The organism is Pseudomonas sp. PVC-5-1 (assembly GCF_057444345.1).
Genome location: NZ_CM172024.1, coordinates 2,142,133 through 2,197,964 on the forward strand (window position 1 = coordinate 2,142,133; position 55,832 = coordinate 2,197,964).

The window sequence follows — 55,832 nt, forward strand, 5'->3', positions numbered from 1 at the left end:
AGTTGGTAGTGCCGTTACCTATCCAGGCGACCTATAAGGCTGAACAACAAGAGTGGTTGATGTCGTTCAAGCAATTCATTTCGCTGCTGAGGAAGACTGGTTAATCATTGCGTACTAGGCTCTGTACGAAAAGAGATGTCGCAAACCAGCGGGACCATGGTGGCATAGCTTTCGCGAGCTTGTCCTAGCTGCCAGCATTAGTTTCATTAATGACTGTACCCGAACGGCTAACTGAAGTGCCGGTGACATTGCCGACGGTCAAAATACCGGCGTTGCCAAAGTGAAGCCGACTTTATGCCCCGGCCAAAACCGCCCAGGTTATCAGGGGGCCGTTTTTCATTAGGATTGCTGCTGGCGGGCCTCATCGCCCAATTTAGTTAAATCCCAGTCATTCCGGATACATCATCCATAAGCCTAACCTCAGGTCCATCATCCTTCCGAGTGCATTTGACATCGATGCTGGGGCTCTCGCCTTGATGCTGTTATCGGGAAGATCAGCAAGAGCACTCGAAAGGTCGTAATTCCCAACGCTACACACTGATGCCATGAGCGCAGCCGTTTAGGCTAAATGGCTTAGTGCTAGTTGTCTATGGGGCGTGTTCTAGTTATCCTGCCGATTTATCGGCTTGCATAGGAGTTTATATAGGATGGGAAGCCTCCGTCAGCACTTTACGGGAGTGGCTGCAAAGCATTTGTCAGCTGTTGATGCCACCCCTCGATCTCATCAGCACGAGATCGGGTCGAATGCCTTCGTACAGATTCTAGGTAACCCGGGAGACCAGAAGGTTTCTTTCGAAGGTACTTTCCTATATTTCGACGACGAAAGTGATGCCCCACTGAAGGCTTTCGGCGGACTTACCTGGTATGATACCCGGCTGCGTCAGGCTCACCGTAGGCCGGAGTACCGCTTGTACTACCGCGAGAATGTGGTGACGAATCGGATGTCAGAAGGAGACTTTTGTGTTCTCGCGGTACGTCCAGACAACACTCTAATGTTAGTGGTTAGTCCGCGTGGCTCGACCAGTGAACAACAAATTCGCTGGCTTTTTGATATTGATCACTTACCCATGAAGGGATTTGAGGTACGCGAAGTTGAAGAGCGAAGGCAAGTAAGTATCATTGAGGCCTTGATACTTGAAGAGCTGGGTATTGAGGTTCGAAATGATAATGAAGACTGGCTTGGTAAGGTCATCGACCGGTTTGGTGAGCGTTTTCCGGTAACGGCTGAGTTTAGTTCTTTCGTCCGAGAGACCTGTAGATTGGCTGAGCCGGTCCGAGCGGATCCTGATTCTGCACTGCTGGCTTGGATGGAGCATGAAGAGATGCTCTTCAGAACACTGGAGCGGAAAATTGTCCAAGGCCAGCTGGATAAAGGATTTTCTGATGTTGAGCACTTTATCCGGTTTTCTCTGAGTGTGCAGAATAGGCGTAAATCACGAGTAGGGCATGCATTGGAGCATCATTTGGCTGCCGTTTTTGAAGCTCATGGTTTGCCCTTCGGACGGCAAGTAGTTACTGAAAATAGAGCAACTGCAGATTTTTTATTTCCGGGGCAGAATCAGTATAACGATTTAAATTACCCTGACGAGCGGCTAGTGATGCTTGCTTCAAAGTCTACATGCAAAGACCGTTGGCGCCAGGTATTGGCAGAGGCTTGTCGAATCAAGGAAAAACATCTCTTTACCTTGGAGCCGGCTATAAGTTTTAACCAGACTAATGAAATGAAGGCTCATAATTTGCAATTGGTTGTCCCGTCGGCATTGTTCGGAACTTACAGTGGTGAGCAGAAGGCGTGGTTGCTGAGTTTGGCTGCGTATCTAGAGCGTGTAAAATACATTATTTCTTGAGTGCGATGGTGTCGCCTGCCGGATTTAAATTAATGCCTGTCCAGTAGGGGTGCGTGTCGACTGGCTTAATCCGGTCGAAGGTTTTTTCTGGGTGATCATCAGCAAGCTATGCGTTCTGCTCGTCAAGCTCGTGAAAGGTTGAACTTTGAGATAACCAAGCCTCTACGTTGTCAATCAGGGTGTTGGAGCTTTCATTCTTCATTTTTCGGATTGCACACTCCCATATGATTAATGTTCGCCAGCCAATCTCATTGAGTTTGGCTATTTGGATTGCATCTCGTGTTTTATTTTTATCGATTTTGTCTATCCAGAACTCTGTGCGAGTTTGGGGGGGCTTGAAATATCGGCAATTATGGCCGTGCCAGAAGCAACCATGAACAAAGATTGCTGCTTTAAACTTTGGGAGGATCAGGTCGGGCTTGCCCGGCAGATGAGCCGTGTGTATGCGGAAGCGAAAGCCCCGTGCATGCAGGGCCTTGCGAATTATGAGTTCGGGAGAGGTGTTTTTCCCCTTTATCCCGGACATCATGCGAGATCGTGTCGCAGCATCAACAATATCAACCAAAATGAACTCCACTCAGGGTGCGGCGCACCCTGAGTGGTCAGAGGTTACGCAGGCAAGCTGAACTCCAGCTGCGTTTGATTTTGATCTCTTTTAGCCTTAGCTGCAAGGATTCGATCTTTCATCAGTCGAGCGACTGCTTCGAAAACAGGTACGGCGACCGAGTTGCCAAACTGTCGATAAGCCTGAGTATCAGATACAGGGATAACAAATTTGCTTTCACCAGGTTTGTCGAAGCCCATCAACCTGGCGCACTCGTGAGGCGTGAGTCGGCGAGGGCGATTGATTTGATTCAACTCTCCGTAGAAATCCAGCTTTTCATTGAAACCGCGATCAACGAGAATTTCAGAGCCGTCCTTGTGATATCGTGCAGATAATGTCCGTGCTACATCGTTTGATCGAGTTAGTCCAAACCCGAATCCATTTCCTTTCTGGCGATGTTTTTCAGCATATTTATAAAGGTATTCCCACAGCTTTGGCGTCAAGATGTATTTGGCATCAACCTTTTCGTCGAGAAGGTCGCCGAATGTCGGTCGAGTTGATGGATATAGCTTTTCGATGTCTTTAAGGGTGAAGCCGCCGTGAACGTTAAGATCTCGTCGGAATCCTACGAGCACAATTCGCTCCCGGTGTTGGGGGACGAAGTGCCGGGCATCAATTACTTTAGGGTCCTGGCCTTTAGGGGCTTCGACATCTGCCACCTCATAGCCCAGCTCATTCAAAGTCTCGCAAATAATGCGGAAAGTCTTACCTTTGTCATGGCTCTTGAGGTTCTTCACATTTTCAAGGAGAAATGCTGCGGGTTTTTTTGCCGCTAGAATCCGTGCGACATCGAAGAAGAGTGTGCCTTGTGTCTCGCACTCAAAGCCATGCTTGCGCCCCAGAGAGTTTTTCTTGGATACGCCAGCAAGCGAAAAAGGCTGGCAGGGAAAACCTGCGAGGAGCACATCGTGATCAGGGATTTCTTGATCGATGTGGCGGTAAGCCTCTTCTTCGCTTATGTCTGGCTGATCGGAAAGGGTAGCAGTGCGAATGTCCTGATTGAAGCGGTGCCGGGCGGGATCACAGTAGTGATTGGCTTTGTAGGTGCGGACAGCATGCTCGTTCCATTCAGATGTGAACACACATTCACCGCCGATCGCCTCAAAACCTTTTCGGATTCCACCAATCCCCGCAAACAGGTCGATAAAACGGAAGGAGGTCTTACCTTCAGGGCGCTTGGGCAGAAAAGACTGCAGGTGTACGAACTCCCGGTGAGTAAGCCTCGGGACAGCTTTGCCCTTCATCCACCGATTCACGGTTTCTCGGCAATGTGTAGAGCCAATCTCATTCAGCTTTGAAGCAATTTGCCCTTGGTCGTAGATTTCCAGCAATTGGCGAAGCAGCGCCAGGTCTTGCTGCGGATGTAGCTCCTGGAAGCTTTGCGATTCGGTCTCTGCGGACTCGAGAGCGTGAGGTTCGAAAAGGTTCATGAGTCCGTATTCCTCTGGGTCAAACGTGTGATGTACTATCACCATTTTATTCCTTATCAGGATTTTGTAAACCGCCCATTTGCCGCGTTAACGGGCATTGCACGACCTGCTGTATACTGTATATGCAGACAGTATAGTGATCAGCTTCCTTTGTGTCTCTGGATGATTGCAGTCATCCGCAATGGCACTCTGCTTGCGGTCACGCGGTACTGAGCCGTCTTCGTGCTTTAAGTTCGCCTCAGACCTCAAGTGTCCAGGCTTTCGGCAGGGTCCGGATAAGAATGGGCTAGGGGCTATAAGCGCTCACCGTAACCAAGGCATCGCCAGCATGTCTGCGACGTTAGTGGTGGCGGTGGGGGCCCCTGATAGCGAATCGGGCCTATCTAGGGCTATCTGCCGGCTGCTTAAACTGAAAAGGGTATTGATATTACGGTGCTAGCAGTCGATGCTTGCAACTGCGCTGAGGAGTCGCGGCAAAGCCTGTCCAATTAGCGCGCAGCCCCCGTCTTTGCCGGTGTACCGAATGGCAATAATGGGCCCGACAATGGGCCAAGGATGTTAGGAACTCGACCCTGCCGACATTGGCCCGAGGAATTGCAGGAAGCTCTATGATGACCTCACAGATTGATATTTTCGAGAAGCAGATCCGCGAAAAGCTTCCGACACATGAAAGCCCCGCCACGGCTGCAGAAGCCATCAAACGAGAGGCTTCTGTTTTTGGCATTACATTTTCCGCCGACATGGATAAAAACCTCGCGACCGCACTCGCACGTGTCGTTGCGTCATTGGGGAGTGTGGAGGTCCTGCGTCATTCTTCACTCATCAAGTCGAGGGAGGAGTGGTACACCGGGCCGAGTGCCAGCGACGTTCACTGGCCAGCGCTCGAAGGCTACTTGACCAACGTCAAGGGCTGGGACAAGGACGCTGTTAAATCGATAGACAAAAGCTCGTCGGAGGTGGTCTCGCTGTTGGCAAACCCCTCTGCGGCCAAATTTCGTCACCGCGGCCTTGTCGTGGGTTACGTTCAGTCGGGCAAAACGGCCAACATGACTGCCGTCATCGCCAAGGCAGTGGATGCAGGCTACAACCTCATTGTTCTTCTCGCAGGTGTCACCAATAAGCTCAGGGCTCAGACACAGAGCCGAATCGAAAATGACGTCGTGATGCGCCACAGCCACCTATGGCAGCTGTGGACGGAGAGCAAAGACGAAGGTGACTTTGAGATCCCGGCCAGTCGCCACTTCGCGCTTCCCGTGCCCGGTCGCGCCCAGTTGGTCGTGATGAAAAAAGTTGCCTCACGGCTGCAAGCCTTTCGCCGAACAATCGTCGACGACAAGGGGCGTAGCACTTCGACGAATGTCCAGGCGCAACTCAAGGTACTCATCATCGATGATGAGTGCGATCAGGCATCAGTAAATGCTTCGAACAATGATGAGGACATGACTCGAATCAACGAAGAGATTCGGAAAATCATCCGGGCCCTTCCTGCGGTCTCTTACGTGGGTTACACCGCCACGCCGTTTGCCAACGTCTTTATCGATCCGTATCCGCGCAACAAGGACGAGCTGGACGATCTTTACCCTGAAGATTTCATTACAGCGCTACCTCGGTCCGACAACTATTTTGGGGCGAGGGAGGTGTTCGGTTTCGACCCGAAGGACGCCGACAACGAAAGTACAGAAGAAGCCGGCCGGGACATGATACGGACCATACCGGTGGAGAAGCTGAATATTTTGCGTCCCGCTCGCGCAAGCGATAAAAACTTCAAGCCGCAGATGACAGAGGAGCTGGAGGAGGCGCTCCTCTGGTTCCTCATCTCGTGTTCCATACGTCGAGCGCGAGGCCAAGGACACGAGCATATGTCGATGCTCATCCACACATCACCGCTTATTTCTCAGCACGAAGGTATGGACGCAGTCATTTGTGGATGGCTGGAAACGCACGGTACTGATCTGGCTACAGGTAACGGAGATATTTCTGCGAGATTGAGTACGATCTTCAACCGTGAAATTTCTGCGGTTCCACTTGAGCACGACGTAAGCCCTCCGTCATTGCAACAGCTTTTGCCACATCTCCAGCAGACGCTCGCAGCCTTGGAGGTTGCCATCGAAAACGGGGTCAGCGATAAGCGGCTGGACTACACGAAGGGCCCCAAAACCTATGTAGTGATCGGTGGAGCGGTGCTAGCTCGGGGACTGACGATCGAAGGGCTCTGCGTATCCTTCTTCCTTCGCACTTCGATGCAATACGACACCCTTCTTCAGATGGGCCGCTGGTTCGGGTATCGAAATGGTTACGAGGATCTTCCCCGTCTCTGGACTACGGCTGAGTTGATTTCAAGCTTCAGGGCACTTGCGCGCATCGAGGAGGAAATTCGCGACGACATCGCGCGGTACAGCGAATACAAGACTACTCCTGCGGAGTTCGCAGTGAAGGTTCGGGCCATCCCAGGGATGGCAATTACTTCGGCGGCGAAAATGCGCCACGCGTTTCGTACCAGCATCAGCTTTGAAGGGCGTCATGTACAGACCATTCGCTTTGACCATCAAAGTGAACGAGTGGTCAGCGCCAATTGGTCTGCTGCAAGCTGCCTCGTGGATGACATTGGTGCTGACAACATCAAGGACTTGGGAAATCGAAAACTCGCACAAGACATACCGCTGGCGATGATCAGAAAGTTTTTGAAGACCTACGAGATCTGCGACCAGCATATGGATCTGAAAAGAGAAATGCTGCTGGCTTACATTGATAAGGCAGGACAACAACTGAAAACCTGGAACGTGGGGTTCATCACACCTGGATCCAGTCTCTCTCGCAAGCCGCTGGGGCAGTTGGGTCCAATTCCTACCAACCGTCGCGCGCAGTTGAGCGCTTCGGAGCGAAGCTATGCCGACATCAAGGCCTTGATGTCGAAGAACGATATTCTCATCGACGCGTTAAGTCCCTCCAGCGACGAAGATGATGACTCGTGGGCATCTTTCAAAAGCCGAAGACCCGCTAAACCGTTGTTACTGCTGTATGCGATTGACCAAGAGTCTCCCCCAATGGCGAGCACGAAAAATCGTGTCATGCTGGATGCCACCGATGACCTCATCGGAATCGGTATCGTGTTTCCAGGCGTCAAGGATCACGCTGGTGCGTACTACGCGGTGGAGCTGGATGTTCCATCGGAAGAAAAGATCGACGAAGCATTGGAAGAGCTCGTTGCAGAGGAAGAGGCGCAGACTGCCGATGCATAATCCTCTTCATCGGTGGTCGCAACTTCGCTCCAGTGAGAGGGGCGATGGCGTCGTCGAGATTCCGACTTTGGACTCCGGCATCGACACCGGCTTCGGTGTCGTACGGTACGCAATCGGCCTGCATGGCGAACCCCGTCTGTTGGTCCCAACCAGTGGGTATCATCCAGTAGGGCTCACCTCTACCAGCAAACTCTCGATATCCATCGTCAGTCTTGCAGTCGCGGGTAAGAGCGTCCGGTTCATTGACATCATGTGCCTTGAAAAAACGCTGAATGCAGTGTTTGCGGAGCTGGCGGAGGCAATACTCAGGCGCCTGGAAAACGGAGATTCGCCTCACACGGCAGTTGCAAGCGCGATTCATGATTTCCGCGTATTGCTGGGGGAAACATCGGCCCCGCAAACGCCTGAAAGTGCAATACTAGGGCTTGTTGGCGAGCTGCTGGTACTTCATGAACTGGTGAAGATAGACCCTGGCGCTGTCGATGCGTGGTCGGGGCCGTTGGGGCAGCGCCACGACTTCCGCAGGGGTGTTCACGCTCTGGAAGTGAAGACTTCCGGTCGTCTGGACACGATGCAGATAGGTATCAACGGCATAGACCAACTGGAGCTGCCTGACGACGGCTCGCTCGTCCTGGCGCATGTCAACATTGAGAAGGCAATGGACGGCGAGTTGTCGGTCGCGGAACTGGTAAAACTGTTGCAAGCCTGCGGAGTGAATACCTCAACGCTCCATGAGCGCTTGGCTGCGATCGGTTGCCAAAGCCCCGACGCTCCGGAATGGAATCGCATTGCTTATTCCGACTGGTCGATCAAGACCTATCAGGTTGGGCCTGGATTCCCCAGAATCACCCGTTCGACATTCGAGTCAAAATCACTCCCGACCGGCGTGAGCAATCTGACGTATGCCGTAGACCTGACCCATGCCACCGCATACGAGCTCTCTGAAAGTGAGCAGATGTGCGCCTTCGAGAGAATCTCGAAATGAGCCTGTTGGAACTCTTCAGCGAACCATTCGCGCGCACCGGTAATATCGCCGCCGACGGCTTCAAAAAGTTGCTTGGCTGCCCTGCACAGGATCTTTTGCAGACAGTGCTGCGCGAGTCCATACAGAACAGCATTGATGCGGGCCGTCTGGGAAAAGGCCCTACCATCCATGTGCGCTATCGCACTCTGACATCGGAGCAGTTGAGTTTTCTCGTGAACCACGTGCTATCCGATCAAATCGCTTGTGACGAAACAGCAGGGGCCATCCAGGATACCCTCGGGAAGTCCGATCTGAAAGTCTTGGAGATCTGCGACTTCAATACCACTGGATTAGGCGGTCCGACGTCAGGTGATGCCGTGGCGGAAGGTGACGAAGCGTTGGATTTCGTGAATTTCCTGCGAAATGTCGGCGTTGCGCGGGATACCCATAATGGGGGAGGTACATACGGGTATGGCAAAAGCTCCCTTTATGCGATGAGCGCCTGCTCCACTATTCTTGTCGATACACAAACCACCGCTAACGGCACACAGACGAGAAGGTTCATGGGTTGTCACCTCGGCAGTGCTTTTGACGCCATTGCATCGGACGGTAAGAGAAAACGTTTCACTGGGCGCCACTGGTGGGGTATCAAAGATAACGAAGGCGGCATCGACCCAGCCGTAGGCGGAACAGCTGAAGAGCTTGCAGCATGCTTGGGCATGCCGGCACGTTCGCACGTCCTGACCGGTACGACAGTCATGATCCTTGACCCCTATGTAGCCGAGGGGGCACGAACGGTCGCGGATGAGATCATCGAGACGATACTCTGGAACTTCTGGCCTCGACTCACGCAGACGACCCCAGTGGAGAGGAAGCTGGACATTCGGTTATTCATAGAGCAAACCGAAGTACCCGTTCCTCTACCCGAACAGTTCCCACCGCTAGATTTATTTTCTGCTGCCATTGCCGAGCATCGCAATGTTGACGGCGATGTCATTCGGATACAACGGGACAAGCCGTACAAACCCCTAGGGGCTCTCGCGCTCAAGAGGGGGATGCGCGCGACCCGCTCAGCAGTAGCCCTTCATGACGATTCCAAGGTACCTCATCAGGCGAGCCACATCGCGGTAATGCGGCCTGTGGAACTCGTCGTCAAATACATAAGCGGTGCGCCGTTCCCGGATGCGCGCTACGAATGGGCGGGCGTTTTCATCTGTTCGGATGAGAAGCTGGTAGAAGAAGCCTTCGCAAAGGCAGAGCCCCCCGCGCATGATGATTGGGTGCCTGACATGCTCCCTGGCTCAGACGCGAAGTCAATGGTCAGGATTGCACTGAAACGTCTTGAGCATCATGCCCAAACCTATGCCTCCCCGACCTCGACGATTGTTGCGAGCGAAAGAACCAAAGGTCCCTCGCTGGCGAAGACTGCAGCTAAACTGGGAAATCTTCTGGATGCTGTTTCGGGTAAAGGACCAGGTAAACCAGCCACAGCAAATTCTTGTACACCCCGCAAGCGTGATGACCTATCCGTCTCTGTGCCTAGGTTTTTGCGACTTGAAATTGACGAAAATGATCAGCCATGTGCGGTTTTTGAAGCTGAACTGCGTAACGACGAGAGAGATGAGCATCTCAAATTGATTGCTGAAGCAAGACTCATCGCCGATGGTGGGATGACGGACAGCAAGGACCTTCCGCCTGGATTTGGATCCAGGGTATTGAAGATGGATTTGGATGGTTCGCAGAAAGAAGCCTGTGGCGATACTCTGGAAGTGGGCAAGCAGAGTGGTGTTGTGACGATTAGGGTGTTGAGTACAGTTCATGCCGCCGTCGGAGTACGCTTGGCCTTTGTAAAGGAGGGTGATCAATGAGAAGAATAGCTCTGCCATTCCTCACACTCTCCGATGACTCTGTTGTGCTGAGTGATTGGACGATCGGCGAACCTGGTCAGCCGCGGTTCCCTCTTGGCGAAATTCTGGAGGACTGGGACTACGAGAAAGATCTGGAGGTCGGAGTAGAAGTCACTGTTGACCTTGAGCAGGCTGCTTTGGATCTGGCTCTCGACGCTACTTCGCTCAAGCTCGCCGCAGTGCTCGTGGTTGGGACTGGCGCAGGGTCGCTTCCTCGCGTAACCCACAATGCGTGCATAAAAATCCTTGATAGTGACAAAACCTGTGTACGTCTCGAAGCGACACTTGCAGGGTATACACTCTCATCCCAGATTTATCTTGAAGTCAGAATTCTCCTCGACGGGCCCACTGCATCAGGAAACCAGTTATCACCCCGGTTTAAAGGGGCGAAGCTTTGGCATACAGACCTGCGTGTCCTCATCGAGGATGGTGGCGGATCGCGCTTTCCGATCGAGCTCACGAGTTTCACTGACAGCTTTCAGGGCATGCCTGAGCAGAATGCTCCGTGGTACGTACAGTGGGACCCGTCAAACTTTCATGCCGACTTCGGTGGCAATGTGCGGCTATACGTGAACGCCGACATAGAGGAAATCGCGCAGCGCTTTGTGGACGGTGACCGGCTTTTGCTTCAAGCGATCGTAGCTGATGTCATGACACAAATGATTACGACGGCGCTTGATCAAGAGAGTGAGGATGATTTTTTGGTCAGTTTCGAAGAGGGATCCATCGGACAACAGACCCGTATCTGGATCGAAACCGCTTTTAGTGGGCAGAACCGCCAAAGCATCAGCGTCTTGCGTCGAAGCTACCCCGGCCGTTTTCATGCATCGATTTTGGCAGCCGCCGAGTTAGGGAACGAAGAATAATGACTGTCGCACTATTACCTCGCCTGAAGCCAATAGGTGTGGATACCGCCCTCGGACGATTTCATGAAACAGGCGCAAATACGCGATCTACTCTGAATATTCTGTCGGATTATTCGGACGTATTGTCATTTGCTCCCAGCGGTGGTTACAAATCGGGCAAGGCCGCTGTGGATCTCGGGCAGGGTCTCAAAGAGATCGCACAAAGCGCAGGGTTCCCACGCACTGGGAGTCAAAGCGCCAAGGCCGAGTTCGATCAGGAGGCGGCGATTTACCTTGCGCAGGCACCAGCACTGTCCAGTGGTGAAGCGCTAAGGAATGATGTCTGGGCATTTCTTGCGACTGTCATTGTCCCTGATCTGGTGGTATGGCGCTTCCCGGGTGAAAGTCGTAGCCGGTTTGCCGGTGGGAACCGAAATACGTTTCAGCGGCTCTGGATGCGCGGTAAGGGGCTTGATCGTGGAGAGGACCATCCTGACCGCTGGGGTCTGGTTAAAGCACTACCCGAAGATGCGATGGTACAGATATTTGAAAGGCCTTCGATTGCCTGCTCTCAGCGACTTGCGACAGCTGTGGCGGAGGGCTGGATGAGGGCGGCAATCGAAATAGAAAAAGGCACAATGGAGGACATCATGCGCAGAGCTATAAAGATTCTTCGTATTCGTAACGAGGTAATCGATCTGGCTTATCTGGATGCAGAGCAGCTTGAGGAAACTGTGGCGGCGGTTTTCGAACATGCGATGTCCGTTGAATCTGCCCCCTGAAAGGTTTGCCGGCATAGGGCAGTTGACGGCCGTAGGTCACCACATGGCTGGTAACGGTCATGCGCTTACTTAGTTGATCGATCAAGGGCAGTACAGGTTGCGCTGGGGCTTGGATTGCTGGGGCCGCCTTGCGGCCCTTTCGCGACCTAGGTGCTCCTGCAGAGACTGCGTAAGTCATGGCAGGTGCGATAGCGCAGTTCAGCTCTGCTCCTGTGGGAACGGGAGTTTTCAAGGGTTTTTCATCATTCCCAGCTCGGCATCATCCATCAGCGCCTTAGCCAATGCGCAGAGGTAATGCGAAGCCCAGATCAGCTGGGGTTTGTCTTCCATCAAGCCGTCCAGGGTCATATCCCGTGCATAGCCCATCAGCTCCGAGGCCTGTTCGCGGGCGCTCTGGCAGGGGATGCCTGCTTCGATGCGGAACAGCGGATGGGTCTGGTTTTCACCTTGGTAGAAGGTGGTTTTGCCGACGGTGAATTTGGTTTCTTCTGTGGTCATTGTTCAATCTCCCCGAAATTTCTAGTGCCTGGTCTGGCCTCATCGCCGGCAAGCCAGCTCCCACAGATACTGCACAGGCCTCGAGATCTGTGGCGTAGATCAGATCCATGCGGGAGCCCGGCTTGCACGCGATTGGGGCAGCCCAGGCGACACATCAATGAAGCCTTAGTGCAATGTCCTAGGTTCAGTGGGCATCTGTACTTGGACCAGCGCAGATTCAAGCAAAGCTCGCAGCGTCTCTAGCTCATGCATCGAAGCCATCATCAGAATCGACGCTGGCGACTTGGGCTGCAGCAGTATCGCCTGATGTACAACGGTCGCCGCGCATAGCGCGTAATCCGTGGCCTGGATCAGGGTGTCTTCAAGGGATAGAACATTGTGAGGTGGATCAGGGACTATCTTCAGCATAAACCCTCTCAGTGCCTTAAAGGGCTGCCGCAGATCCGCTGTCAAACGGAAGGGTGGCAGCTGTTTGTGGGTTGACAGACCGGGGGCACTGAGAATCCCGGCGCACACAAAGGTGCCCCACGCACAGCTGCCATAACTGGCATTGCACATGCTCTCAGTGAACCACGGCCTGTCAAAACCGTGCCGCCAATTGGTAGCGGCAGGTCGAGACTATGGTTCACGATTTCCATGTGCAACGAAAAACAGGCGCAGGGAGTATCTTTGGGAAATGGCCTACAAGGAAGGGGCTAATTCTGACTTTTTTTGCCCATTCACCCTCACAGCATGCAACGCCGGCTGCTCTGTCAACGGTTTGTGGATCTCAAAAAGCTTTCCACTCACGAATCCCTGTATCCAGTTATGTCGCAATGCCAACAAACGGTCCAGCATGGACTTTCGCCACTCAAGCCCTGAAACTGACCCGCTCGCATCTGGACCAAGGCAGGTCACGGGCTTGCCCCTGACAACGGACGCCAAGTAACAGCGAAGATGACTATCGAAGCTTTTGCCCCTTTCCAGCGCTTTGCCGCTGAGCTGTTGAAGTATCTACCGGCTGACCAGCCAGATGGCTCCCACGACCTGTCCCACATCCATCGCGTATGGGTCAACGCGCAACGGATACAGCGCGTAGAAGGCGGCGACCTGGAAGTGCTGCTTGCAGCGACGGTGCTGCATGACTGTGTCGCAGTAGAAAAGAACTCGCCCTTGCGTGGGCAGGCGTCAACGCTGTCCGCACAAAGGGTGGCGTCAATCCTCGCTGATATGGGCTGGCCCTTGCAGCGCATCGAACAGGTGGCGCATGCAGTCAAAACCCACAGCTACTCGGCTGGCTTCGAACCACTCACCCTTGAGGCCAGGATTCTTCAGGACAGCGATCGCCTGGACGCCATAGGTGCAGTGGGTATTGCCCGGTGTTTTTACGTTTCCGGGCGAATGGGGTCGGCGCTGTACGATTTCGAGAACCCCACTGCGTGGGGGAGGGAGTATCAGGACAAGGCGTATACGGTCGAGCACTTTCATACCAAGCTGCTCAAGCTTGCGTCAGGGTGTAAAACTGCTGAAGGGGCTCGACTGGCTGCTGAACGTCATGCGCGGCTTGAAGTGTTTCTTGCGGATTTCATGGATGAGATCGGGGCTGGCGGGGCAGGGGCAAGTGGGTAGGTTCCGAGATTTTCGGCAGTTTGTACGCGCTAAACCGGTCTCATGGAACAGTATATGACTGATTGATGTAGCAGGGTCTCTGTGGGAGCGGGCGTGCCCGCGAACACCGGCGCAGCCGGTGCCAGCCACCGCGTTGAGTTCTTCGCGGGCATGCCCGCTCCCACAGGCGCCGCGTCGCGCTTGCGAGTTGAGCTCTCTGCGCGAAAGCGCAAACCTAAGGGCCAGGCAATCTCTTACAGATCGTGTACTTGCCTCGAAAACGAAGCTGGCCAGGTGGTCGGTATCTCGGGCCCAACCAGTCGATTTACTAGAGGGGTGCGGCGGGGGCGCAAAGTTGTCACGCGCTTCAAGTACGATGCCTAGGGATAGATAATTGGCTTGGCTGTTTGTCGTGTGTCTATGTGGCCATGTACTTGTCCAGACTTTCCTCTCGGGTGTCTTCCTCTGGCATCCAGTAGTAGGCCTAAACGGTTTGGTGATGAGCTAGAACAGGCGCACTGTGGCTGGTACCGAAGCTGGCGTTAACGCAATAGTCTCTAACAAAGCAAGGCGTGGGTTTCGGAACGGTCCTACATACTCGGCGATATTTTTTCTATAGCCTCCAAGCCTTTCCCTTACAAGTAGCTGGCGAAGTGGCCTATTGTCTCCGAGATTTTAAACGTGTTGATAGTTGATCAAGTAAGAGTCCAGCTGAGGAATAGGTGATGGCATGGTTATTCATTTTGTGCACCGTGTTCAGTGTGTGTGGTGCATTCATTTTGCGTGCCAAGTGCTCGGGGCCTCATCTCGGTTATGGGCTATTCTGCCTGTGCTTGCTATACAATATCTTCTTTGTTGTTACATATATGAGGATATTGGAGTTCCAACAGTTTTTATTTTTGGGATATCAGCCTGAATTCCTCAAGAAAAATATCATGGTGGGGTGGGTTGCTCTGGTAGGTGTGTTCTTACACTGTGGAGCAATGCCCACTAGGGGCGCTACGTAGAGCAACTGGGTTGCGCATGAGCAGTTGACTCAGGCCAGGTTGAACGCTTCGCGGGCACACCTGCTCTCACAGGGTGCCGGATAATAGGTTTAAAGCTCGGACCATGCCCGTCTCAGAATGGCGGCGCTACATATACAACCCGGTTTCGTCCATTCTGTTTAGCGTCATAAAGTCCCCTGTCAGCGCGTTCCAGTGCGTCATCCAGCGTTTCACCCTTGGCAAACAGGGTGCACCCTACGCTGACGCTCACCTTCAACTGGCCACATGGCAACTGCATCGGGCTGGCATCCACCTGTTCGCGAATCCGCTCAGCAATCCGCGTCAGTTCTTCGCTGTCTTTAACATGCAAGATAGCGACGAACTCCTCACCCCCATGGCGCACCAGCAGGTCATCGGGGCGAAGTGCGGCGCGCAGGCGACGTGCAGATTCGCAAAGCACTTTGTCACCGCCGCCATGGCCGTACTTGTCGTTGATGGATTTGAAGTGATCCAGGTCGGCATAAACCGCACCCAGTTGTAGGCCGTTCACCTCAGCCAATCGCCGTTCATGGTCTTCAAACGCCGACAGCGCGCCGCGGTTCCACAGTTGTGTCAAAGGGTCGAGCAGGGCTTTGCGTTGCTCGCGATCCATTTCAAGCCGCAGATCGCGGTTTACCTGGGCCAAGGTACGCAGTTGCAGATATCCCTCGGCAAGCGTGGCCAGGTCCCTGAAATTCGCTTGTTGAGCCTCGCTGAGCACGCGCGGGTGGGGATCGAACATGCACAGCGTGCCGATGGCTTTGCCGTTGCCGGCGCGCAAGGGGTGGCCGGCGTAAAAGCGGATGTAGGGCGGGTTGAGCACCAGCGGGTTGTCGATGAATCGCCCGTCGCACTTGGCGTCGGGCACCATCAGGGTACCCTCGCCGAGAATGGCGTAGCCGCAAAAGGAAATACTGCGCGTCGTCTCGCTTGCCTCAAGCCCTATGCGGGCCTTGAACCACTGTCGGTCCTGGTCGATCAGGCTGATAAGCACAGTGTCCACATGGGCCAGGTCCTGGGTAAGCCGCACCAGGGTATCGAGGTAATGCTCGGCTGGTGTATCGACCAGGTTCATGTCATCGAGCGTGCGCTGGCGAAGCGCTTCGTCTGCGGGTAAAGGGCAAGCTGGCATCGTTGGTCCTCCATTCCCTGGTTGGCTGCTTTTGCACTAGGCGGGGCGCGTTCTCTATACCGTCGAAACAAGCACAGCATAGGTTATAGCGTGGAGCCTTGGGCTGCAGGTGCGGCTGGCCATTTCTTGCCGAGAGTGTGATTTCTTTCGCTCGATAATCGTCAAGATTGCTACCCCTTCGCCGTCGTCTGGGGACTGATACAGGGCCTTTCATGCAAACGCTGTTGAACGAGATTCTCGAAGAAGTACGTCCCTTGATCGGCAAGGGCAAAGTGGCTGACTACATTCCTGCGCTGGCCGATGTGCCAGCGAACCAGCTGGGCATCGCGGTCTATGGCAACGATGGCAGCTATTACTGCGCCGGCGACGCCCTGGTGCCGTTCTCGGTGCAGAGTATTTCCAAGGTGTTCAGCCTGGTGCAGGCGATTGGGCACTCGGGGGAGGCCATTTGGGAGCGGCTTGGCCATGAGCCTTCGGGCCAGCCGTTCAACTCGCTGGTGCAGCTGGAGTTCGAGCGTGGTCGGCCGCGTAATCCTTTTATCAATGCGGGTGCGTTGGTGATCTGCGATATCAACCAGTCGCGCTTTGCTGCACCCACGTTGTCGATGCGCGATTTTGTGCGGCGGCTATCGGGCAATCCCCATATCGCGATCGATGCCCGCGTTGCCGACTCGGAGTATCAGTTCCGTGCGCGTAACGCGGCCATGGCTTACCTGATGCAGTCGTTCGGCAACTTCCATAACGAGGTGGAAACGGTGCTGCGCAGCTATTTCAGCTATTGCGCGCTGCAGATGAATTGCCTGGACCTGGCTCGGGCGTTCTGTTTCCTGGCCAATGATGGGTTCTGCAAGCACAGTGGTGAGCAGATTCTGACCCGGCGCCAGACCCAGCAGGTGAACTCGATCATGGCCACCAGCGGGTTGTATGACGAAGCAGGGAATTTCGCCTATCGGGTGGGGTTGCCGGGCAAGAGTGGTGTCGGGGGCGGGATTGTGGCGATCGTGCCGGGGCAATTCACCGTGTGCGTGTGGTCGCCGGAGTTGAATGCGGCGGGTAACTCCCTGGCCGGGATGGCGGCGCTCGAACTGCTCAGTTCGCGTATCGGCTGGTCGGTGTTCTGATCGGCGGGCCCGGTGGCTGAGGTAGGCCCGGTCGATACCTCAGCTTGTCGGGTCCTGCCCCAGTACCTTGGCAAGGGCCACGCGGGCATCTTCAAGCTGTACCAGTGAAGCATGCCGCGCGCCCAGCGCGTCACCGTTCTGGATAGCGGTCAGAATCGCCTTGTGCCGGGGCAGAGCGAGTTCGTCGAAATTCGCCCGCTGGTTGGAGTAGCGCACCGACTCGCGCAGCGCCATCGACAGCATGTTGCACAGGTAGGCCAGCAGGTCGTTGTGGGTGGCGTCGGCGATGCGGGCGTGGAAGTCCAGGTCCGGTTGCAGGCGCTCTTCATGGTTGCGGGCGGCTTCCATGCGCTGGTAGGCCTCGGCGATCGAATCGACGTCGTCGGCGCTGGCGTTGGTGGCGGCCAGTGCGGCGGCGGCGGGTTCGATGACCCAGCGTACGCTGCTTAGCATGTTGAAGAATTCCTGCTGTGGCGTGGCCTGCATCAGCCAGTGCAGCACGTCCGGGTCGAGCATGTGCCAGTCATGGCGGGGGCGCACCAGGGTACCCACCCGGGGGCGGGCCTCGATCAGGCCCTTGGCGGTAAGGGCGCGCATCGCCTCGCGGAACACCGGCCGGCTGATCGCATAGGCTTCGCACAGGCTGGCCTCGGAAGGCAGCTTTTGCCCGGGTGCGAGTTGGCCGGATACGATCTGTACGCCAAGGTCCTGGACCAGGGTGGCGTGCATGCTCTTGCGCGTGGTGGGTTGGCGGTAGTTCATGTGGGGCGGGGCGGATCCTTCGGGCGGGGGCAGCATCATAGCATTAGCGCGTCGACGCGGTGCATGGCACCGGCTGCGCCGGTGTTCGCGGCCACGGCCGCTCCCACAGGTACCGCGTGAGCCTGAAGCCTGCGCCGCCCCTGTGGGAGCGGGTTCACCCGCGAAGCAGGCGACGCGGTGGATGGCACCGGCTACGCCGGTGTTCGCGGCTGAAGCCGCTCCTACAGGTACAGCGTGAGCCTGAAGCCTGCGCCGTCCCTGTGGGAGCGGGTTCACCCGCGAAGCAGGCGACGCGGTGGATGGCACCGGCTTTGCCGGTGTTCGCGGCCACGGCCGCTCCCACAGGTACCGCGTGAGCCTGAAGCCTGCGCCGTCCCTGTGGGAGCGGGTTCACCCGCGAAGCAGGCGACGCGGTGGATGGCACCGGCTGCGCCGGTGTTCGCGGCTGAAGCCGCTCCTACAGGTACAGCGCGAGCCCGAAGCCTGCGCCGGACCTGTGGGAGCGGGCGCGCCCGCGAAGCAGGCGACGCGGTGGATGGCACCGGCTGCGCCGGTGTTCGCGGCCACGGCCGCTCCCACAGGTACCGCGTGAGCCTGAAGCCTGCGCCGTCCCTGTGGGAGCGGGTTCACCCGCGAAGCAGGCGACGCGGTGGATGGCACCGGCTTTGCTGGTGTTCGCGGCTGAAGCCGCTCCTACAGGTACAGCGCGAGCCCGAAGCCTGCGCCGTCCCTGTGGGAGCGGGCGCGCCCGCGAAGCAGGCGACGCGGTGGATGGCACCGGCTTTGCTGGCGATGGGCTGCGCAGCAGCCCCAATGACGCTAAACGACAGGCTTCAGGCCTTAGTGCGAGTGCTTGGGCACCGCCGCCCCGCGGCATCCGACCAGGAAGTCGAAGTCGCAACCCTCATCGGCCTGCATGACGTGGTCCAGGTACAGCCTGGCGTAACCACCGCTGATCAACTGCGGCGGGGCTTGCAGGTCGGCCAGGCGGCCGGCCAGTTCCTCGTCGGTAATGTCCAGGTGCAGCCGGCCTTCCTTGCAATCCAGTTCGATCCAGTCGCCTTCGCGCACGGCAGCCAACGGCCCGCCAGCTGCAGCTTCCGGCGCCACGTGCAGCACCACGGTGCCGTAGGCGGTGCCGCTCATGCGGGCATCGGAAATACGCACCATGTCGGTCACGCCCTGGGCCAGCAGCTTGGCCGGCAGGCCCATGTTGCCGACCTCGGCCATGCCCGGGTAGCCCTTGGGCCCGCAGTGCTTCATCACCAGCACGGAACTGGCATCCACGTCCAGCTCGGGGTCGTTGATGCGTGCCTTGTAGTCGTCGAAGTTCTCGAACACCACGGCGCGGCCACGATGCTGCATCAGCGCCGGGGTGGCGGCCGAGGGCTTGAGCACGGCGCCCTTGGGCGCCAGGTTGCCGCGCAGGATGCAGATGCCGCCATCGGCCACCAGCGGCTTGTCGATCGGGCGGATCACCTCTTCGTCATACAGCGGTGCGGCCTGGCAGTTGTCCCACAGGCTCTTGCCGTTGGCCGTCAGCGCGGCAGGGTTGGGCAGCAGGCCGTGTTCGCCCAGGCGGCGGATGACCGCAGGCAGGCCGCCGGCGTAGTAGAACTCTTCCATCAGGAAACGGCCCGAAGGCTGCAGGTCGACCAGGGTTGGCGTACCGCGGCCGATGCGGGTCCAGTCTTCCAGTTGCAGGTCCACGCCGATACGCCCGGCGATGGCCTTCAGGTGAATCACCGCGTTGGTCGAGCCACCGATGGCGGCGTTGACGCGGATGGCGTTCTCGAAGGCTTCGCGGGTGAGGATTTTCGACAGGCGCAGGTCTTCGCGCACCATGTCGACAATGCGCATGCCCGACAGGTGGGCCAGCACGTACCGGCGTGCATCCACCGCCGGGATGGCGGCGTTGTGCGGCAGCGAGGTGCCCAGCGCTTCGGCCATGCAGGCCATGGTCGAGGCGGTGCCCATGGTGTTGCAGGTGCCTGCCGAGCGCGACATGCCGGCCTCGGCCGAGAGGAACTCGTTGAGGTCGATCTGGCCGGCCTTGTAGGCCTCGTGCATCTGCCAGACGATGGTACCGGCGCCAATGTCCTTGCCTTTGTGCTTGCCGTTCAGCATCGGCCCACCGGTAACCACGATCGCCGGCACATCACAGCTCGCCGCGCCCATCAGCAGCGCCGGGGTGGTCTTGTCGCAGCCGGTCAGCAGCACCACGGCGTCCACCGGGTTGCCGCGGATCGCTTCCTCCACATCCATGCTCGCCAGGTTGCGGGTGAGCATGGCGGTGGGGCGCAGGTTGGACTCGCCGCTGGAGAACACCGGGAACTCCACCGGGAAGCCGCCAGCCTCCAGCACGCCCTTTTTGACGTGTTCGGCAATCTTGCGGAAGTGCGCGTTGCACGGGGTCAGTTCCGACCAGGTGTTGCAAATGCCGATGATCGGCTTGCCCTGGAATTCGTGGTCCGGAATACCCTGGTTCTTCATCCAGCTGCGGTACATGAAACCGTTCTTGTCGGCGGTGCCGAACCATTGGGCGGAGCGCAATGGGCGTTTGTTATCAGACATGGGAACACCTAATTAGTATTACTATTTGTCGTTGTGCGATCGACTGTACTGATAAAAATGGTCTCTGTGAAGGCTTGTTGGCTCAATTAGTAATACTATAAGATCATTCACCCAGGTCAGAGGTCTGCCAAAAAGTCCCCGGCCAGGTGCTGTACCCATTACAAGAACAATTGGAGACATCGCCATGATTCAGGAGCAGCGGTTAGTCCGCCTGATCACACTGAAACTCATCCCTTTTCTGGTACTGCTTTACCTGGTGGCCTATGTCGACCGTTCCGCGGTGGGCTTCGCCAAGCTGCACATGGGCGCCGACATCGGCCTGGGTGACGCGGCCTACGGCCTTGGTGCCGGGCTCTTCTTCATTGGTTACTTCCTGTTCGAGGTGCCGAGCAACCTGTTGCTCGACCGCTTTGGCGCGCGCCGCTGGTTCGCCCGCATCCTGGTCACCTGGGGCGCGATCACCGTCGGCATGGCCTTCGTTACCGGGCCCAACGGTTTCTACGTGATGCGCTTTCTGCTGGGGGCGGCCGAGGCGGGCTTCTTTCCGGGCGTGCTGTACTACATCACCCAGTGGTACCCGGTGCGCCATCGCGGCAAGATCCTCGGCTTCTTCATCCTCTCCCAGCCGCTGGCAATGCTGATCACCGGGCCGCTCTCGGGCGCGCTGCTGGGGCTCGATGGCATCTACGGCCTGCATGGCTGGCAATGGCTGTTCATCTGCATCGGTACCCCCGCGGTGCTGCTGGCCTGGCCGACCCTGCGCCTGCTGCCAGACAGCCCGGCCAAGGTGCGCTGGCTCAGCGACGAACAGCGCAGCTGGCTGCAGGAACAACTGGCCAACGACCTGCGCGAGTTCGGCCAGACCCGCCATGGCAATCCGTTGCATGCCCTGAAGGACAGCCGGGTGCTGTTGCTGGCGCTGTTCTACCTGCCGGTGACCCTGAGCATTTACGGCCTGGGTCTTTGGCTGCCCACGCTGATCCACCAGTTTGGCGGCAGTGACCTGGTCACCGGTTTCGTTTCGGCCGTGCCTTACCTGTTCGGCATCATCGGCCTGCTGATCGTGCCGCGCAGCTCCGACCGCCTGAACGACCGCTATGGCCACCTCGGCCTGCTGTATGCCCTGGGTGCGATCGGCCTGTTCTTCAGTGCCTGGCTTAGCGTGCCGGTCATGCAGCTGGCAGCGCTGTGCCTGGTGGCATTCGCGTTGTTCTCCTGCACCGCCATCTTCTGGACCTTGCCGGGCCGGTTCTTCTCCGGGGCCAGCGCTGCAGCCGGCATCGCCTTGATCAACTCGATCGGCAACCTCGGCGGTTACCTGGGCCCGTTCGGTATCGGCGCGCTCAAGGAGCACACCGGGCAACTTTCGTCGGGGCTGTATTTCCTGGCCGTGGTGATGCTGTTCGGGCTGTTGCTCACCGGGGTTGTCTACAACCGCCTGGAGCGCCGCCAGCGCCTGGCTTCCTCGCGGGCAGCCGAAGCCTCCCGCTAATTTTCGCAACCGAGAAGCGAGCACAAACATGCGATTGATCCAATTTGAAACCGCCACCGGCGAGCGCTGCGTGGGCGTGGTGGAAGGCGATTACGCCCTGCAGGTGCAGGGCGCTGGCAGCACCCGCCAGCTGGCCCTGCAAGCCATTGCCGCCGGCCGTGACCTGGCCGCTGAAGTGCAGGCTGCCGGCCTGGGCGAGCGCCACGACTACCTGGCCCTGCTGGCCGAAGGCCGCGTGTTGCCACCACTGGACCACCCGGACCCGGCGCACTGCCTGGTCACCGGCACCGGGCTGACCCACCTGGGCAGCGCCGCAACCCGCGACAAGATGCATCAGCAGCAGGCCGAAGGCGCGGTGACCGACAGCATGCGCATGTTCCAGTGGGGCCTCGATGGCGGTCGGCCGCCGGCAGGCGAGGAGGGCGCGCAGCCGGAGTGGTTCTACAAGGGCGACGGTGGCATCGTCGTGCGCCCTGGCGCCGACCTGCCGCTGCCGGCGTTCGCCGAGGATGCCGGCGAGGAGCCAGAGCTGGTCGGGCTGTACCTGATCGGTGCCGACGGCACGCCTTACCGCCTTGGCTATGCGTTGGGCAACGAGTTTTCCGACCATGTGATGGAGCGGCGCAACTACCTGTACCTGGCCCATTCCAAACTGCGCGCCTGCAGCTTCGGCCCAGAGCTGCGCCTGGGTGCGCTGCCGGCCCACCTGGAAGGCACCAGCCGCATCCTGCGCGACGGCCAGGAGCTGTGGCGCAAGCCGTTCCTCTCGGGCGAGCAGAACATGTGCCACAGCTTCGAGAACCTGGAATTCCACCACTTCAAGTACACCCAGTTCCTGCGCCCCGGCGATATCCACGTGCATTACTTCGGCACTGCCACGCTGTCGTTCGCCGACGGCATCCAGGCGCGCCCGGGCGACACCTTCGAAGTCAGCCTCGACGCGTTCGGCCAGCCGCTGCGCAACGGCATTGCCGCCGCGCCCGGGCAGGTTCGCCCCGGGGTGGTCAGAAGCCTTTGAGCCCGCTGCCAGCCAGTTGCTGAATCGGGGCCGCTCTGCGCCCCTTCGCGGGCTCGCCCGCTCCCACAAATACGGCGCAAGCTCCCAGAACTGCGCGGTCCCTGTGGGAGCTGGCTTGCCTGCGATGGGCTGCGCAGCAGCCCCCTTTCCGCTAACTGCCTGACACGAGCATCTGAACCTTCTTTCTCATTACAGGATTCAACCATGACCGGAAGCAATTTCATTGGCGGCCAGCGCAGCGCCACCGGCAGCGTGCGCCTGCAAAGCCTCGACGCGCGCACCGGCGAAGCCCTTCCGCAGGCCTTTGCCCAAGCCACCCCGGAGGAAGTGGACGCCGCCGCCCAGGCTGCCGAAGCGGCCTTCGCCGAATACAACGCCCTGGCGCCGCAGCGCCGTGCGCAGTTCCTTGATGCCATTGCCGACCAGCTGGATGCGCTGGACGACAGTTTTGTCGCCACCGTGTGCCGCGAAACCGCACTGCCGGCCGGGCGCATCCAGGGCGAACGCGCGCGTACCAGCAACCAGATGCGCTTGTTCGCCTCGGTGCTTCGTCGTGGCGACTACCTGGGTGCGCGCATCGACCGCGCCCAACCCCAGCGTCAGCCGCTGCCGCGCCCTGACCTGCGCCAGTACCGCACCGGCGTCGGCCCGGTAGCCGTGTTCGGCGCCAGCAACTTCCCGCTGGCCTTCTCCACTGCTGGGGGGGATACCGCCGCAGCGTTGGCCGCTGGTTGCCCGGTGGTGGTGAAGGCGCACAGCGGCCACATGGCCACTGCCGAACGGGTCGCCGAGGCCATCGAGCGGGCGGTAGTAGCCACCGGCATGCCCGCGGGCGTGTTCAACATGATCTACGGTGCCGGTGTCGGCGAAGCGCTGGTGCGCCACCCGGCGATCCAGGCCGTGGGCTTCACCGGTTCGCTCAAGGGCGGCCGTGCGCTGTGCGAGCTGGCTGCAGCGCGCCCGCAGCCGATTCCGGTGTTCGCCGAAATGAGCAGCATCAACCCGGTGCTGGTCTTGCCTGAGGCCTTGCAGGCCAGGGGCGAGCAGGTGGCCAGGGAGCTGGCCGGTTCGGTGGTGCTGGGCTGCGGGCAGTTCTGCACCAACCCCGGGCTGGTCATCGGTATTGCCGGCGAGGCGTTCAGCAACTTCCTGGCGGCCCTTGGTGCGCAGCTGGCCGACCAGCCCGGGCAGACCATGCTCAATGCCGGTACATTGCGCAGCTATGCCCAGGGCGTGCAACGCCTGCACCAGCACCCGGGCGTGCGTCATCTGGCCGGCGCCGACCAGGCTGGCGACCAGGCGCAGGCGCAGCTGTTCCAGGCGGATGTGAGCCTGCTGCTTGACGGTGATGCGTTGCTTCAGGAGGAGGTGTTCGGGCCGGCCACGGTGGCCGTGGCGGTGGCCGACGAAGCCGAACTGCGCCGCGCGCTGCAAGCCTTGCACGGGCAGCTGACGGCGACGCTGATTGCCGAGCCACAAGACCTGCAGCGCTTCGCCGCGCTGGTGCCGCTGCTGCAGCGCAAGGCCGGGCGCCTGCTGGTCAATGGTTACCCGACCGGTGTCGAAGTGTGCGATGCCATGGTGCATGGCGGGCCATACCCGGCCACGTCCGATGCCCGTGGGACCTCGGTCGGCACCTTGGCCATCGACCGCTTCCTGCGGCCGGTGTGCTACCAGGACTACCCGGATGCGCTGCTGCCCGACGCCCTGAAAAACGCCAACCCGCTGGGCCTGCAACGCCTGGTCGACGGCCAGCATAGCCGCGAGGCGCTGGCCTGACGCCAATGGCTTCGGCGTGGTACCGCTGCACCCGCCCGGGTAGGCCCGGGCGGGTTGTCAGATATGCGGCCAGAACGCCAGCAGCAGTCCACCAGCGATAAGCAGGGCGCCACTGTAGCGGCGCCAGGCCGCGCCCAACCGCAACACTTTCTCCGCCAGAACCAGCATCGCCAGCGCGGCCATGCCCCACAGGCTCATGGCGCCAACCACCAGCAGCACCAGCATCAGCGCCCAGCAGCAACCGATGCAGTACAGGCCATGCTGCAACCCCAGCCTCCAGGCGCCGCCAAGGCCCGGGCGTACATGGTGCTGAAGAAAGAACAGCGGGCTCTGGCAATGCTCCAGGCAAGCGGCCTTGCCCTGGCTCATCTGGTAGCCACCGGCCAGCAGAAGCAGTAGCGCACCCATGAGCGGTGGCAGGCGCAGGGTCATGGGATCGAGCCAGCCAAGCCATTCGCCAAGGGCTTGCAGCAGGGTCATCAGCAGGGCGAAGCCACACCAGAGCAGCGCATAGGCCGCGCAGAACAGCAGCAGCTTGAATGGGCCGGCGCTGTCGCGCACCAGGCAGCGTCGGTAAAGCAGGAACACCGGCAGGGCGGCCGGCAGCATCATCGCCTGCATCATCGCCAACCACATCAGCAGGGTCAGCGCGCCCTGGCGCGACCACCAGGCGGTGGGTGGCATCTGCATCTCGCCCATCGCCGCCATGGTCGTTGCCTGCTTGACGTGCCACCACCAACCCAGCGCGCTGATCATCAGCACCAGCGCGCCGGTCAGCAGCGCGCCCGGGGCTGGCCAGCGACTAGCTGCGGATGATGCCATTTGGCCCCATATCCAGGTCGTAGAGCATGGCGTTGCGCCCGGCATAGTCCAGCTTCACCGCCCCGGAGCAGTTGAAGGTGGCGCTGGCGCAATCCGTCTCGCCGAACTCGAAGCCCTCTGGCAGTACCAGCCTGGCCCGGTGCACCGATCCGTCCACGGGGTTGCGGATCGGCTCGGCCCGGCCATCCAGCACCCCGGGCACGTGGATGCTGGCGGTCAGTGCGGCGCGGTCGGTGTGCACCTCAACCGGCACGAACTGCGGTGCGTGCATGGTCTGCACCGTGCTGGCAAAAATGGCGAAGAAGGCCGTGGGTTCCTGCTCCTGGCCGCTGAGAATGGTCAGCAATGCCTGGCGCTGGGCATCACTGGCGCGTTCATCAATAAAGGCCTGGCATTGCCCACCGCCTTCGTGGATGGGCCCAGGCCAGGCGAAGGTGCAGGCCACATTCAAGCCGGCCAGCGACACCTCGTCGAAGTACCCCTCCTCGATGTGATAGCCCACTGCCGCTTCGCAAGTGCCATGGGTGGGCAAGGCATTGAACTGGCAGGGGCAGCCATAATCGCAGTTGCAAAGGTCGACCCCTGCGCCGCGCAATCGCCAATCGACATAGGCCATGATCCTATCCTCGCAAACAAGTGCCACTTGTTAGTTTAGTTCCGGATCATGCCGCCATATTTAGATAGATTCGGCATCTGACGCGGGCCATATAAAACCACTGCTTCAAAGCATCGGCCTTCTCAGTCAGATGGGGCAGTGCGGGATTCACGGTCAATGTCCTCCGGCCAATGAACCTTGGGTGCCAGGCAATGCATGTGGCTCAGGCCATCGTCATCGTTCCAGTCACGGGGTGGATGTACGAACTTCGGCAGGGCTTCGGGGCCTTGCTGCATGAATAGTCGGGCGATAGCCCAGTAGGCTTCGCCTTGGTACAGGTCATAGGTGAAGAACACACGGTCGATAACTTCGTTGGTTTCCGGGTTGCGGACCGACAGCATGACGTTTTCGATCAGGCCACCGTGGCCGGGGGCGTAGACTCGGTAGACTTCGGCGGTTACATCGTCCCAGTTGTAGGCGACCGGTTTGACGCCCCAGCGTTTGCGACTGAAGATGAAGATACGGTCATATCGAAACTCATAAATGTATATCTTTTGGCGGAGTCGATTGAAGCGAATTGGCTCATCTCTAGGCGTAACCAGATCAAGTCTGACATAGGGAATCAAAGCCCATAGTATTGCCGGAGGAAAAATTATTGATATGTTTATTAGCCAATCGCGCTGCCAACCGTCATGCAAAAGACCCCAGTAGAGGCAAAGCGTCAATCCCAGAATAAAAATCAACCCCGGAATCCCAACTAAAAATATGACACCTCGGAGGATAATGCTACTCCGAGGTAACTCGAGATAAACATCATCGAGGTAGTTGGGCGACGGCTTGACACTCGTCCACACTTCCCGCCACTTTGGAACTTCATGCACCGTGGGAAGGTCATGGCTCCAGCCTAAAGCGCGCTCGCACAAAACTTTATCATCACGCTTCACTCGCTAATCTCCCTGGCACAAATCTCAATGTACCCACTTGGCATCTAGGCAGAGCGTGTAGCAGCTTGCCGTAGGGCCTAGCTGTGCAGGGGCCTTGCGGGAACAGTGAGGCTGCCGCAACCTATGGCAGCCTATACCCTCTAGGCCCAGGAGCATCGGCCCTCTCATTCAGATGGGGCAGTACGGGATTCGCGGTCAATATCCTCCGGCCAATGAACCTTGGGTGCCAGGCAATGCATGTGGCTCAGGCCATCGTCGTCGTTCCAGTCACGGGGTGGGTGCACGAACTCCGGCAGGGCTTCGGGGCCTTGCTGCATGAATAGCCGGGCGATGGCCCAGTAGGCTTCGCCGTGGTAGAGGTCGTGAGTGAAGAACACGCGGTCGATAACTTCGTTGGTTTCCGGGTTGCGTACCGACAGCATGACGTTCTCGATCAGGCCGCCGTGGCCGGGGGCGTAGACTCGGTAGACTTCGGCGGTTACGTCGTCCCAGTTGTAGGCGACCGGTTTGACGCCCCAGTGTTTATGACTGAACAGATAGATGTAGTGAAATCTGAATTGATAGAGATAGATTTTGCGTCGTAGGCGATTGAAGCGAATGGGTTCGTCCCGTGGGAGCAATAGGTCCATTTTTACATATGTCGCAGTAGCCCACATGCCAATCAAGATCGCTAACGATGAGAGGATGTCAATGCCCCAATTATTCGACCAGTAGATACCAAAAAACCTCCAATGCATGTAGATTAATGCGCCCACAGAAAAAACCAGAATTGGTCCCCCTATCAGCACTGTGACACCACGCAAACTGACAGTAGATCGGGGAAGCTCCAGGAACACATCATCACAGTAGTTTGGTGGCGGATCTATATCTTCAAAGCTTAAACGCGGAACTTCATCCGAACTGACACCAGGCAGATCATGACTCCAACACAGAGCTCGCTCCGAAAGGATTCTGGGCTTGATCTTCATTCATTAGCTTCCTTAATGCAGACCTCAACATATGCGTCTGGCAGCCTTCTATCCGGCCAATAACTTATCAGCAGTGTCGCGGCTCTAATAGTATGCGGCCCAATCGTAGCCATCAGATTCACAGTGCCCGTAATTTCTAGCCAAGACATATGCGGCTCATTTCGGCTAGGCGACCGTCGTATTTTTTTAACTAAAATATCACTCTTATAATCGGGCAACCTCGGCTGAAAAAAGTCATGGAATGTTGCCGCTTTGGTAAGCGCCTCGGCTCGAACAGGTTGGTACTCATCAAGAACGACAGCCTCTCCGCCACTGAAGTCGGGGAAGGTTCCGTCACCATGACGATGTACCACAAGCGTCAAACGATAGGCCGAATGCTCACCACGGTATTTGGGCAATATGATTTGGAATTTTAATTTTTGCTCTAATTCCAAGCTAAGCAATCCACCAATCTTAGAAGTGGTCGGGTCGCTTAAACGCTTGGATTCGAAATGAACCGCCGTATATACGCCGAGCGTGGCGGCATTCAGCTCTGCAAACGCTATGTCTGCATATTCAGGTGTCTTCCAAGACACGACCGGATTTTCATCGTTAGTTCCAAAGCAGCAGCGTCGTACCCAGCGCTCTAATGCATTAGATTCGCTTTCTTCAGCTGACTTGGCAAATGCGTAAGCGATGAGAGCCAGTACGATAGCCAGACCTAAAGGCCCTAACAGGACGGGTTTGAATATTGCGTAGACAAACATGCCAGTTGAAGAGACGTACACAAGACCTGCACCAAAATAATTCCTCGCTGCTAGGTTGTCCCCAGCTGCTCGTGTACGTTTAGCAGCAGAAAATGCTTGTACCGTATCCAAAACCCCGGTTATTGCACCTATCATCGCACCGATTTTTATCAGCGATACTCCAGTTTCTGAGGCGCCCCTAGCCCACGATTTTCCAGTATGCTTAGCACTTGAGCTCAACAAGAGCCCAATTAGCTCGATACTCCCTCCCAACACTCCCAAGTACGATCCTTGCAACGCCAACTTGGCCTCATGCGCCTTCGGCCCAATCTCCGTTTCCGCCTTTTCCTGATTCCTGCCCAGGCTGTCCTGCTGCAGATACAACCCGCCTGTCGCCAGCAGAACCTCCCAGCTGCCAGCAATCCCGCGCAACCCGGAAAAACCGGTTCTAACCAATCGGGCCGCCTGCTGCGTCGTGATCTTCATCCCCTGCAACAACCTGCGCGCATCGGTTTCCAACGTCCCCGCTGCCACCGAGATATCCACCAAGGCAAGCTGTGCCGCGCTGCTCGCCTGGGTTACCCCCATGCTGGTCTCCTTGAACAACCGGCCATGCACTTCCTCGGCCTTGCCCTCGACCCACACCGTCACGCTGATCATCGTATTGGTGAACCGCGGGTCGAGCACGGCCAGGCTCATCAGCCCGTGCTGGATGATCGGCCGCACCTTGCGCATGGCCTTCATCGAGCCAAACTCGAAGTCATCGATATTGCGGCGCATCCGGTCCCGCGCCTCGGCGATCGACGCGTTGGCCTTATGCTGCAACTCCCGGAGGTGGGCGCTCTGCAAGGCGTAGTACTCGCCCAGCTTCATCTTCACTTCCAGCTCGATCAGGTGGACGCCGTTGTAGAGAAACTGCGTGGCACTGTTCAAATGCCGCACAGCCTTCTGAATACCAGGTGACAAACATGGCGCCAGCCGCTGACTGGCCGCATTGAGTGCGCTCTGCGTTTCAGCAATGGCCTGCTTGAGGGTATTGCGCATGCGCAAGCCGGCGTCATCGCTGGCGATGATCTTGCTCAGCATGCCGTAAAGCTTGTCGCTGTCGTTCCAGCTGATCGCTTCTGTGGCGGAGAAACTGGGCAGCAGCCCGGCCAGCAGTGCCTGGTCGCGCATCAGCAAGGCACGGTAGGGCGGGCTGTCAGGGTCCTGCAGCCATTTCAGCCAGAGCAGTTCGCTGGTGCCGGAAGCGGGAACATGCGGTTCAAGGCGGGGGACGACAGCTTCCGTAACCCCACCGCCCAGGCACAGGGCCATGGTCTTGGCGTAGGCCACCCCGGACTCACGATCATTACCGTCGTAGTCGTACGCCTCGGCCACCTTGAACATGGGCGTATCGAACAAGGCAACGTACGCCTGCGCGTCCTTGTCGATGTAACGCTGAAACTCACGTTCCTGCTGCTCATAGTCAGCCTGGAACGCGGCCCGCTGCGGTTCGTGGTAGCGCTCTTCAAGCCGCTCGTCACTCTCCTGCTGCGCACGCTCGACCAACAGCTGCCGCTCGACTGCCGGGTCGGTGAACACCGGCGGCCCATCACCCGTCATCGGTTCCAGCGACGGCACCTTCTGCGCCGCCCATTCCCTGTGCGTGGCGCGAATGATCTGCAGGATCTGCGAGGTCTGCAGCTGATAGGCGCGCATCGGTTCTTCACGCCAGGCCTGACGCTTCAGTACCCAGTTCAGCCGCTGATGGTTGTACTCCTGAATCAGCCCGACGGTGTCGTCGAGCACCACTGCCAGCACGCCGTTTTCCAGCTTGTGCCGGTTGATCGCATTGACCAGATACCCTCGCAGGGCGAACCGGCGCAACCAGCGGCTGTGGAAGCCATGCGCACTGTCGAAGGGGGCACAGCCATGCTGGGCGTACTCGAACACCTGCTGGTCGACCCCAAGCTTATCGGGCGTCATGGCGATGCCCAGCAGTTCGGGATTGTTGCGGGCCTGGATCAGGTCTAGACCTTCGAAGCGGTGGGCGGGCGCCTCCCCCCTCTTGTAGGCGTTCAGCACGCTCACCGGCCAAGGATCGCTGGAGAAGGCCAGCCAGGCGCTGGTGTACCTGCCGGTATCGAGGTTGAGAAAGGCCGAAGGAATGTCGTGATCTGCGTTCACGCATTTTTCGGGCAGCGGCGAAGGCGGGCCTTCTGGCGGCTCGTAGGGGTTGAAGCGGCGCAGATGACCTTGCTCGCTGACGGCATAGGCATGCCAGACCTGCTGGTCGAGCAGCACATACAGGAAGCCCCTGCGCAAGGTGCGCAAGCCGATCTTTGTCGAGATATGCCGGTTATCCGCCACGGTGGAGACACACTCGGGGCGGGTATCGGGCACCAGGGCGCGGCGCAGCGGCAGGATCGGCAGGCCCTGGCGCTCGCAGAACATGCACTGGTCGTGCGGCAGCCCGGCTTCGGCGATCGCGAGGGCAATACGTTGGCTGATGGTCATGAGCGATCCTCGTGTTGGACAGGTCCTTGTCGACCCCTGAACACTAACGGGGAATCGCTTTCCAGAGAGGCTTTGGGCTTCCCAAAACCTTGTAGGAAACGTCTCTGAATAATGGTTTAGCTCTATATGGGGCCATGATCGGTACCCCGGCCTTTTGCGCCACCTGTCGAGCCCAAGGCACTGCTGCTGGCCGTTTTCCGTCCGATCTGTATGCGCGATCAATGCGCAAACCCAGGAGAACTTCCATGGCAAACGATCAGAAAGACCCCGGCCTCGAGCAAACCGAATCCCAGCCCGGCAGCGGTGACGGAGAGGTCCCGCTACCTTCGGATGACGAAGGCCCGATCGAGGAGGAGATGGAGGACGTGCAGGCCAACAATTCGGTTTCTGCCGAGCACCCGCAGCCTCGCTGACGGGATTTGGCCGGAACGAATGCGGTTCACACCTTTCTTGCGAGGTATGCAGCGATGAGCCCCGATCCGAATGCCCAAGGCGGCACGAACCCGGACCTGCCCACTTCACCTGACCCGGCCGTTGACCCCGACCGCCCGACCATACCCGACCCTGACGACGACCCGCTCATGAACGAAGAAGAGGGTGGTGATTGGCAGGAGGAAGACAGCTTGGCTGATGACGGCAGGCAGAGCGTGGAGCAGCCTGCGGTGGACCTGGATCAGCGCAGGGAATGACCATTGATAGGGCAGAGCCCTGTGGGAGCGGGTTTACCCGCGATGAATCCAACGCGGTGCATGGCACCGGCTGCGCCGGTGTTCGCGGGCATGCCCGCTCCCACAGGTACTGTGGCTGCCTTGAAGGCTGTGGTGATCCTGTGGGAGCGGGCGTGCCCGCGAAGAATCCAGCGCGGTGGCTGGCACCGGCTGCGCCGGTGTTCGCGGGTGAACCCGCTCCCACAGGTACTGCGGCTGCCTTGAAGGTTGTGGTAATCCTGTGGGAGCGGGCGTGCCCGCGAAGAATCCAACGCGGTGCATGGCACCGGCTACGCCGGTGTTCGCGGGCACGCCCGCTCCCACAGGTACTGCATCTGCCTTGAAGGCTGTAGTGATCCTGTAGGAGCTGGCTTGCCTGCGATGGGCTGCGCAGCAGCCCCAATCGACGCAGCCCTGGCATGCGCGCTGGCGTATCACCCCCGTCGCAACGCAGCCGCCAGCCCCACGGTCAGGATCACGGCACAAAGCATGGCCAGGCTGATGGCAATTGCGACACCCCAGGCATCGAGCAGCCCTGCCAACACCAGATAAAACGCGATCACCCCCACCGCCCCGATCGCATTGCCCCGCACCATCGCCGCCATTCCGGCACGGCCATTCTGCACATGGGCGAACACCACCAGCGGCCAGGCAATCACCGGGATCGGCGCCAGCATGCCGCTGGCCGTCGGGCCCAGCCAGTTGGCCAGGCTTGTGATGACCATCAGCAACGAAGTGGCAGACACCATGCGCAGAGGGATTTCCCAAAATCGATGCCGGGGCCGGACCAGAGTGTCCGGCCTGGGCTCGCGGCCGCTGGCGCGTATCAGCACGCCGATCAGCACCAGCGCCACGGCAATCGACAGGTACAGGTTGCCCCCGTGGGTAAACGCGTAGGCCGCGACGCCATAGCAAAGCATCGCCAGCAATACGGCCCAGCCGATGCCGAGCCTGCGTGTGGCGAGCAGGTAGAAGGTGTACGTGGCCTGCACCGCCGCCAGGCCGCCCAGCGCGCCGGGCACCGCACCCAAGGCAAAGGCCGTGCCCTGTTCCAGGCACAGGAAGGTCATTACCAAGGCCGAAGTGATCGGAAGGCCGGACAGCAACCCACCGAGCAGGCCGCCCCAGCGACGCGAGGCGAGAGAGATGGCCCACATCAGGAGCGGGGTGACGATCAGCTTGAGGTAGAACAGGGTCATCGCAGGTCTATCCATATGTGCGAAAGGTGCGCCCGCCGTCGATATTGGTAGGGCGCAGATGAATCAGCTGCGGCTGGCCTCCAGCGCCTGGGCCAGGTCGGCGATGATGTCGTCGCTGTGCTCGATGCCGATCGACAGGCGCACCATGTCCCGTGGCACGCCGGCCTTTTCCAGTTCCTCGTCATTGAGCTGGCGGTGGGTGGTGGAGGCGGGGTGGCAGGCCAGCGACTTGGCGTCGCCGATGTTCACCAGGCGCACCACCAGCTGCAATGCATCGATGAAGCGCGCGCCGGCCGCCTGGCCGCCCTTGATGCCGAACGACAGGATCGACGCCGGCTTGCCGCCGGTGTAGCGCCGGGCCAGTTCATGCTCGGGGTGGTCGGGCAGCCCTGCATATTTCACCCACGCCACCTGCTCGTGCGCTTGCAGGTAGCGGGCGACCTTCAGCGCGTTCTCGGTGTGGCGCTCCATGCGCAGGGCCAAGGTTTCCAGGCCTTGCAGGATCAGGAAGGCATTGAACGGCGACAGCGCGGCACCGGTGTTGCGCAACGGCACCACGCGGCAGCGGCCGATGAAGGCGGCGGCGCCGAAGGCCTCGGTGTAGGTGACGCCATGGTAGGACGGGTCGGGGGTGTTGAGCAGGGCGAAGCGCTCCTTGTTGTCCGCCCATGGGAACTTGCCGGAGTCGATGACGATGCCGCCGATGCTGGTGCCATGGCCGCCGATGTACTTGGTCAGCGAGTGCACGACGATATCGGCACCGTGCTCGAACGGCCGGCACAGCACCGGGGTGGCCACGGTGTTGTCGACGATCAGCGGCACACCATGGCGGTGGGCGGCCTCGGCCAGCGCGGCGATGTCGACGATATTGCCGGCAGGGTTGCCGATGGACTCGCAGAACACCGCCTTGGTGCGCGAATCGATCAGCGCTTCGAGGGCGGCGATGTCGTCATGGGCGGCGAAGCGGGTATGGATGCCCATGCGCGGCAGGGTGTGGGCCAGCAGGTTGTAGGTGCCGCCGTACAGCTTGGCCACCGAGACAATGTTGTCGCCGGCCTCGGCGACGGTCTGGATGGCATAGGTGATGGCCGCCATGCCCGAGGCCACCGCCAGCGCGCCAACCCCGCCCTCCAGGGCGGCCATGCGCTGCTCGAGCACGTCGTTGGTGGGGTTCATGATGCGCGAGTAGATGTTGCCGGCCACCTTCAGGTCGAACAGGTCGGCGCCGTGCTGGGTGTCGTCGAAGGCGAAGGAGGTGGTCTGGTAGATCGGTACGGCCACTGCCCGGGTGGTCGGGTCGGGGCTGAAGCCTGCGTGGATAGCGAGGGTTTCCAGCTTCATGCAATCGTTCCTTGAGCGTGGGTGGAGCGATCGAGCATGTGGTGGGTGGAGGGTGTGGGTCAAGCGTGAACTGGCGATGGGCTGCCCGGCAGCAGCCCATCGCATCCACGGGCGCTGCTACTCGTCCTGTCGGCGCACGTGCATCACCCACTGGCCTGCATACCAAGCGCCGCCTACCGCGATCAGGCCTGCTACTGCGCGCCAGTCACGGAAGAACAGTCGCATCGCATTGATGGTGGGCGGTGCGTCGCTGCTGCGGACGAAGATGCGGATGCGTGAGGGTTGTGGTGCGGGATCGGTCTCCTCGCTGCGGTGCTGCAACTGCGACGCCGGGCGCAGGCCCTCTTGGATGATCAGGTAGTCACGGCCCTGCTGCTCCATGCGGGCGTTGATGTTGCCCTTCTTCAACTGTTCGACCAGGCCCTTGGTGACGCTTTCGAGTTGTCGATCCACGGTATGGACGAAGTTCAGCAACTGGGCGCCAGTCACATTGGGCTCGGCGAGAAACGCCAGCGGGCCGGCGTCGATGGTGGCGATGTCTATGGGTTTGTTCATTTTCAGCTCCTTGCCGAATCCGGCGATAGCCAGGCCGGCGCGTTGCTGCGCGCCGGCCGCAGGCTCAGGCGTGTTCGAGAACCCTGCCAAGGCGTTCCTGGCGAGCAGCGATCAACCGTTGGGTTGCCTCGTAGGAGACCTTGGTCACCTGGGTGTAGGTGAGCGTCAGTTTGATATTGGCGCCATCCATGCGCGCAGTAGCCGTTGCGCAGTTCATGCCACTGGGGAACTGGATCTGCATTGGCCCGACTACAACGTTGCTGCTGATGACTTCACCCAGCTGTACCTTCTGGAACAGCCCCAGGTAGTACGTGGGCGTCACCTTGAACTGGGCCTGTCCGCCACCGACCACATCCGGCTTGAACACCGAACCCTGCCCGCTCATGCCGATACCCAGGTTGGCAGGCAAGTTCGATTTGTTGTTGATCTGGATGCTGTCTCCGGGCGCGGAGCCGCTACCCAGCACCAGTTGCTGGACGTTGTCCTTGAACACACAGTCCCAGACCGATCCGAGCTGCGTCGACAGCGTCTGGCTGGCCTTGTACACCCCGACGCCACCGACCTGCCGATAGTTGGCAATCACCACGTTGTAGTCGATGGTCCACTCCACCCCGCTGTAGCCCTGGGTGGGCACGGTGGTCTGCTTCCACGACACGCTGTCGAGCCCTACCGAGCTTGGCAAGGTCTGGTAGACCGCGAGGGTCCAGGTATCGTTGGTCTGGTTATCGAAGTCGACATAGTAGTCAGTGCTCATGATGCTCTCCTTGTCATGTGGGCCGAGGGCATGGGGTCACGCGCTCGGCCCAGTGACAGGAGCATCGATCATGCCAAGCTGCTGATCGCTTGTTTTCCAACCAGTTAGGTTGAAAAACAAGGGGGCGGGTGGACGTTTTCGTCCACCTCGGGGTGCTCGCGGCGGACGCATCCGACCACCTCAACCAAGGGGCGCCCTGGCGTAGCACAAACGGCTCGGACGCACCTTCATCCGCACCAGCGACAGCAGGAAGCCGAACCCGCACTGGTTGGGGTCCAGCACCGGTACGTAGCAGCCAAGGTCCTGCTCGATGAGCTTCGACAAGCGCTCGGCGACACCCATGAAGCCGGTACAGCCAAGCAACAGTGCCTGCGCGCCGTCCTCTTTGATGGCCGCCAGCCCGGCTTGCAATGCCTTGACCAGTACCACCTCGACATTACCCAGCTGGGCCACCGGGCAGTCGATGGAACGGATGGAGACAAAATTGATGCTCTGGCCGTAATTGGCCACATGGCCGCGTTGCAGGGCCAGGGTGCTCTGCAGGATGGTGATGATGGAAAACCGCTGACACAACCCCAGGGCACTGAACGCGGAGGTGGGGAAGCCGCCAATGATCGGGATATCGATCACTTCGCGGGCAGGCTCCACGCCGCACATGTCGAAATCGCTCAGCCAGATGCCGTCGAACCCCTGCTGCTCAAGGTGCTGGGCCAGGCGCACCACTGCCAGGGCGTTCTCGGCGAGATTCAGCCGGTTCTGGATACACGGGCTGCCCTGATCGATGTTGTACACCTGGACCTCGACATCCGGGGGCACCACTGGGGCTATCGAGGCCAGCAGGCCCTCGTTGTAATCGCTGCAGTTGACCGGCGCGAGAACCGCAATGCGCAGGCTCATGGTCGTAGCTCCTGCAGTTGCTCGATGCTTCGGTAGGCGCCCATGTAGCCCAGGTCTGCCAGCAACTGCTCGAAGCTCCACGCGATCAACCCACCGGGCTGGCGTAGCGGCGCCGCCGCCTGCCAGCCGATCAGGCAGGCAGGGCGCCCGGCATAGCTCGGGTCCAGCGAGCCATCGGCGCGCACCAGGTCGCCGTTGGAGGCCAGTGCCGGCCCCGCACCTTCGAAGAACCAGGCAATGCTGTCCGGGGCCATGGCCAGCGGTTGCGGCTGGTGCTTGTCCCACAGCAACAGCGACTCGTTCTCGTAGCACAGGCGCAAGCTTCCTTCGTGGCTGTCGAGGTCGATGCGGCCGATGTCGAAGCCGCCCTGGGTAGTCACGCCAGCATGGGTCAGGCGCGCATTGCGAGACAGGCACCGAGCCATCAGGCCGAACTGGCCAAGCCAGTCGAGCACGGCCTGGCAAGTGTGCAGCTGCCCCGCAGCCAGGGCTCTGCCCAGCGCCAGGGCGCGGCTGAGGGTGCCGCGCATCGGCAGCGCGGAAGGCAGCTGGTCGGGGCTCATGCACCATAGCGCCAGGCCACCGAACTCACCGAACGCCGGCGAGCCGACCACAGGGCGCAACATTTGCTCGGCGATCACATTGGCGTTTTCAGCGTACCCCTGGGCCTTGGCCGGCGGCGTCACATTCAGCTCCACCACCAGTCCGCCCTGGCTGACCACGAACGCCGGCCGCGGCGGTATACCAGCAGCAGCGAAGGTGAGCATCGGCAATGAGGGCACCGCGCGCCCGGCGCCGTCCGCATCGACCACCGCCAGGCCCAGCTTGGCGGCGGCCAGGCACGCAACCAGAAAGCCCAGCGCGCCGCTTTCCGGCGGCACGACATAGGCAAGCTCGCGGCCCTGTTCATTCAAGCGCTGGCGCAAGCATTCCAGTGCCTGGATCGGCCCGAGGGGGTACTGGCAACGCCCGATCGTTTCCGGTGCACCCATGTACGCCACTACCGCGGCGTCGCCGGCACGGGCCTCATCCACCGTGACCACCCTGACGCGGTCGCGCGGGTAGAATTCCCCGATATTGAACGCGGCCAGCAAGTGCCGGGCCGACGCCAAGGTGCCGCCACCACCACTGCCAAAGAAACAACCACCGTTGATCAACGCTTGCAGATCCTTGTGCTCCAGCTCGAACGCCATGATCGTGCTCCTGCTTTCCGGTTGAGGGGGTCAGCTCGACAAACGTGCCAGCCAGCTACGCACGTTGCTGGCGGGCGGGTAGTCCAGTTGCGGGTCGAGGCCGCGAAGCGCACGCATCAGGATCGACTGCACCTGGGCGCCACGTTCGCTGCGTTCGAGCAACCGGGCCAATTCCAAGGCGGCATGCAGCCGCGCCGGCACCACGCCGAGGGTCAGCGCGGTGGACAAGGCGACGCGCAGGGTCGCCTCGGCTTCGCGGTCGTCGCCAAGCGCCAGCAGCGCCCGGCCGCGTAACAACATCAGTTCGCACAGGTAGGCACGCTCCTGATGGTCCTGGGCCAGGTCCAGGGCGACATCCACCAGTTCCAGGCAGGCCTCTGCGCGCCCGCCCAGCAACAGCACTTCGCCGCGCTTCCAGGCCTGGAAGCCGTGGAACAACAGGCCCCCGTTACGCAGCACATGCTGCTGGTAGCCTTCGGCAATGGCCTGTTCACCGGCTTCGTACTCACCCGATAGGCCCTGGTGATAGCCGCGCAGGATCATGCCCACGCCCCGGTAGAAGGAGAACTCGTGGCGCGCACTGAGCAGTTCCAGCTCGCGGGCCAGGCGCCCGAGTGCATCGCGCTCGCCCAGCACTGCAGCGAGCCAGGCCGCGCCCTGCAGGGCGACCGCGCGGTTGAAGGGGTTGTCGACCGCCTGCTCGGCGCGGGACTGCAAGCGGGCCAGCGCCTGGCGCGCCTGGCTGAACAGGCCCAGCTCGAAGGCGGCCAGGCCTTCGAAAGTGCGGGCAAGGCCCACCAGGTCCAGCCCTTGGTTCGATGGCCAACTGGCCTGGTCGTCCTCCAGCAGCCTGCCGCGCGTCAGGCAGGCCAGGCTTTCCTCGAAATCGCCGAGCCAGAACAGGGTATTGGCCATGGCCAGGTGGGCCTCGATGCGCAGTGCCTCGCCACCGGCTATCTGCGCCTGCTGCAGCATCTGTTGTGCCGTAGCGCGGGCCTCTGCCAGTTCCAGGCCCATCAACAGGGTGGTCCACAGCCCGAACGACACCGACGCCATCTCTTGCGCCTGGCCTTGACGCGCGGCCAAGGCCTGGGCGTCCCGGTAGCTGGCCAGGCTGGTGATGCTCAACCAGCCCTCGATACTGCGAAAGCTAACTCCCAGTAACCGGTGCAACTCAAATTGCAAACGCCACAGGTCTTTGCCCTCGTAGACCCGCTCGGCCACTTCCAGGCCTTTCTGCAAAGGGCCCAGGGCGCCGCGGAAGTCGGCCCCGTCGATCAGCTTGCGGCCTTCGGCCAGGTAGCGCTCCACGGTCAGGCGCAAGTCCTGGCGCAACCGGACCCGCCGCTCGATCACCTTGCGGTTGACCCCCAACAGCTGCGCCGCAGCACTCTTGTTGCCGTTGCAGCGGTTCAGCGCATGCTCTATCAGCAGTGTCTCCACCGCTGCCAGTTTGTCCGGCCCCTCAAGCCCGAGCAGCGCTTCGGCCAGCTCTACGGCAGGCGCCGAGGCGGGCGAGGGCGGTACCAGCAATTGCTCGAGGGTTTCCCGATCGACCAGTGGTGACGGGGCCAGGGTGCCGATGCGATCGATCGAATTGCGCAGTTCGCGCACATTGCCAGGCCAGTCTCGTTGGCACAGCAGCTCCAGCGCTGCTGCATCGAAGCGCAGCGGTCGCCGTTGCTGGCGGCAAAAATGCTCGATCAGGTCCGGGATGTCCTCACGGCGCTCGTTCAGTCCCGGCAGTTCGAGCTCGAACACCGACAAGCGGTAGTACAGGTCTTCGCGAAAGCGCTCCTCGGCCACCAGGCGCTTGAGGTCACGGTGGGTGGCCGCCACCACCCTGCCGCGGAAGCGCCGGTTTTCGCTGCTACCAAGCGGCCGGTACTGCCCGGTTTCCAGCACCCGCAGCAGCTTCGGCTGTAGGGCCAGGGGCAGTTCGCCGATCTCATCGAGGAACAGTGTCCCCGCCCCAGCCATCTGCAGGTGGCCCATGCGCTCGCCAACCGCGCCGGTGAACGCGCCGCGGGCATGGCCAAACAGCTCGGACTCGAGCAGTGGCTCGGGTATTGCCCCGCAGTTGAGGTCGATGAATGGTTTGCCCGGCGCGCTCAGGCGGTGCAGTTGCTGGGCGATGACTTCCTTGCCGGCTCCCGTCGGGCCGAAGATCAGTACCGGCCGGTCGCTCTGCGCCACCCGCCGCAGCAAGGCCTGCAGCGCCTGCATGGCGGGCGAACGGCCAGGCACGCCATCCTCGTCGCCCGGGTGCGTGGTGCACAGTGGCTCCATGAGAATCCATCCTCGTTGGGGTGAGCCAGGCAATGAGGTATAGCAGAACGACGCGGCCGCTGCTGGTGTCCGGGCGGCCACCGGTCAGAACGTCGAAAATGCGCGCGACCAGCCCGCTGGAAACGATGGAAGCGGCGGCCGAGGCCACTGTCTGGTTGATGTTGCTTTCGTGCAACGTCCATGCGGGCCGGCCCTTGCTCCGCCCCGCCAGGCCCTGCCACAGGGTGAAACCGACCAGCAAGGCGATGATCGACATGTTGAACGACCAGCCGATCCGAAGGCCCGCGTACACATTCGAGGGCGTCAGCAGAATGCCCAGCGCTACGCCGGTGAGCACCGCCCCCGGGCTCAGTTCACGTTCGATGCGAACCTGGGGAGGGGCGGTAGACGGGGCAGGTCTCATGGCAATCCCTTGTCGGAGTGGTAAGCGCGCTTTGCACAACTGAGCCACTGATGCCACAAAGGTTCACTGTCGCTTCTGGTTGTGAAAGGTGTCCAGCAACGGCCCGGAAGTGCTAGCGGCTACACCGTCGGGTCTCAAGAAAAGTGCTGCGCACAGGGGCCCGCTTTTGCTGACATTGCCGAATCAAGTGAGATTAGTTAAGTTATCTAAATTCGATAACTTTCCTAAACTCGGTATAAGTCATGGACCCGATCACTAATCCCTATTCCCCGGGAGCAGGCGCGCCGCCGCCGGCATTGGCTGGTCGCGACGCATTACTCAAGCAGGTAAGCATCGCAATCGCCCGCATTCGCCGGGGCCGAGCGGCGAAGAGCGTGCTGATGGTCGGCTTGCGCGGCGTGGGCAAGACTGTACTGCTTGAAAAAATGCGCATTGAAGCCGAAGCCGAGGGCGTTCATGCCATACGCATGGAGGCGCCGGAAAACCGTTCGCTACCCGCGTTGTTGGCGCCTCAACTGCGCTTGGCGCTGCTTCGCCTGAGCCGGGTGGAAGCGGCTCGGGACCTGGCTCAACGGGGGTTGCGAGCCCTTGCCGGTTTTGCAAAGTCGTTGAAGGTTGCCTACGCGGACATAGAAGTAGGCCTGGACCTGGAGCCGGAACCTGGCTTGGCTGATAACGGTGACCTGGAAGGTGACCTGGCGACCTTGCTGGAGGAGGCCGGCAAGGCCGCACAGCGCGCCGACACGGCGCTGGTGATGTTCATCGACGAGTTGCAGTACGTTGCCGAAGATCAGTTGGCCGCGTTGATTACAGCCTTGCATCGCTGTGCCCAGGGCCAGTTACCTGTCACGCTGGTTGGGGCTGGCCTGCCTCAATTGCGCGGGCGTTGTGGTAACGCGAAATCCTATGCGGAGCGACTGTTCGATTTCCCTGAGATCGGCCCGCTTGCTCCTGAGGCCGCAAGGTTTGCGGTAGTACGGCCTGCAGAAGATGAAGGCGTGGAATTCGAAGAGGCGGCGCTGGAAAGTGTGCTGGCACATTCACAGGGCTATCCGTACTTCCTGCAGGAGTGGGGCAAGCATTCATGGGATGTAGCCTCGCAGAGCCCCATCACCAGCGCTGATGTCGAAACCGCTTCAGAGCAGGCGATTGCCACACTGGATGAGAGCTTCTTCCGGGTGCGCTTTGACCGCCTTACGCTTGCGGAAAAGAAGTACCTGCGTGGCATGGCGGATCTGGGGGCCGGCCCTCATCGTTCTGGTGATATCGCGGCCAGCCTGGCGCGGAAGGTTTCCACGCTCGCACCACTGCGCAGTGCATTGATCGAGAAAGGGATGATCTACAGCCCGAACCACGGTGATACGGCGTTCACTGTGCCGCTTTTCGATGAGTTCATGCGGCGTATCATGCCGGGCGATGATTGGCGGATGGGCTAGCCTGCTTTACGGCGCTGCAAGCCGCAACCACAGGCAACGCTCCTCGGCCGGGACGCAAAAGCGTACCCGGCGCGAGCGCACGCACACCACGGTTCATTTCACCCCCGACTGCCCAAACCGCTTGCGATACTCCGCCGGCGTAACCCCCACATGCTTCACGAACGCCCGCCGCAACGTATCCGCATTGGCAAACCCACACAGCGCCGCCACCTGCTTCGGTGGCTCTCGCCCAGTCTCCAGCCGCGCCCGCGCAGCATTTACCCGCGCCAGCTCCACCCACGCGGCCGGGGTCATTCCCACATCACTCTGAAACACCCGCGCAAAATGCCTCGGGCTCAGCCCAACCCGCGCGGCCAGGCTGGCAACCCCGTGGTCCAGTGCAGGGTTGGCGGCCACGTAACGCTGCAACCCCTGCAATGCCGAACGCCCAACCGGTGATGTCCCACCTTGCCGGCTGAACTGCAGCTGCCCGCCAGGCCGCTTGAAGTACATCACCAGGTGCCCGGCCACCTGCCTGGCAATGTCGCGCCCCAGATCCTCTTCGACCAACGTCAGTGCCAGGTCCAACCCGGCCGTTACCCCCGCAGCGGTACGCAGGTTGCCGTCATGTACCTGAATGGCGTCGGCATCCACCTTTACCCGCGGATAACGCTCGGCCAACGGCTGCGCCACCGCCCAATGGGTGGTCACACGCCGTTCATCCAGCAACCCGGCAGCCGCCAGGGCAAACGCCCCCGTGCACACCGAGCCGTAACGCCGGCAAGCGCCCGCGCGTTGCCGCAGCCAGTCGAGAATGCCGGGGCGCAGGTATTGCTCGGCAGCTTGCGGCGTGCCGGCGACCAGCAAGGTGTCGATGGCTTCCAGGTCTTCGCCGATCCAGCCATCGGCGACCAGGCGCGTACCGGATGAGCTCACCAGCGGCCCCGGTTCGCAAGCCAGCAACAGTAGGCGATAGGCGTCACGGCCGGCTTGGCGGTTGGCTTCGGCGAATACATCGAGCGGGCCGCAGGCATCCAGCAGTTGTACGCCGGGCATGGCCAGTATGGCGACCGTGATGGGGGCAGAGGGCATGGTGGCTCCGGGCGTTGCGCCGCAAGTCCGTAATCCGCCGACAATGGCAGTATTTGGCTGTACAAGTCAATTGAGGACATTGGCCCACGACCGCAGACTGGGCTCGTCATCAACCCACCCAGGAGCGACCATGTCCTCATCCATCGCCGGTATCCAGGTGCCCGACAGCGCCATGGCTCGGGAAATCACCGAGCTCGTCCGTGACACGGCTTCCCCTTTGCTGTTCCACCACTCCAGCCGGGTGTTCTACTTCGCAGCCCTTGCCGGGCAGCGGCTGGGGCTGCGTTACGACAGTGAACTGCTGTACGCAGGCTGCATGTTCCATGACATGGGCCTGACCCATCAGCACAGCAGCGATTGCTGCCGCTTCGAGGTGGACGGTGCCAATGCGGCGCGCGATTTCCTCCAGCGCCACGGCGTGGACGAGCGCGATGTCGAACGTGTGTGGACGGCGATCGCGCTGCATACCACGCCGGGTATTCCAGAGCATATGCACCCGCTGATCGCTCTGGTGACTGCGGGGGTGGAGACAGATGTGCTGGGGTTGCACCACGAAGGGCTGGAAATTGCCGCACGGGACGCCGTGGTCCAGGCGCACCCGCGTGGGGAGCGGTTCAAGGAGGCGATCATTCAGGCGTTTTACGACGGCATCCGGCACAAGCCGCATACCACGTTTGGCAACGTGAAGGCGGATGTGATCGCGGACAAGGAGCCTGCATTCCGGCCTGGGAATTTCTGCAGCGTCATTCGGCAGTCCTGCTGGGCGAGCTGAGTAAAGCGGGCTGGTGCTGCCGGTGTTCGCAGGCCCTGGTGCCTGTCAGCTAAACAGATTGGGGTCGCTTTGCGGCCCTTCGCGGGCGTGCCCGCTCCCACAGGTTGCGCATCAGATCAAACCGGTGCTATCGAAGTGGGAGCTGGCTCGTCGAACGCAGAGTCCGCCGCCGAGCGCTCGCGATTCGCCACCCCGAACGGCACATGCACCATCGGCAAATCCCCCGCCGGTGATTGCAAATGGCTGCGTTGGTCATCAAAGAACACATGCGGCTTCAGTATCGACAGCACCCTGGGTTTCTCCATCCCGCCCAGAAAGAAGCACTCGTCCGGCGATACGCCCCAGTCCTTCAGCGTCGTCACCACCCGCTCATGCGAAGGGGCATTGCGCGCCGTCACGATGGCAATCCGCAAGATGCGCTTGTACGCCGGGTCTTCGGCCAACTTGCGGTCCTCGAGCATGCGAATCAGCGAAAGCTTGCGGTACAGGTCCGCCAAGGGCCCCGGCGAATGCGGGATCCCCTTGCGCACACGTTCATGCTCCTGAAACTCGTCCAGGTTGTCGTCGCGCTTGTACACGCGCTCGGCCTCGTCATCGGCAATCACCCCGTCAAAGTCGAAGGCCACCCGCAGTTCGGTGTCGATCTCGTCATCGTAGATGCGCGTCGGCAGCACCCGCCCGGCGGGGTAGTTGGCGTCGATGGCTTTCTGTACATCTTCCTCGTTGGCACTGAGGAACAGCGAGGCATTGAATGCCGGGATGTACTCGTAGGGCGAGCGGCCCGACATGAATGCCGCGCGGGTGATGTCCAGCTGGTAGTGGTTGATCGAGCGAAACACCCGCAGGCCGGTCTCCGGCGAATTGCGCGACAGCAGCACCACCTCCACCGGCAACTGCTCGGGGAAGGCCTGGTTGATGCTCAGGAAGCGGCGAATGAACGGGAACGCCACGCCCTTGGGGAAGGGTTCGTCCAGGTTCTGCTGCTGGTGCTGACGGTAAGCCTCGACGCCCTCGGTCTGGTAGATGTCGTCCGAGACGGTGAGGTCGAACAGCGCACTCGAAGCAACGCCGATGACCAGTTTCTGTTCGATGGGGTAGGGCATGAAACAACTCCTGCGTGAGCTGAAGGCAAGTGTACCCGTGCGCTGTGACGAAAGCCCTCAGTACCCACAGGCGCTATCGGCATCAGATGAGGATGTAGTCGCTACGCACCATCAGCGGCTCATGCGCCCCTTCGACCAGGTGCACGAACTGCCCTGCCACCTGGTCGATCGCCAGGCAGTCGTCGACATCCAGCAAGGCATCGGTATGCGGCTTCAGCCAGTCCGCCTGCATGCGTTGCTTGCCCAGGGCCTTGGCCTCGGTCTTGCTGTGGGCGGTGACCAGCAGGTAGCGGTGGGCCTCGCCGAATACTTCGCGTTCATAACCACCGAGGTTGATGAAGTACAGGCGCAGCGCACCGGGGGCGGGGGCGTGCGGGCGCAGTTCGATGCGATGGCCGTCGACACCATGCACTTCCAGCCATGAATCGATGTGCAAACCTTTCGGGCTGCCGAACCAGGCCTGGCGCAACTGCGGGTAGGCCTGTTCGAAGGTGTCGGCCAGGGCGAACACCACATCGTGAACTTCGATCTTGGCGCCGGGGTGGCGGCCTCCGAGCATGACGACGTAAAGCATGGGCGGTCCTTTGCATGGTGGATGTAAAAGTGCGGCATTGTACTGCCAGATCAGCGGATGCCGCATGGATCCAGTGGCCCTTGTAGGAGCGGCCTTGTGTCGCGAAAGGGCCGCAAAGCGGCCCCTGGATTTCAGCAACTGTGCATAGTCTGTTGGGGCTGTTCTGCAGCCCTTTCGCGACACAAGGCCGCTCCTACAAGGCGCTGGGCATGCCTGACAGTTGCTCCACCAGAAAATCCACGAACACCCGCACCCGCGCCGGCATCGCCGGGCCGCCGACGAACACCGCATGGATCGGCTCGCGATCACCGGGGTTGTACGCCTGCAGCAACGGCACCAGCTGCCCGTTGGCCAGGTCATCGGCCACGGTAAAGGTACCGATGCGCGCCACGCCGGCGCCGAGCCTGGCCAACTGCGCCAGGGCCTCGCCGCTGCTGCATTCGATATTGCCCGTCACCTTCAACGAGAATGCCTGCCCGTCGCGACGGAACGGCCAGTCGGGTGCGGCGCGGCGGAAGTTGAAACGCAGGCAGTTGTGCCGGGCCAGGTCCTCTGGCACAAGCGGCGTACCGCAGCGCGCCAGGTACTCGGGCGAGGCGACGATCACCTGGCCGGTTTCGCCAATGGCACGGGCGCTCAACGAGCTGTCCGGCAGGTGGCCGAAGCGCAGCGCCACATCGGTCTGGCCGCCGAGAATGTCGGCCACTTCGTCGCTGAGGGTAAGGTCGACCAGCACCTGCGGGTAGCGCGCGCTGAACGCCGCCAGCAGCGGCACCACGGTCAGCCGGCCATGGCCCAGCGCTGCGCTGACCCGCAAGCGCCCGCGGGGCACACCCTGGTCGGTGATGGCCTCTTCCACTTCGAGCATGTCGGCCAGCACCCGCCGTGCACCACGCAGATACGCTTCGCCCTCAGGCGTGAGGGTGATCGCCCGGGTGGTACGCAGCAGCAGGCGGGTGCCCAGGCGCTGTTCGGTCCGCGCGAGGATGCGGCTCACCGCCGACGGCGTCAGGCCCAGCGCGCGGGCGGCGGCGGACAGGCTGCCCTCCTGGGCCACCTTGGCAAAGATTTCCATCTCTCCGGATCTTCCACTGAAGTCCATTTGTGCCTCTTGAGCAAAGGTGGTTCGCAAAAATGCAGTCTAGTGCGGCTCAGCTTCGGATCGTAGCATTTGCAGCACAGATAAGGAGCTTGCCATGCGTATCAATCCACCTCTTGTCGCGCTCGCCATCGGTGCCTTCGGCATCGGTGTCACCGAGTTCGCCCCCATGGGCATGTTACCCAGCATCGCCACCGATCTTGGCGTCTCCATCCCCGCAGCCGGGCTGTTGGTCAGTGCCTATGCGATCGGTGTGCTTATCGGTGCACCGCTGATGACCCTGGCCACGGTGAAGATCCCGCGGCGTTACCTGCTGATCGGGTTGATGGCCATCTTCACCCTCGGCAACCTGATGTCGGCCCTGGCCAGCGACTATGCCAGCCTGCTGGTCGCCCGTGTGGTCACCTCGCTGAACCACGGTGCGTTCTTCGGCATCGGCTCTATCGTCGCGGCCAGCGTGGTGCCGCCTGAGAAGCGCGCCGGGGCCGTGGCCGCCATGTTCATGGGGTTGACCCTGGCCACCATCGGCGGTGTGCCGCTGGCGACCTGGTTCGGTGAAATGCTGGGCTGGCGTACGGCGTTCTGGGGCATCGCCGGGCTCGGCCTGGTGGCAATGACCACCCTCTGGTACGCACTGCCTGATGTGCCGTCGCCCAAGGGTGGTGGGGCCATGGCCGAAATCCGCGTGCTGGGCCGCGGGCCGGTGCTGGCGGCACTGCTGCTGACCGTGGTGGGCTCCAGTGCGATGTTCACGGTGTTCACCTACATCGCGCCGATCCTGCAGAGCGAGGCGGCAGCGTCCACCACCTTCGTCACGGCCATGCTGGTGTTGTTCGGTGTCGGCCTGACCTTGGGCAACGTGTGGGGTGGCAAGGCCGCGGACCGCTCGATCGACCGTACCCTGATGCTGTCGCTGGCCGTGCTGATTGCGGTGTTGCTGGTGTTCCCGCTGGTGATGGACTGGCCGCTGCCGACTGCGCTGGCGATCCTGGTGTGGGGCGCTGCCAGCTTTGCCCTGGTGCCGCCGCTGCAAATGCGGGTGATGGAGGCGGCCAAGGATGCGCCCAACCTGGCGTCGGCGGTGAATATCGGGGCGTTCAACATGGGTAACGCGATTGGCGCGGCGCTGGGTGGGGCGGTGATCAATGCCGGGCTTGGGTATTCGGCGGTTTCCCTGGCGGGGGCGGCGATGGCGGTTTTGGGCCTGGTGATGGTGCTGCTGTTCGCTTGGCGGGGGCGGGCGGGGGCTGCGGCGAGTCAAGTTGCTGTGTAACAGGTGGAGTTCTTCGGGGGCGCTTTGCGCCCCATCGCGACACAAGGCCGCTCCTACAGGAAACCGCGATTCCTTGTAGGAGCGGCCTTGTGTAGCGATGGGCTGCAAGGCAGCCCCACAGTCTTGCCCATCACGGCGTACCGTTACGGCCATGCAGGTGATAGGCAGGGCGCTCGCTCAGCCGCTCGTAATAATCGCGCACGGCCGGCAGGTGCGGGTGCTCGAAGGGCGTTTCGAACCAGCGGTTGACCGACAGGCCAATGGGGATGTCGGCCAAGGTGAACTGGCTGCCGGCCACGTAGGCACCGGTGCTTGCCAGCTGGCGGTCGAGAATGTGCATGTAGCGCGCCCAGTCCGCGCAGCCGGCGGCCAGGGCCTGTGGGTCCTGGTGGGCCGGCGAATGCCTGACCAGCGACATGAACGCGTAGCTCCAGGAACGGTTGAGGTCCGAGGCCTGCCAGTCGATCCACTGGTCGATCCTGGCCCGCGCCTGCGCCTCGCCCGGGTAGAACGCGGTGGCACCATAGCGCGTGGCCAGGTAGCGGATGATGCTGTTGGATTCCCACAGGGTGAAGTCGCCATCCTGGATCACCGGGATCATGGCGTTCGGGTTCAACGCAAGGAATTCGGCGCTGTCCGTGGGCTTGAAGCCCGCCCCCCAGTCTTCGCGCTCGAACGCGACCTCGAACTCGGCGCATGCCCACAGGACTTTTCGCACATTGATGGAGGAGGCTCTGCCCAATATCCGTAGCATGGTGTTCATCCTTGTGAGGGGAGATTGATCGTCCGTCACTGCCGCTTGCCGGTCAAGAGCCAGCGTGGTGGCGGAGCGTCCTCTTTGTAGGGTTCTTGTAGTCCATTTCCGAAAGTAAGCCTTTCCACCCCCAAGGTTATTGTGGCGGGGCAGGCAGCGCCCTAGTCTCGGCACGCTCGTAACCCGAGGAAATGGACATGGACAAAGACACTCCGAAAGAAAGCGGCAATCTCAATGTCGTGCGTGCAGCGGGCCGTTTTGGCAACGGCGGTGCCGAACTGGTGCAGATGAACGCGCAGTTGCCGATGCGCACGGCATTGATGGAGGCCTCGAGCATCATGGGCTGCATTACCGAACTCACCCGCAAGGCCATCGACCGGCCCGGTGACCGCAAGGCGATGATGCAGGCCACGTACTACCTGGCAGGCATGGCCAAGGCGCTGATCGACGGCCAGTTGCAGCAGTTGCGCCAGGCTCGGGGAGGCGAGCAGGAGCCTTAGTCAGGCTTGCCTGGGGACCATGAACTTGGCACCCTTGGTCAGTTTGAATCTCTGTATCACGACAGAAGGAAGTTCGCATTGAGCTGGGACAAGGTGGGGAAACTCCTCGTAGCCGTGCTGCTTGGCCTGATGGTCCTGCTGGCCGCCTATGGGTTGCTCAGGGGCAACCCGCGCCTGGAGGCATCGCTGACCTATGCCTACCTCACCTATCCCAGCCAGTTCAGCGAACGCATCACCAAAGCCAGCGAACAGCTCAAGTACGAGCAGTTGCAGGGGCGTATCAATGCCATCAGCGAGGGTGGGCTGAGCCACGATCAGGTCGAGCGGCTGATCGAAATGGCCCAGGCGCCGTATGCGCAGCTGTTCGCCAAGCCCTTCGAGGCCGGGCTGGTCGACCACCGTACCGGTCTGCTCATCGAGCTGCGCAACCGAGGTGATGCGCAGGTACGCCAGGTGAAAATCCGCCTGCCGGCGAAAGGCCTGGTGCAGGTGCGCGATGCAGCTGGCAATGACACCATCGTGGAAACCTCCACCATGCAAGCGGATATCCCCACCATCGAGCCGGGTGGTGTATGCAAGGTATGGGTGTATTTCGATGCAGACTATTCGCAGATCCGCCAGGGCGGGGTCAGCATCAGTCACGCCGATGGCAAGGCTGACATACAGGTTTACCGCGAGGTCATCGGTTTCCCGGCCTGGGTGGCCCGCTACAGCCGCGAGCTGATGATGTTGCTGGGCGTATTGGCGGCCAGCGTTTTGGGCCTGGCGTATGCCTGCCTGTCGCGCCGTAACCCGCACTGAACGCCTCACCTGTAGGAGCAGCCTTGTGCTGCGAAGAGGCCGGTACTGACTGAACATGTGTACCACCTGTACCGGCCTCTTCGCAGCACAAGGCTGCTCCTACAAGGAGTTGTGCAGGCTGTCAGTGAGCCATACTGCGTCCCAGTGTGGATAATCGCCAATCTCTGCTACCAGGCCAGCCCGCAGAGGGTTGGCAACGATGTATCGGGCTACCTTGCGCACATCATCTTCCTGGCGCAGCGCTCGGTCATGAAACCCGCGTTGCCAGACTGGGCCCGGGCTCACGCCCGCCTTGCACAATGCCGTACCAGATCGCGATTTGAACTGTCGCATCAGGCTGCTCAATGTGACGGCACGCAGCTCCACCAGCCAATGCAAGTGGTCAGGCATCAGCACCCAGGCAAGTGAGCGGCAAGCGCCAAGGCGTTCCGTCTGCCTCAGCTCACTGATGACCAGGCGAGCTGTACGAAGATCCTGAAACAGTGGCTTGCGTGCATGGGTGACAGTGGTCAGCAGGTACAGCCTGCCAGGCTCTGAAAAACGCCCCCGACGTAGCCGGTTGGCCTCAGCACGATCCATGTAATCTTCCTCGCATCCGTTCCGTGTGGGATACCTACAATAGAGATCCCAGACGCTACCGACGTTGGCAGATCGTTACCCGTTTTTTCAGTCATACACATTTGTAGGAGCAGCCTTGTGCTGCGAAGAGGCCGGTACGAGCGATACACATGTTTGGTCAGTACCGGCCTCTTCGCAGCACAAGGCTGCTCCTACAGGTCAGTGCCCAATGGCACTGATAGTCAGTGAATCGCCACGGGGTTGGTGTTCTTGCCGGTCAACAACCACCCTCGTGCAGCGCCAGGCTCTGGCGCAACTGCACGAGCATGGCCTGTCGCAATGCCTGCGGCGCCTGCACGCGGATCGAGCCGGCCTGGGACAGCAGCCAGCCCATCAGCGAGCGGTTGTCGTCGACGGTAGCTACCAGGATGGCACCACCTTCCGCCTGCAGCGTCAGTTGCATATCTGCCGACAGTGGCGACGCCTCAAGGCGCCGGGCAAGGGCATCATCGACCCAGGCGTGCAACTCGACCTGTTCCGCAGGTGAGAGCGCATCGGGCTGCAGCTGTTGCGCTTCGCCAGGGTTCAGGCCCGCTTGCCAGTACCAGCCGTAGGGCATGCCTTTGCTGTTGCACTGCAGCGGGAACAGTGCCGCGAGTTCGACCAGGTCGCGTTCGACCGTGCGTTTGCTGGTGATATAGCCAACGGTGGTCAGGGCGGCCTGCAACTGGGTGGAACTCATCCCCGGGTGACGGCCTGGCAGCAGCTTTAGCAGCTGCCACTGGCGGGCGATGGTGTGGCGGGTAGGGTGGCTGGGCAAAGGGCTCGTCCTTGAAGGCAGGCACGAAGCCTGCCTAAGTAGTGGCGTTTAGCTATTGCTCAGCATACCTTGTAGCAGAATGGGATCCAAGTTTTCGCATTTGGCGTTCAGTCCAGGCGCGTCACCCATTTGCCTGTGCCTTGGCCCTCTTTCAGCTGCCGCAGAGCCTGTGGCAAAGCAGAGAAGGTGAACTCGCGGCGCTGTGGCACCTTCGGGTACCTTGGCCAAGGCCTGCCAGGCGGTCAGGGCGGGGCAGGGCACGGCGGCCGCGGCGGTGTCGCTGAGCGCGCTGTGGATATGCATGACCAGGCTTGCATCGAGCAGGCAGAGCTCGGCAAAACTGCCGTCACGCGCCAGCGATTGGGTGCGGGTCCTTTCGAGACGGGTGTGGGCTGCAAAGCAGCCCCAATTCACTTAGCCCGGGTTTTTTCGCCAAGGCTTCCAAGCCACCTTCATAGATGGCCTTGAACAGCGCTTCGGTCGCCTGGTAGCCGGGGTTGAATTCAGATAGCCAGGCTGTCGACCACGCCGCCGTCGACCCGCAGCGCTGCACCGGTGGTGGCGGACGTGCCCGCGAATGCGTCTGTCAGCCAACACAAAAGATTGACCCTTTCGCAACAGCCCAATCGCAACCTTTGCTTCCAGATCAAAACTCATTGTCCCGTGCCCATCTTTTTCCCATCCCCACGTCCCCCGAGAATCCACCCATCCCAACCTTCCACAGGTGATTCTCAAATGCCTCTCGCCTTGTTAGCCCTGACCCTGGCGGCCTTCGCCATCGGCACCACGGAGTTCGTGATCGTCGGCCTCATCCCGACCATCGCCAATGACCTGGCAGTGACACTGCCTTCGGCCGGCCTGCTGGTAAGCCTTTACGCCCTCAGCGTCGCCATCGGCGCGCCCCTGCTCACCGCCATGACCGGCCGCGTCCCGCGCAAGCTGCTGCTGGTCGGCCTGATGGCGCTGTTCACAGCCGGTAACCTGGTGGCCTGGCAGGCGCCCAGCTACGAATCGCTGATCATGGCGCGCATCCTCACCGGCCTGGCCCACGGGGTGTTCTTCTCGGTGGGCTCGATCATCGCCACCAGCCTGGTGCCGAAAGAAAAAGCCGCCAGCGCCATCGCCACCATGTTCAGTGGCATGACCGTGGCCTTCGTCACCGGTATCCCGCTGGGTACCTTCATCGGCCAGCACTTCGGCTGGCGCGTGACCTTCCTGGTGGTGGCTGCCTTCGGCCTGGTAGCGCTGCTCGGCGCACTGCTGTTCGTGCCCAAGCGCATCCAGCACAGCCAGCCGGCACCGCTGCTGCGCCAACTGCGGGTGATGCTGCAACCGCGCCTGCTGCTGGTGTATGCCATGACTGCCGTGGGTTACGGCGGCTCGCTGATCGCCTTTACCTTCCTTGCCCCGATCCTGCAGGACATCGCCGGCTTCGGCGCCAACAGCGTCGCCCTGGTGCTGCTCGCCTACGGCGTTTCGGTTGCCCTGGGCAACATCTGGGGCGGCCGCCTGGCCGACCGCAAAGGCCCGGTCAAGGCACTGTCGATCATCTTCCTGCTGCTGGCCGTGGTGCTGCTGGCGCTGACCTTCACCGCGCCGCATCCGGTGCTGGTGGTAATCACCGTACTGGCCTGGGGCGCGGTGGCCTTCGGCAATGTGCCGGGCCTGCAGGTGTACGTGGTGCAGCAGGCGGAAAAGGTCGCCCCCGACGCAGTCGACGTGGCTGCCGGTTTCAACATCGCCGCCTTCAACCTGGGTGTGGCCGGTGGCTCCTGGGGCGGTGCCCAGGTGGTGCAACAGCTCGGCCTCGGCCACACCCCATGGATTGCCGCGCTGGTCACCCTCGGTGCCCTGGCCCTGACCCTGTACAGCGGCCGCCTCGACCGCCGCGTACCTGCCCAGTCACAACCTGTCGTCAGCCGCGCCTGACCCCTGATTCGCCTTACGGAGATGCTCGCAATGGCTCAAGATCCACTGTTCCAACCCCTGCAATTCGGCGCCCTTAACCTGCCCAACCGCGTGCTGATGCCACCGATGACCCGCTCCCGCGCTGCCCAGCCTGGCGATGTACCGACCGCGTTGATGGCCGAGTACTACGCACAACGCGCCAGTGCCGGGCTGATCGTCAGTGAAGGCACCTGGATCTCGCCACTGGGCAAGGGTTACGCCCGCACCCCGGGTATCCACACCCAGGCGCAGATCGACGGCTGGCGCCTGGTCACCGAGGCTGTGCATGCCGCGGGCGGGCGCATGTTCGCCCAGCTCTGGCACGTCGGCCGCCTCAGCCACAGCAGCCTGCTTGGTGGCCAGGCACCGGTGTCGTCCTCGGCGATGCAGGCTGAAGGCGTGAATGTGTTCATCGACAATGCCGACGGCACGCCAGGCTTTGTCCAGGCTTCCAAGCCGCGCGCGTTGAGCGAAGCGGAAATTGCCGAGATCATCGAGCAATACCGCCAGGCTGCGCGCAACGCCATGGCCGCCGGTTTTGATGGTGTCGAGTTGCACGCGGCCAACGGATACCTGGTCAACCAGTTCCTCGATTCCGGCGCCAACGACCGCACCGACCGCTACGGCGGTTCGCTGGAAAACCGCCTGCGTTTCCTCGACCTGGTCACCCGTGCGCTGGTCGAAGGTACCGGCGACGCCCAGCGTGTAGGCGTACGCCTGGCGCCGCTGACCACGCTCAATGGCTGTGTCGATGCCGACCCGGTCACCACCTATACCGCAGCGGCCAAGCGCCTGGGCGAAATCGGCATCGGCTACCTGCACATTGCCGAAGCCGACTGGGATGACGCGCCGGACATGCCGGTGGACTTCAAGCAACAGCTGCGGGCGGTGTTCCCCGGGGTGATGGTGTATGCCGGCAAATACACCGGCGAACGTGCACGGCGCGCGCTGGAGGAGGGCTGGGCTGACCTGGTCGGCTTCGGCCGGCCATTCGTGGCCAACCCGGACCTGCCGGCGCGGCTGAAGCTGAATGCGCCCCTGGCCGAGCACGAACGGGCCACGCTGTTCGGTGGTGATGCCCATGGCCTGACCGACTACCCGCCACTGGCAACAGCCTGACTTCAGGCTCTACTTCTGTAGGAGCGGGCTCACGCTGTACCTGTGGGAGCGGCTTTAGCCGCGAACACCGGCAACGCCGGTGCCATGCACCGCGTTGGATTCAAAGGGCTGGGCGATCTCCCACAAAGACGGCATTTCGCCTGTCGTGTCTCACCTCTGTGCTTGAGCAGTGACGACTTGTTTGTGTCCTATATATGGACCAAAATATGGCTCTCTATTGAGGGTGCAAACATGCAAAACATATTCGCTGACGTGGCCGTAAGCGTGTCGGAACTGAAAAAGAACCCATCCGCAGTGATGACCGGCGCTGCGGGTATGCCCGTCGCCGTGCTCAATCACAACCGCGTGATGGGTTACATGGTGCCGGCCGAACTGTACGAGGCCATGATGGAGCGCTTGGAAGATCTCGAATTGAGCGAACTGGCCAAGTCGAGGTTGGGTGAAAAAGGCGTACCGGTTTCCCTGGATGACCTATAAACTCGAATTCCTGCCTTCGGCACTGAAAGAGTGGGGCAAGCTAGGCCACACCGTGCGCGAACAGATCAAGAAAAAACTCGCCGAGCGCCTGCAGTCACCCAAGGTACAGGCCGACGCGCTGCGTGACCTGCCGAACCACTACAAAATCAAGCTCAAGGCCTCTGGATATCGCCTCGTCTATCGAGTCGAGGACGAGCGTATCGTTGTAGTGGTGGTATCGGTTGGCAAGCGCGAGCGTAGCGAGGTGTATCGATCCGCTCAGAAGCGGTAAACGCCATCATGGCCATCAACCAAACGCCGCACGCTGCCAATGCGCCTCGCTTATGATCGCAATGTTCGCACCCGCTTCCCTGATTTCCACGGCTTTCTTGATCTTCGTGCCATAACTGCTGTGCAGCCACTGCTCGTTGCCAATACTGCCAATGACCAGGTAGTGGGTCTTCTTGTTCACCCCCGCGGCGATTGAGCCCCCACGTTCGACTACCAGCGCTTCGCATGCTTTGCGAGGCCCGTAAGCCATTGTGCCGGTAAACAGGAACATGCGGCCTGTCCACTCCAGTGTGGGTTCGGGGTTATCGAGTGGCAGTGAGGTGGGTGAAGAGAATGGGTTGTCGCTGCAGCGCGGCTTGCCGGTGAACTGCTGCAATAGCTCAAGCAGTTCAGCTGACTCGGCAGCATCCAGCATATTGTCCTTGAGCATGTCGCTCAGGCGCCGGTATAGCAAATTGATGACCGGATCCTCAAGATGAACGAGTTGCTGCTCCATCCATCCTTTGAGGAACTCGGCTTCTTGTTGATTGACCTGATTGTCAGCAGTCAGGCCCGCAGCGATTCCAATCAACCCATCAACCGAGCGCTGCGCGATCCGCGCTTCGTGAAAAAAGCGGCTGTTCTGAAATTCCTGATGAAGATCGACCATTCCCTGTTCCTCGTTGCTATTCCATCAGCATCACAGCGTTGGCGTATTTTTCCTGGTCCGGTGTGAACGTTGTCAGCATGCCGGTGTGATTACAGGTCAGGGTAAGCTCTGT

At 60.6% G+C, this 55,832-nt stretch carries 51 protein-coding genes and 1 pseudogene (2 of these 52 only partly in view); 23 read left to right on the forward strand and 29 right to left on the reverse strand.

The genetic code is table 11. From position 1 onward, the window contains the following. Together AC2T3R_RS09770 and AC2T3R_RS09775 are read left to right on the forward strand one after the other, a co-directional pair. Nucleotides 1-104, forward strand: the 3' end of a protein-coding gene (locus AC2T3R_RS09770; RefSeq protein ID WP_486744991.1) for a type II restriction endonuclease. The gene continues 1,129 nt to the left of window position 1, outside the view; the window shows 104 of its 1,233 coding nt (coding positions 1,130-1,233); its start codon lies beyond the left edge, outside the window; the stop codon is at nucleotides 102-104. Nucleotides 105-647: 543 nt separating this feature from the next. After that, nucleotides 648-1,847, forward strand: a complete 1,200-nt coding sequence (locus AC2T3R_RS09775) for a type II restriction endonuclease (RefSeq protein WP_486744992.1) — start codon at nucleotides 648-650, stop codon at nucleotides 1,845-1,847. A 106-nt stretch (nucleotides 1,848-1,953) separates the two neighbouring features. On the opposite strand, the gene AC2T3R_RS09780 is transcribed toward AC2T3R_RS09775, so the two are convergent. Both AC2T3R_RS09780 and dcm read right to left on the reverse strand, forming a co-directional pair. Next, nucleotides 1,954-2,412 (reverse strand): very short patch repair endonuclease, encoded by a 459-nt coding sequence (locus tag AC2T3R_RS09780; protein WP_486744993.1) that lies wholly within the window; start codon nucleotides 2,410-2,412, stop codon nucleotides 1,954-1,956. 44 nt (nucleotides 2,413-2,456) lie between these two features. Next, nucleotides 2,457-3,881 (reverse strand): DNA (cytosine-5-)-methyltransferase, encoded by a 1,425-nt coding sequence (dcm, locus tag AC2T3R_RS09785; RefSeq protein WP_486744994.1) that lies wholly within the window; start codon nucleotides 3,879-3,881, stop codon nucleotides 2,457-2,459. Between the two features lie 608 nt (nucleotides 3,882-4,489). Between dcm and AC2T3R_RS09790 the strand changes: the two genes are divergently transcribed. From AC2T3R_RS09790 to AC2T3R_RS09810, 5 genes are read left to right on the forward strand one after another with little or no spacing between them, the layout of a single operon-like run. After that, nucleotides 4,490-7,120, forward strand: a complete 2,631-nt coding sequence (locus AC2T3R_RS09790; protein ID WP_486744995.1) for a Z1 domain-containing protein — start codon at nucleotides 4,490-4,492, stop codon at nucleotides 7,118-7,120. Beyond that, the gene (locus AC2T3R_RS09795) at nucleotides 7,113-8,105 is read left to right on the forward strand and encodes a PD-(D/E)XK motif protein (RefSeq protein WP_486744996.1); all 993 of its coding nucleotides are present in this window, start codon (nucleotides 7,113-7,115) and stop codon (nucleotides 8,103-8,105) included. Before AC2T3R_RS09790 ends, AC2T3R_RS09795 begins: the two co-directional genes overlap by 8 nt. Then, nucleotides 8,102-9,952 carry a hypothetical protein gene (locus tag AC2T3R_RS09800; RefSeq protein ID WP_486744997.1) on the forward strand — a complete coding sequence of 617 codons (1,851 nt, stop codon included), beginning with the start codon at nucleotides 8,102-8,104 and terminating at the stop codon, nucleotides 9,950-9,952. Before AC2T3R_RS09795 ends, AC2T3R_RS09800 begins: the two co-directional genes overlap by 4 nt. Continuing rightward, nucleotides 9,949-10,857 (forward strand): hypothetical protein, encoded by a 909-nt coding sequence (locus AC2T3R_RS09805; protein WP_486744998.1) that lies wholly within the window; start codon nucleotides 9,949-9,951, stop codon nucleotides 10,855-10,857. Before AC2T3R_RS09800 ends, AC2T3R_RS09805 begins: the two co-directional genes overlap by 4 nt. Next, entirely contained in the window at nucleotides 10,857-11,618 is a 762-nt protein-coding gene (locus tag AC2T3R_RS09810; RefSeq protein ID WP_486744999.1) for a DUF6339 family protein, read from the forward strand. Before AC2T3R_RS09805 ends, AC2T3R_RS09810 begins: the two co-directional genes overlap by 1 nt. Before the next feature lie 228 nt (nucleotides 11,619-11,846). On the opposite strand, the gene AC2T3R_RS09815 is transcribed toward AC2T3R_RS09810, so the two are convergent. Beyond that, on the reverse strand, nucleotides 11,847-12,116 hold the full coding sequence (locus AC2T3R_RS09815) for a DUF3077 domain-containing protein (RefSeq protein WP_196188820.1): 270 nt from the start codon (nucleotides 12,114-12,116) through the stop codon (nucleotides 11,847-11,849). A 165-nt stretch (nucleotides 12,117-12,281) separates the two neighbouring features. Then, the gene (locus tag AC2T3R_RS09820; protein ID WP_054572973.1) at nucleotides 12,282-12,524 is read right to left on the reverse strand and encodes a hypothetical protein; all 243 of its coding nucleotides are present in this window, start codon (nucleotides 12,522-12,524) and stop codon (nucleotides 12,282-12,284) included. Between the two features lie 528 nt (nucleotides 12,525-13,052). Here AC2T3R_RS09820 and AC2T3R_RS09825 point away from each other — a divergent pair. Next, nucleotides 13,053-13,724, forward strand: coding sequence for an HD domain-containing protein (locus AC2T3R_RS09825; RefSeq protein WP_486745000.1), 672 nt, complete (start codon nucleotides 13,053-13,055; stop codon nucleotides 13,722-13,724). Between the two features lie 1,098 nt (nucleotides 13,725-14,822). Here AC2T3R_RS09825 and AC2T3R_RS09830 read toward each other — a convergent pair. Beyond that, on the reverse strand, nucleotides 14,823-15,860 hold the full coding sequence (locus AC2T3R_RS09830; protein WP_486745001.1) for a sensor domain-containing diguanylate cyclase: 1,038 nt from the start codon (nucleotides 15,858-15,860) through the stop codon (nucleotides 14,823-14,825). Between the two features lie 212 nt (nucleotides 15,861-16,072). On the opposite strand from AC2T3R_RS09830, the gene glsB reads away from it, so the two are divergent. Continuing rightward, nucleotides 16,073-16,981, forward strand: a complete 909-nt coding sequence (glsB, locus tag AC2T3R_RS09835) for a glutaminase B (protein WP_046614057.1) — start codon at nucleotides 16,073-16,075, stop codon at nucleotides 16,979-16,981. A 39-nt stretch (nucleotides 16,982-17,020) separates the two neighbouring features. Here glsB and AC2T3R_RS09840 read toward each other — a convergent pair whose 3' ends face one another. Both AC2T3R_RS09840 and AC2T3R_RS09845 read right to left on the reverse strand, forming a co-directional pair. After that, entirely contained in the window at nucleotides 17,021-17,743 is a 723-nt protein-coding gene (locus AC2T3R_RS09840; protein ID WP_024086746.1) for a FadR/GntR family transcriptional regulator, read from the reverse strand. An 840-nt stretch (nucleotides 17,744-18,583) separates the two neighbouring features. Then, nucleotides 18,584-20,317, reverse strand: a complete 1,734-nt coding sequence (locus AC2T3R_RS09845; RefSeq protein WP_264209921.1) for an IlvD/Edd family dehydratase — start codon at nucleotides 20,315-20,317, stop codon at nucleotides 18,584-18,586. 184 nt (nucleotides 20,318-20,501) lie between these two features. Between AC2T3R_RS09845 and AC2T3R_RS09850 the strand changes: the two genes are divergently transcribed. The 3 genes from AC2T3R_RS09850 to AC2T3R_RS09860 all read left to right on the forward strand — a co-directional run bounded on the left by AC2T3R_RS09850 (nucleotide 20,502) and on the right by AC2T3R_RS09860 (nucleotide 24,606). Next, entirely contained in the window at nucleotides 20,502-21,809 is a 1,308-nt protein-coding gene (locus AC2T3R_RS09850; RefSeq protein WP_013972014.1) for an MFS transporter, read from the forward strand. A 28-nt stretch (nucleotides 21,810-21,837) separates the two neighbouring features. Further along, on the forward strand, nucleotides 21,838-22,827 hold the full coding sequence (araD1, locus tag AC2T3R_RS09855) for an AraD1 family protein (protein WP_486745002.1): 990 nt from the start codon (nucleotides 21,838-21,840) through the stop codon (nucleotides 22,825-22,827). Between the two features lie 204 nt (nucleotides 22,828-23,031). Further along, the gene (locus tag AC2T3R_RS09860) at nucleotides 23,032-24,606 is read left to right on the forward strand and encodes an aldehyde dehydrogenase (NADP(+)) (RefSeq protein WP_486745003.1); all 1,575 of its coding nucleotides are present in this window, start codon (nucleotides 23,032-23,034) and stop codon (nucleotides 24,604-24,606) included. A gap of 57 nt (nucleotides 24,607-24,663) precedes the next feature. Here the strand turns inward: AC2T3R_RS09860 and AC2T3R_RS09865 are convergent, their stop codons facing one another. The 5 genes from AC2T3R_RS09865 to AC2T3R_RS09885 all read right to left on the reverse strand — a co-directional run bounded on the left by AC2T3R_RS09865 (nucleotide 24,664) and on the right by AC2T3R_RS09885 (nucleotide 31,159). Next, on the reverse strand, nucleotides 24,664-25,428 hold the full coding sequence (locus tag AC2T3R_RS09865; protein WP_486745004.1) for a DUF2182 domain-containing protein: 765 nt from the start codon (nucleotides 25,426-25,428) through the stop codon (nucleotides 24,664-24,666). After that, nucleotides 25,409-26,044, reverse strand: a complete 636-nt coding sequence (locus AC2T3R_RS09870; protein WP_486745005.1) for a DUF1326 domain-containing protein — start codon at nucleotides 26,042-26,044, stop codon at nucleotides 25,409-25,411. The genes AC2T3R_RS09865 and AC2T3R_RS09870 overlap by 20 nt, the downstream gene beginning before the upstream one ends. Before the next feature lie 122 nt (nucleotides 26,045-26,166). Further along, complete coding sequence (locus AC2T3R_RS09875; RefSeq protein ID WP_486745006.1) at nucleotides 26,167-26,967, reverse strand: DUF6708 domain-containing protein; 801 nt, start codon at nucleotides 26,965-26,967, stop codon at nucleotides 26,167-26,169. A 164-nt stretch (nucleotides 26,968-27,131) separates the two neighbouring features. Beyond that, nucleotides 27,132-27,935, reverse strand: coding sequence for a DUF6708 domain-containing protein (locus AC2T3R_RS09880; RefSeq protein ID WP_225903888.1), 804 nt, complete (start codon nucleotides 27,933-27,935; stop codon nucleotides 27,132-27,134). Then, on the reverse strand, nucleotides 27,932-31,159 hold the full coding sequence (locus tag AC2T3R_RS09885) for a T6SS effector BTH_I2691 family protein (protein WP_486745007.1): 3,228 nt from the start codon (nucleotides 31,157-31,159) through the stop codon (nucleotides 27,932-27,934). The genes AC2T3R_RS09880 and AC2T3R_RS09885 overlap by 4 nt, the downstream gene beginning before the upstream one ends. Nucleotides 31,160-31,404: 245 nt before the next feature. On the opposite strand from AC2T3R_RS09885, the gene AC2T3R_RS09890 reads away from it, so the two are divergent. Continuing rightward, the gene (locus AC2T3R_RS09890; protein WP_178080719.1) at nucleotides 31,405-31,572 is read left to right on the forward strand and encodes a hypothetical protein; all 168 of its coding nucleotides are present in this window, start codon (nucleotides 31,405-31,407) and stop codon (nucleotides 31,570-31,572) included. Between the two features lie 54 nt (nucleotides 31,573-31,626). Then, nucleotides 31,627-31,848 carry a hypothetical protein gene (locus tag AC2T3R_RS09895; RefSeq protein WP_486745008.1) on the forward strand — a complete coding sequence of 74 codons (222 nt, stop codon included), beginning with the start codon at nucleotides 31,627-31,629 and terminating at the stop codon, nucleotides 31,846-31,848. Between the two features lie 452 nt (nucleotides 31,849-32,300). Here the strand turns inward: AC2T3R_RS09895 and AC2T3R_RS09900 are convergent, their stop codons facing one another. The 8 genes and pseudogenes from AC2T3R_RS09900 to AC2T3R_RS09935 all read right to left on the reverse strand — a co-directional run. Beyond that, entirely contained in the window at nucleotides 32,301-33,065 is a 765-nt protein-coding gene (locus AC2T3R_RS09900; RefSeq protein ID WP_486745009.1) for a hypothetical protein, read from the reverse strand. Between the two features lie 63 nt (nucleotides 33,066-33,128). Next, nucleotides 33,129-34,406 (reverse strand): bifunctional O-acetylhomoserine aminocarboxypropyltransferase/cysteine synthase, encoded by a 1,278-nt coding sequence (locus AC2T3R_RS09905; RefSeq protein ID WP_486745010.1) that lies wholly within the window; start codon nucleotides 34,404-34,406, stop codon nucleotides 33,129-33,131. Between the two features lie 117 nt (nucleotides 34,407-34,523). Next, nucleotides 34,524-34,961 carry a hypothetical protein gene (locus tag AC2T3R_RS09910; protein WP_486745011.1) on the reverse strand — a complete coding sequence of 146 codons (438 nt, stop codon included), beginning with the start codon at nucleotides 34,959-34,961 and terminating at the stop codon, nucleotides 34,524-34,526. A 64-nt stretch (nucleotides 34,962-35,025) separates the two neighbouring features. Next, entirely contained in the window at nucleotides 35,026-35,715 is a 690-nt protein-coding gene (locus tag AC2T3R_RS09915; protein ID WP_486745012.1) for a hypothetical protein, read from the reverse strand. Between the two features lie 180 nt (nucleotides 35,716-35,895). Beyond that, nucleotides 35,896-36,612, reverse strand: a complete 717-nt coding sequence (locus AC2T3R_RS09920) for an aspartate/glutamate racemase family protein (protein WP_486745013.1) — start codon at nucleotides 36,610-36,612, stop codon at nucleotides 35,896-35,898. Then, entirely contained in the window at nucleotides 36,609-37,805 is a 1,197-nt protein-coding gene (locus AC2T3R_RS09925; protein WP_486745014.1) for an S-methyl thiohydantoin desulfurase domain-containing protein, read from the reverse strand. Before AC2T3R_RS09925 ends, AC2T3R_RS09920 begins: the two co-directional genes overlap by 4 nt. 30 nt (nucleotides 37,806-37,835) lie before the next feature. Beyond that, nucleotides 37,836-40,094, reverse strand: coding sequence for a sigma-54 interaction domain-containing protein (locus AC2T3R_RS09930; protein ID WP_486745015.1), 2,259 nt, complete (start codon nucleotides 40,092-40,094; stop codon nucleotides 37,836-37,838). Nucleotides 40,095-40,116: 22 nt separating this feature from the next. After that, a pseudogene (locus AC2T3R_RS09935) lies at nucleotides 40,117-40,497 on the reverse strand (OPT/YSL family transporter); the annotation flags it as partial. Nucleotides 40,498-40,739: 242 nt separating this feature from the next. Between AC2T3R_RS09935 and AC2T3R_RS09940 the strand changes: the two are divergent. Continuing rightward, on the forward strand, nucleotides 40,740-41,933 hold the full coding sequence (locus AC2T3R_RS09940) for an ATP-binding protein (protein ID WP_486745016.1): 1,194 nt from the start codon (nucleotides 40,740-40,742) through the stop codon (nucleotides 41,931-41,933). A 93-nt stretch (nucleotides 41,934-42,026) separates the two neighbouring features. On the opposite strand, the gene AC2T3R_RS09945 is transcribed toward AC2T3R_RS09940, so the two are convergent. Beyond that, nucleotides 42,027-43,004 (reverse strand): GlxA family transcriptional regulator, encoded by a 978-nt coding sequence (locus AC2T3R_RS09945; RefSeq protein ID WP_486745017.1) that lies wholly within the window; start codon nucleotides 43,002-43,004, stop codon nucleotides 42,027-42,029. 130 nt (nucleotides 43,005-43,134) lie between these two features. Here AC2T3R_RS09945 and AC2T3R_RS09950 point away from each other — a divergent pair, with 130 nt between their 5' ends. Next, complete coding sequence (locus tag AC2T3R_RS09950; protein ID WP_047934536.1) at nucleotides 43,135-43,776, forward strand: HD domain-containing protein; 642 nt, start codon at nucleotides 43,135-43,137, stop codon at nucleotides 43,774-43,776. A 116-nt stretch (nucleotides 43,777-43,892) separates the two neighbouring features. Here the strand turns inward: AC2T3R_RS09950 and AC2T3R_RS09955 are convergent, their stop codons facing one another. From AC2T3R_RS09955 to AC2T3R_RS09965, 3 genes are all read right to left on the reverse strand, one after another. After that, on the reverse strand, nucleotides 43,893-44,879 hold the full coding sequence (locus AC2T3R_RS09955) for a 5'-nucleotidase (RefSeq protein ID WP_015269929.1): 987 nt from the start codon (nucleotides 44,877-44,879) through the stop codon (nucleotides 43,893-43,895). 82 nt (nucleotides 44,880-44,961) lie between these two features. Then, nucleotides 44,962-45,453 carry a DUF1543 domain-containing protein gene (locus AC2T3R_RS09960; RefSeq protein WP_410953446.1) on the reverse strand — a complete coding sequence of 164 codons (492 nt, stop codon included), beginning with the start codon at nucleotides 45,451-45,453 and terminating at the stop codon, nucleotides 44,962-44,964. A gap of 193 nt (nucleotides 45,454-45,646) precedes the next feature. Next, nucleotides 45,647-46,555: a LysR family transcriptional regulator gene (locus AC2T3R_RS09965; RefSeq protein WP_486745018.1), complete on the reverse strand. Its 909-nt coding sequence runs from the start codon at nucleotides 46,553-46,555 to the stop codon at nucleotides 45,647-45,649. 94 nt (nucleotides 46,556-46,649) lie between these two features. Between AC2T3R_RS09965 and AC2T3R_RS09970 the strand changes: the two genes are divergently transcribed. Next, nucleotides 46,650-47,825, forward strand: coding sequence for an MFS transporter (locus tag AC2T3R_RS09970; RefSeq protein ID WP_486745019.1), 1,176 nt, complete (start codon nucleotides 46,650-46,652; stop codon nucleotides 47,823-47,825). Nucleotides 47,826-47,955: 130 nt separating this feature from the next. On the opposite strand, the gene AC2T3R_RS09975 is transcribed toward AC2T3R_RS09970, so the two are convergent. Continuing rightward, a complete protein-coding gene (locus AC2T3R_RS09975) occupies nucleotides 47,956-48,579 on the reverse strand; it encodes a glutathione S-transferase family protein (RefSeq protein ID WP_015269931.1) in 624 nt (207 codons plus the stop codon). Nucleotides 48,580-48,776: 197 nt separating this feature from the next. On the opposite strand from AC2T3R_RS09975, the gene AC2T3R_RS09980 reads away from it, so the two are divergent. Beyond that, the gene (locus tag AC2T3R_RS09980; RefSeq protein ID WP_015269932.1) at nucleotides 48,777-49,079 is read left to right on the forward strand and encodes a DUF3077 domain-containing protein; all 303 of its coding nucleotides are present in this window, start codon (nucleotides 48,777-48,779) and stop codon (nucleotides 49,077-49,079) included. Between the two features lie 78 nt (nucleotides 49,080-49,157). Next, entirely contained in the window at nucleotides 49,158-49,880 is a 723-nt protein-coding gene (locus tag AC2T3R_RS09985; RefSeq protein WP_410953443.1) for a hypothetical protein, read from the forward strand. Nucleotides 49,881-49,979: 99 nt separating this feature from the next. On the opposite strand, the gene AC2T3R_RS09990 is transcribed toward AC2T3R_RS09985, so the two are convergent. Both AC2T3R_RS09990 and AC2T3R_RS09995 read right to left on the reverse strand, forming a co-directional pair. Further along, nucleotides 49,980-50,459 (reverse strand): REP-associated tyrosine transposase, encoded by a 480-nt coding sequence (locus tag AC2T3R_RS09990; protein ID WP_191472877.1) that lies wholly within the window; start codon nucleotides 50,457-50,459, stop codon nucleotides 49,980-49,982. A gap of 256 nt (nucleotides 50,460-50,715) precedes the next feature. Then, entirely contained in the window at nucleotides 50,716-51,258 is a 543-nt protein-coding gene (locus AC2T3R_RS09995; protein ID WP_038409286.1) for a WYL domain-containing protein, read from the reverse strand. A 735-nt stretch (nucleotides 51,259-51,993) separates the two neighbouring features. Between AC2T3R_RS09995 and AC2T3R_RS10000 the strand changes: the two genes are divergently transcribed. The 4 genes from AC2T3R_RS10000 to AC2T3R_RS10015 all read left to right on the forward strand — a co-directional run bounded on the left by AC2T3R_RS10000 (nucleotide 51,994) and on the right by AC2T3R_RS10015 (nucleotide 55,072). Then, nucleotides 51,994-53,187: an MFS transporter gene (locus AC2T3R_RS10000; RefSeq protein ID WP_013972041.1), complete on the forward strand. Its 1,194-nt coding sequence runs from the start codon at nucleotides 51,994-51,996 to the stop codon at nucleotides 53,185-53,187. A gap of 30 nt (nucleotides 53,188-53,217) precedes the next feature. Beyond that, complete coding sequence (locus tag AC2T3R_RS10005; RefSeq protein ID WP_486745020.1) at nucleotides 53,218-54,324, forward strand: alkene reductase; 1,107 nt, start codon at nucleotides 53,218-53,220, stop codon at nucleotides 54,322-54,324. Between the two features lie 231 nt (nucleotides 54,325-54,555). Next, nucleotides 54,556-54,801, forward strand: coding sequence for a type II toxin-antitoxin system Phd/YefM family antitoxin (locus tag AC2T3R_RS10010; RefSeq protein WP_013972043.1), 246 nt, complete (start codon nucleotides 54,556-54,558; stop codon nucleotides 54,799-54,801). After that, nucleotides 54,791-55,072: a type II toxin-antitoxin system RelE family toxin gene (locus AC2T3R_RS10015; protein ID WP_003259987.1), complete on the forward strand. Its 282-nt coding sequence runs from the start codon at nucleotides 54,791-54,793 to the stop codon at nucleotides 55,070-55,072. Before AC2T3R_RS10010 ends, AC2T3R_RS10015 begins: the two co-directional genes overlap by 11 nt. 15 nt (nucleotides 55,073-55,087) lie before the next feature. Here the strand turns inward: AC2T3R_RS10015 and AC2T3R_RS10020 are convergent, their stop codons facing one another. After that, a complete protein-coding gene (locus AC2T3R_RS10020; RefSeq protein WP_015269938.1) occupies nucleotides 55,088-55,720 on the reverse strand; it encodes a BRCT domain-containing protein in 633 nt (210 codons plus the stop codon). 16 nt (nucleotides 55,721-55,736) lie between these two features. Then, on the reverse strand, nucleotides 55,737-55,832 hold the 3' end of the coding sequence (locus AC2T3R_RS10025; protein WP_023662326.1) for a hypothetical protein. Its footprint extends 300 nt past the window's final position; the window shows 96 of its 396 coding nt (coding positions 301-396); its start codon lies off the right edge, out of view; it ends in the stop codon at nucleotides 55,737-55,739.

What these genes read in the sequence shown, in the direction of transcription:
- AC2T3R_RS09900 (WP_486745009.1), bottom strand. Translation starts at nt 33,065, where the DNA reads ATGACCCTGTTCTACCTCAAGCTGATCGTCACCCCGCTCCTGATGTGG.
- AC2T3R_RS09955 (WP_015269929.1), bottom strand. Translation starts at nt 44,879, where the DNA reads ATGCCCTACCCCATCGAACAGAAACTGGTCATCGGCGTTGCTTCGAGT.
- AC2T3R_RS09795 (WP_486744996.1), top strand. Translation starts at nt 7,113, where the DNA reads ATGCATAATCCTCTTCATCGGTGGTCGCAACTTCGCTCCAGTGAGAGG.
- AC2T3R_RS09805 (WP_486744998.1), top strand. Translation starts at nt 9,949, where the DNA reads ATGAGAAGAATAGCTCTGCCATTCCTCACACTCTCCGATGACTCTGTT.
- AC2T3R_RS09865 (WP_486745004.1), bottom strand. Translation starts at nt 25,428, where the DNA reads ATGGCATCATCCGCAGCTAGTCGCTGGCCAGCCCCGGGCGCGCTGCTG.
- araD1 (WP_486745002.1), top strand. Translation starts at nt 21,838, where the DNA reads ATGCGATTGATCCAATTTGAAACCGCCACCGGCGAGCGCTGCGTGGGC.
- AC2T3R_RS09945 (WP_486745017.1), bottom strand. Translation starts at nt 43,004, where the DNA reads ATGCCCTCTGCCCCCATCACGGTCGCCATACTGGCCATGCCCGGCGTA.
- AC2T3R_RS09930 (WP_486745015.1), bottom strand. Translation starts at nt 40,094, where the DNA reads ATGGAGCCACTGTGCACCACGCACCCGGGCGACGAGGATGGCGTGCCT.
- AC2T3R_RS09830 (WP_486745001.1), bottom strand. Translation starts at nt 15,860, where the DNA reads ATGCCAGCTTGCCCTTTACCCGCAGACGAAGCGCTTCGCCAGCGCACG.
- AC2T3R_RS09885 (WP_486745007.1), bottom strand. Translation starts at nt 31,159, where the DNA reads ATGACCATCAGCCAACGTATTGCCCTCGCGATCGCCGAAGCCGGGCTG.
- AC2T3R_RS09815 (WP_196188820.1), bottom strand. Translation starts at nt 12,116, where the DNA reads ATGACCACAGAAGAAACCAAATTCACCGTCGGCAAAACCACCTTCTAC.
- AC2T3R_RS09825 (WP_486745000.1), top strand. Translation starts at nt 13,053, where the DNA reads ATGACTATCGAAGCTTTTGCCCCTTTCCAGCGCTTTGCCGCTGAGCTG.
- AC2T3R_RS09980 (WP_015269932.1), top strand. Translation starts at nt 48,777, where the DNA reads ATGGACAAAGACACTCCGAAAGAAAGCGGCAATCTCAATGTCGTGCGT.
- AC2T3R_RS09880 (WP_225903888.1), bottom strand. Translation starts at nt 27,935, where the DNA reads ATGAAGATCAAGCCCAGAATCCTTTCGGAGCGAGCTCTGTGTTGGAGT.
- AC2T3R_RS09820 (WP_054572973.1), bottom strand. Translation starts at nt 12,524, where the DNA reads ATGCTGAAGATAGTCCCTGATCCACCTCACAATGTTCTATCCCTTGAA.
- AC2T3R_RS09940 (WP_486745016.1), top strand. Translation starts at nt 40,740, where the DNA reads ATGGACCCGATCACTAATCCCTATTCCCCGGGAGCAGGCGCGCCGCCG.
- AC2T3R_RS09990 (WP_191472877.1), bottom strand. Translation starts at nt 50,459, where the DNA reads ATGGATCGTGCTGAGGCCAACCGGCTACGTCGGGGGCGTTTTTCAGAG.
- AC2T3R_RS09845 (WP_264209921.1), bottom strand. Translation starts at nt 20,317, where the DNA reads ATGTCTGATAACAAACGCCCATTGCGCTCCGCCCAATGGTTCGGCACC.
- AC2T3R_RS09975 (WP_015269931.1), bottom strand. Translation starts at nt 48,579, where the DNA reads ATGCTACGGATATTGGGCAGAGCCTCCTCCATCAATGTGCGAAAAGTC.
- AC2T3R_RS09790 (WP_486744995.1), top strand. Translation starts at nt 4,490, where the DNA reads ATGATGACCTCACAGATTGATATTTTCGAGAAGCAGATCCGCGAAAAG.
- AC2T3R_RS10015 (WP_003259987.1), top strand. Translation starts at nt 54,791, where the DNA reads ATGACCTATAAACTCGAATTCCTGCCTTCGGCACTGAAAGAGTGGGGC.
- AC2T3R_RS09915 (WP_486745012.1), bottom strand. Translation starts at nt 35,715, where the DNA reads ATGAGCACTGACTACTATGTCGACTTCGATAACCAGACCAACGATACC.
- AC2T3R_RS09860 (WP_486745003.1), top strand. Translation starts at nt 23,032, where the DNA reads ATGACCGGAAGCAATTTCATTGGCGGCCAGCGCAGCGCCACCGGCAGC.
- AC2T3R_RS09775 (WP_486744992.1), top strand. Translation starts at nt 648, where the DNA reads ATGGGAAGCCTCCGTCAGCACTTTACGGGAGTGGCTGCAAAGCATTTG.
- AC2T3R_RS09950 (WP_047934536.1), top strand. Translation starts at nt 43,135, where the DNA reads ATGTCCTCATCCATCGCCGGTATCCAGGTGCCCGACAGCGCCATGGCT.
- AC2T3R_RS09890 (WP_178080719.1), top strand. Translation starts at nt 31,405, where the DNA reads ATGGCAAACGATCAGAAAGACCCCGGCCTCGAGCAAACCGAATCCCAG.
- dcm (WP_486744994.1), bottom strand. Translation starts at nt 3,881, where the DNA reads ATGAACCTTTTCGAACCTCACGCTCTCGAGTCCGCAGAGACCGAATCG.
- AC2T3R_RS09850 (WP_013972014.1), top strand. Translation starts at nt 20,502, where the DNA reads ATGATTCAGGAGCAGCGGTTAGTCCGCCTGATCACACTGAAACTCATC.
- AC2T3R_RS09910 (WP_486745011.1), bottom strand. Translation starts at nt 34,961, where the DNA reads ATGAACAAACCCATAGACATCGCCACCATCGACGCCGGCCCGCTGGCG.
- glsB (WP_046614057.1), top strand. Translation starts at nt 16,073, where the DNA reads ATGCAAACGCTGTTGAACGAGATTCTCGAAGAAGTACGTCCCTTGATC.
- AC2T3R_RS09920 (WP_486745013.1), bottom strand. Translation starts at nt 36,612, where the DNA reads ATGAGCCTGCGCATTGCGGTTCTCGCGCCGGTCAACTGCAGCGATTAC.
- AC2T3R_RS09965 (WP_486745018.1), bottom strand. Translation starts at nt 46,555, where the DNA reads ATGGACTTCAGTGGAAGATCCGGAGAGATGGAAATCTTTGCCAAGGTG.
- AC2T3R_RS09840 (WP_024086746.1), bottom strand. Translation starts at nt 17,743, where the DNA reads ATGAACTACCGCCAACCCACCACGCGCAAGAGCATGCACGCCACCCTG.
- AC2T3R_RS09925 (WP_486745014.1), bottom strand. Translation starts at nt 37,805, where the DNA reads ATGGCGTTCGAGCTGGAGCACAAGGATCTGCAAGCGTTGATCAACGGT.
- AC2T3R_RS10005 (WP_486745020.1), top strand. Translation starts at nt 53,218, where the DNA reads ATGGCTCAAGATCCACTGTTCCAACCCCTGCAATTCGGCGCCCTTAAC.
- AC2T3R_RS09870 (WP_486745005.1), bottom strand. Translation starts at nt 26,044, where the DNA reads ATGGCCTATGTCGATTGGCGATTGCGCGGCGCAGGGGTCGACCTTTGC.
- AC2T3R_RS10010 (WP_013972043.1), top strand. Translation starts at nt 54,556, where the DNA reads ATGCAAAACATATTCGCTGACGTGGCCGTAAGCGTGTCGGAACTGAAA.
- AC2T3R_RS09970 (WP_486745019.1), top strand. Translation starts at nt 46,650, where the DNA reads ATGCGTATCAATCCACCTCTTGTCGCGCTCGCCATCGGTGCCTTCGGC.
- AC2T3R_RS09810 (WP_486744999.1), top strand. Translation starts at nt 10,857, where the DNA reads ATGACTGTCGCACTATTACCTCGCCTGAAGCCAATAGGTGTGGATACC.
- AC2T3R_RS09895 (WP_486745008.1), top strand. Translation starts at nt 31,627, where the DNA reads ATGAGCCCCGATCCGAATGCCCAAGGCGGCACGAACCCGGACCTGCCC.
- AC2T3R_RS09800 (WP_486744997.1), top strand. Translation starts at nt 8,102, where the DNA reads ATGAGCCTGTTGGAACTCTTCAGCGAACCATTCGCGCGCACCGGTAAT.
- AC2T3R_RS10000 (WP_013972041.1), top strand. Translation starts at nt 51,994, where the DNA reads ATGCCTCTCGCCTTGTTAGCCCTGACCCTGGCGGCCTTCGCCATCGGC.
- AC2T3R_RS09960 (WP_410953446.1), bottom strand. Translation starts at nt 45,453, where the DNA reads ATGCTTTACGTCGTCATGCTCGGAGGCCGCCACCCCGGCGCCAAGATC.
- AC2T3R_RS10020 (WP_015269938.1), bottom strand. Translation starts at nt 55,720, where the DNA reads ATGGTCGATCTTCATCAGGAATTTCAGAACAGCCGCTTTTTTCACGAA.
- AC2T3R_RS09905 (WP_486745010.1), bottom strand. Translation starts at nt 34,406, where the DNA reads ATGAAGCTGGAAACCCTCGCTATCCACGCAGGCTTCAGCCCCGACCCG.